General features: G+C 65.2%; 59 protein-coding genes (1 of these 59 only partly in view). 22 read left to right on the top strand and 37 right to left on the bottom strand.

Annotation, left to right across the window (positions count from 1 at the left end; translation table 11 throughout):
* Positions 1-51 precede the first annotated feature (51 nt).
* The 5 genes from truA to accD are packed head-to-tail and all read left to right on the top strand — an operon-like array spanning position 52 to position 4,428.
* Entirely contained in the window at positions 52-819 is a 768-nt protein-coding gene (gene truA / locus Mschef_RS09610; RefSeq protein ID WP_081127919.1) for a tRNA pseudouridine(38-40) synthase TruA, read from the top strand.
* Positions 816-1,451 carry a phosphoribosylanthranilate isomerase gene (locus Mschef_RS09605; protein WP_081127917.1) on the top strand — a complete coding sequence of 212 codons (636 nt, stop codon included), beginning with the start codon at positions 816-818 and terminating at the stop codon, positions 1,449-1,451. Before truA ends, Mschef_RS09605 begins: the two co-directional genes overlap by 4 nt.
* Before the next feature lie 28 nt (positions 1,452-1,479).
* On the top strand, positions 1,480-2,652 hold the full coding sequence (gene trpB, locus Mschef_RS09600; RefSeq protein WP_081129946.1) for a tryptophan synthase subunit beta: 1,173 nt from the start codon (positions 1,480-1,482) through the stop codon (positions 2,650-2,652).
* A 53-nt stretch (positions 2,653-2,705) separates the two neighbouring features.
* Complete coding sequence (gene trpA, locus Mschef_RS09595) at positions 2,706-3,515, top strand: tryptophan synthase subunit alpha (protein ID WP_081127915.1); 810 nt, start codon at positions 2,706-2,708, stop codon at positions 3,513-3,515.
* Between the two features lie 37 nt (positions 3,516-3,552).
* Positions 3,553-4,428 carry an acetyl-CoA carboxylase, carboxyltransferase subunit beta gene (accD, locus tag Mschef_RS09590; RefSeq protein WP_081127913.1) on the top strand — a complete coding sequence of 292 codons (876 nt, stop codon included), beginning with the start codon at positions 3,553-3,555 and terminating at the stop codon, positions 4,426-4,428.
* 10 nt (positions 4,429-4,438) lie between these two features.
* Here the strand turns inward: accD and Mschef_RS09585 are convergent, their stop codons facing one another.
* Positions 4,439-5,032, bottom strand: coding sequence for an RnfABCDGE type electron transport complex subunit B (locus tag Mschef_RS09585; protein WP_081127911.1), 594 nt, complete (start codon positions 5,030-5,032; stop codon positions 4,439-4,441).
* A 197-nt stretch (positions 5,033-5,229) separates the two neighbouring features.
* On the opposite strand from Mschef_RS09585, the gene Mschef_RS09580 reads away from it, so the two are divergent.
* Entirely contained in the window at positions 5,230-6,285 is a 1,056-nt protein-coding gene (locus tag Mschef_RS09580; RefSeq protein WP_081127909.1) for a DMT family transporter, read from the top strand.
* Between the two features lie 6 nt (positions 6,286-6,291).
* The gene (dinB, locus tag Mschef_RS09575; protein WP_081127907.1) at positions 6,292-7,389 is read left to right on the top strand and encodes a DNA polymerase IV; all 1,098 of its coding nucleotides are present in this window, start codon (positions 6,292-6,294) and stop codon (positions 7,387-7,389) included.
* Here the strand turns inward: dinB and metG are convergent.
* Together metG and Mschef_RS09565 are read right to left on the bottom strand one after the other, a co-directional pair.
* Positions 7,386-9,608 (bottom strand): methionine--tRNA ligase, encoded by a 2,223-nt coding sequence (metG, locus tag Mschef_RS09570; RefSeq protein WP_081127905.1) that lies wholly within the window; start codon positions 9,606-9,608, stop codon positions 7,386-7,388. The two genes, dinB and metG, sit on opposite strands and share 4 nt — an antisense overlap.
* A gap of 94 nt (positions 9,609-9,702) precedes the next feature.
* Positions 9,703-10,188, bottom strand: coding sequence for a DUF2147 domain-containing protein (locus Mschef_RS09565; RefSeq protein WP_425480077.1), 486 nt, complete (start codon positions 10,186-10,188; stop codon positions 9,703-9,705).
* 166 nt (positions 10,189-10,354) lie between these two features.
* Between Mschef_RS09565 and apbC the strand changes: the two genes are divergently transcribed.
* The 3 genes from apbC to Mschef_RS09550 are packed head-to-tail and all read left to right on the top strand — an operon-like array spanning position 10,355 to position 12,459.
* Complete coding sequence (gene apbC, locus Mschef_RS09560) at positions 10,355-11,431, top strand: iron-sulfur cluster carrier protein ApbC (RefSeq protein WP_081127901.1); 1,077 nt, start codon at positions 10,355-10,357, stop codon at positions 11,429-11,431.
* A gap of 28 nt (positions 11,432-11,459) precedes the next feature.
* Positions 11,460-12,023 (top strand): dCTP deaminase, encoded by a 564-nt coding sequence (gene dcd / locus Mschef_RS09555; protein ID WP_081127899.1) that lies wholly within the window; start codon positions 11,460-11,462, stop codon positions 12,021-12,023.
* Positions 12,024-12,048: 25 nt separating this feature from the next.
* Positions 12,049-12,459 carry a hypothetical protein gene (locus Mschef_RS09550; protein WP_136256322.1) on the top strand — a complete coding sequence of 137 codons (411 nt, stop codon included), beginning with the start codon at positions 12,049-12,051 and terminating at the stop codon, positions 12,457-12,459.
* A gap of 60 nt (positions 12,460-12,519) precedes the next feature.
* Here Mschef_RS09550 and Mschef_RS09545 read toward each other — a convergent pair whose 3' ends face one another.
* The 6 genes from Mschef_RS09545 to Mschef_RS18275 are packed head-to-tail and all read right to left on the bottom strand — an operon-like array spanning position 12,520 to position 15,318.
* Positions 12,520-13,491 carry a hypothetical protein gene (locus Mschef_RS09545; protein ID WP_136256321.1) on the bottom strand — a complete coding sequence of 324 codons (972 nt, stop codon included), beginning with the start codon at positions 13,489-13,491 and terminating at the stop codon, positions 12,520-12,522.
* 5 nt (positions 13,492-13,496) lie between these two features.
* Positions 13,497-14,354 carry an ABC transporter ATP-binding protein gene (locus tag Mschef_RS09540; protein ID WP_081127893.1) on the bottom strand — a complete coding sequence of 286 codons (858 nt, stop codon included), beginning with the start codon at positions 14,352-14,354 and terminating at the stop codon, positions 13,497-13,499.
* Positions 14,351-14,722 (bottom strand): GntR family transcriptional regulator, encoded by a 372-nt coding sequence (locus Mschef_RS09535; protein WP_081127891.1) that lies wholly within the window; start codon positions 14,720-14,722, stop codon positions 14,351-14,353. Before Mschef_RS09535 ends, Mschef_RS09540 begins: the two co-directional genes overlap by 4 nt.
* 13 nt (positions 14,723-14,735) lie before the next feature.
* Positions 14,736-14,999 carry a hypothetical protein gene (locus Mschef_RS09530; protein WP_081127889.1) on the bottom strand — a complete coding sequence of 88 codons (264 nt, stop codon included), beginning with the start codon at positions 14,997-14,999 and terminating at the stop codon, positions 14,736-14,738.
* Between the two features lie 13 nt (positions 15,000-15,012).
* Positions 15,013-15,147, bottom strand: a complete 135-nt coding sequence (locus tag Mschef_RS18280; protein ID WP_276966339.1) for a hypothetical protein — start codon at positions 15,145-15,147, stop codon at positions 15,013-15,015.
* 42 nt (positions 15,148-15,189) lie between these two features.
* Positions 15,190-15,318, bottom strand: a complete 129-nt coding sequence (locus Mschef_RS18275) for a hypothetical protein (RefSeq protein WP_276966341.1) — start codon at positions 15,316-15,318, stop codon at positions 15,190-15,192.
* A gap of 266 nt (positions 15,319-15,584) precedes the next feature.
* Here Mschef_RS18275 and Mschef_RS09525 point away from each other — a divergent pair, with 266 nt between their 5' ends.
* Entirely contained in the window at positions 15,585-16,067 is a 483-nt protein-coding gene (locus Mschef_RS09525; protein WP_136256320.1) for a DUF3429 family protein, read from the top strand.
* Positions 16,068-16,084: 17 nt separating this feature from the next.
* Here Mschef_RS09525 and Mschef_RS09520 read toward each other — a convergent pair whose 3' ends face one another.
* The 11 genes from Mschef_RS09520 to Mschef_RS09470 form a co-directional block, all read right to left on the bottom strand.
* Positions 16,085-17,308 (bottom strand): TraB/GumN family protein, encoded by a 1,224-nt coding sequence (locus tag Mschef_RS09520; RefSeq protein ID WP_081127884.1) that lies wholly within the window; start codon positions 17,306-17,308, stop codon positions 16,085-16,087.
* Entirely contained in the window at positions 17,308-18,195 is an 888-nt protein-coding gene (locus tag Mschef_RS09515; protein ID WP_081127882.1) for a carbon-nitrogen hydrolase, read from the bottom strand. Before Mschef_RS09515 ends, Mschef_RS09520 begins: the two co-directional genes overlap by 1 nt.
* Before the next feature lie 26 nt (positions 18,196-18,221).
* Positions 18,222-19,280, bottom strand: a complete 1,059-nt coding sequence (locus Mschef_RS09510; RefSeq protein ID WP_081127880.1) for an agmatine deiminase family protein — start codon at positions 19,278-19,280, stop codon at positions 18,222-18,224.
* Positions 19,280-19,600: a hypothetical protein gene (locus tag Mschef_RS09505; RefSeq protein ID WP_081127878.1), complete on the bottom strand. Its 321-nt coding sequence runs from the start codon at positions 19,598-19,600 to the stop codon at positions 19,280-19,282. Before Mschef_RS09505 ends, Mschef_RS09510 begins: the two co-directional genes overlap by 1 nt.
* 178 nt (positions 19,601-19,778) lie before the next feature.
* A complete protein-coding gene (gene ykgO, locus Mschef_RS09500) occupies positions 19,779-19,904 on the bottom strand; it encodes a type B 50S ribosomal protein L36 (RefSeq protein ID WP_081127876.1) in 126 nt (41 codons plus the stop codon).
* Between the two features lie 26 nt (positions 19,905-19,930).
* Positions 19,931-20,320, bottom strand: a complete 390-nt coding sequence (locus tag Mschef_RS18440; protein WP_081127873.1) for a VC1465 family Xer recombination activation factor — start codon at positions 20,318-20,320, stop codon at positions 19,931-19,933.
* 150 nt (positions 20,321-20,470) lie between these two features.
* Entirely contained in the window at positions 20,471-20,944 is a 474-nt protein-coding gene (gene tadA, locus Mschef_RS09490; RefSeq protein ID WP_081127871.1) for a tRNA adenosine(34) deaminase TadA, read from the bottom strand.
* Positions 20,941-22,536, bottom strand: a complete 1,596-nt coding sequence (guaA, locus tag Mschef_RS09485; RefSeq protein ID WP_081127869.1) for a glutamine-hydrolyzing GMP synthase — start codon at positions 22,534-22,536, stop codon at positions 20,941-20,943. The genes tadA and guaA overlap by 4 nt, the downstream gene beginning before the upstream one ends.
* Before the next feature lie 131 nt (positions 22,537-22,667).
* Positions 22,668-24,125, bottom strand: a complete 1,458-nt coding sequence (guaB, locus tag Mschef_RS09480) for an IMP dehydrogenase (RefSeq protein ID WP_081127867.1) — start codon at positions 24,123-24,125, stop codon at positions 22,668-22,670.
* A gap of 24 nt (positions 24,126-24,149) precedes the next feature.
* Positions 24,150-25,004, bottom strand: a complete 855-nt coding sequence (folD, locus tag Mschef_RS09475; RefSeq protein WP_081127865.1) for a bifunctional methylenetetrahydrofolate dehydrogenase/methenyltetrahydrofolate cyclohydrolase FolD — start codon at positions 25,002-25,004, stop codon at positions 24,150-24,152.
* Between the two features lie 106 nt (positions 25,005-25,110).
* Positions 25,111-25,767 carry a response regulator gene (locus Mschef_RS09470; protein WP_081129945.1) on the bottom strand — a complete coding sequence of 219 codons (657 nt, stop codon included), beginning with the start codon at positions 25,765-25,767 and terminating at the stop codon, positions 25,111-25,113.
* Positions 25,768-26,266: 499 nt separating this feature from the next.
* On the opposite strand from Mschef_RS09470, the gene Mschef_RS09465 reads away from it, so the two are divergent.
* The 4 genes from Mschef_RS09465 to Mschef_RS09450 are packed head-to-tail and all read left to right on the top strand — an operon-like array spanning position 26,267 to position 33,921.
* A complete protein-coding gene (locus tag Mschef_RS09465; RefSeq protein ID WP_081127863.1) occupies positions 26,267-27,691 on the top strand; it encodes a dihydrolipoyl dehydrogenase in 1,425 nt (474 codons plus the stop codon).
* Positions 27,692-27,727: 36 nt separating this feature from the next.
* Entirely contained in the window at positions 27,728-30,109 is a 2,382-nt protein-coding gene (locus Mschef_RS09460; RefSeq protein WP_081127861.1) for a plasma-membrane proton-efflux P-type ATPase, read from the top strand.
* A gap of 18 nt (positions 30,110-30,127) precedes the next feature.
* Positions 30,128-31,249 (top strand): alpha/beta fold hydrolase, encoded by a 1,122-nt coding sequence (locus tag Mschef_RS09455; protein ID WP_081127859.1) that lies wholly within the window; start codon positions 30,128-30,130, stop codon positions 31,247-31,249.
* The gene (locus Mschef_RS09450; protein ID WP_197686770.1) at positions 31,228-33,921 is read left to right on the top strand and encodes a cation-translocating P-type ATPase; all 2,694 of its coding nucleotides are present in this window, start codon (positions 31,228-31,230) and stop codon (positions 33,919-33,921) included. Before Mschef_RS09455 ends, Mschef_RS09450 begins: the two co-directional genes overlap by 22 nt.
* A gap of 79 nt (positions 33,922-34,000) precedes the next feature.
* Here the strand turns inward: Mschef_RS09450 and Mschef_RS09445 are convergent, their stop codons facing one another.
* Genes Mschef_RS09445 through Mschef_RS09425 form a run of 5 tightly spaced genes read right to left on the bottom strand, consistent with a single transcriptional unit; the run spans position 34,001 to position 39,482 of the window.
* Entirely contained in the window at positions 34,001-34,336 is a 336-nt protein-coding gene (locus Mschef_RS09445) for a hypothetical protein (protein ID WP_081127855.1), read from the bottom strand.
* Between the two features lie 49 nt (positions 34,337-34,385).
* The gene (locus Mschef_RS09440) at positions 34,386-35,495 is read right to left on the bottom strand and encodes an ABC transporter permease (protein WP_081127853.1); all 1,110 of its coding nucleotides are present in this window, start codon (positions 35,493-35,495) and stop codon (positions 34,386-34,388) included.
* Positions 35,496-35,497: 2 nt separating this feature from the next.
* Positions 35,498-36,613 (bottom strand): ABC transporter permease, encoded by a 1,116-nt coding sequence (locus Mschef_RS09435; protein WP_081127851.1) that lies wholly within the window; start codon positions 36,611-36,613, stop codon positions 35,498-35,500.
* Between the two features lie 24 nt (positions 36,614-36,637).
* Entirely contained in the window at positions 36,638-38,461 is a 1,824-nt protein-coding gene (locus tag Mschef_RS09430; protein WP_081127849.1) for an ATP-binding cassette domain-containing protein, read from the bottom strand.
* Entirely contained in the window at positions 38,445-39,482 is a 1,038-nt protein-coding gene (locus tag Mschef_RS09425) for an HlyD family secretion protein (RefSeq protein WP_081127847.1), read from the bottom strand. Before Mschef_RS09425 ends, Mschef_RS09430 begins: the two co-directional genes overlap by 17 nt.
* A 144-nt stretch (positions 39,483-39,626) precedes the next feature.
* Here Mschef_RS09425 and Mschef_RS09420 point away from each other — a divergent pair, with 144 nt between their 5' ends.
* The 5 genes from Mschef_RS09420 (at position 39,627) to Mschef_RS09400 (ending at position 44,366) form a co-directional block, all read left to right on the top strand.
* Positions 39,627-39,827 carry a hypothetical protein gene (locus tag Mschef_RS09420; RefSeq protein ID WP_081127845.1) on the top strand — a complete coding sequence of 67 codons (201 nt, stop codon included), beginning with the start codon at positions 39,627-39,629 and terminating at the stop codon, positions 39,825-39,827.
* 1 nt (position 39,828) lies between these two features.
* On the top strand, positions 39,829-42,504 hold the full coding sequence (locus Mschef_RS09415; RefSeq protein WP_081127843.1) for a cation-translocating P-type ATPase: 2,676 nt from the start codon (positions 39,829-39,831) through the stop codon (positions 42,502-42,504).
* Positions 42,473-42,955, top strand: coding sequence for a VOC family protein (locus Mschef_RS18435; protein ID WP_425480071.1), 483 nt, complete (start codon positions 42,473-42,475; stop codon positions 42,953-42,955). Before Mschef_RS09415 ends, Mschef_RS18435 begins: the two co-directional genes overlap by 32 nt.
* A 55-nt stretch (positions 42,956-43,010) precedes the next feature.
* Positions 43,011-43,550, top strand: coding sequence for a sterol desaturase family protein (locus Mschef_RS09405; RefSeq protein WP_081127841.1), 540 nt, complete (start codon positions 43,011-43,013; stop codon positions 43,548-43,550).
* Between the two features lie 120 nt (positions 43,551-43,670).
* Positions 43,671-44,366, top strand: coding sequence for a VIT1/CCC1 transporter family protein (locus Mschef_RS09400; protein ID WP_081127839.1), 696 nt, complete (start codon positions 43,671-43,673; stop codon positions 44,364-44,366).
* 92 nt (positions 44,367-44,458) lie between these two features.
* Here the strand turns inward: Mschef_RS09400 and Mschef_RS09395 are convergent, their stop codons facing one another.
* From Mschef_RS09395 to Mschef_RS09365, 7 genes are all read right to left on the bottom strand, one after another.
* Positions 44,459-45,220 carry a Crp/Fnr family transcriptional regulator gene (locus Mschef_RS09395; protein ID WP_168708865.1) on the bottom strand — a complete coding sequence of 254 codons (762 nt, stop codon included), beginning with the start codon at positions 45,218-45,220 and terminating at the stop codon, positions 44,459-44,461.
* Positions 45,221-45,555: 335 nt separating this feature from the next.
* Positions 45,556-46,440: a F0F1 ATP synthase subunit gamma gene (locus tag Mschef_RS09390; protein ID WP_081127835.1), complete on the bottom strand. Its 885-nt coding sequence runs from the start codon at positions 46,438-46,440 to the stop codon at positions 45,556-45,558.
* On the bottom strand, positions 46,437-47,987 hold the full coding sequence (locus Mschef_RS09385; protein WP_081127833.1) for a F0F1 ATP synthase subunit alpha: 1,551 nt from the start codon (positions 47,985-47,987) through the stop codon (positions 46,437-46,439). The genes Mschef_RS09390 and Mschef_RS09385 overlap by 4 nt, the downstream gene beginning before the upstream one ends.
* The gene (locus Mschef_RS09380; protein WP_081127831.1) at positions 47,971-48,711 is read right to left on the bottom strand and encodes a F0F1 ATP synthase subunit delta; all 741 of its coding nucleotides are present in this window, start codon (positions 48,709-48,711) and stop codon (positions 47,971-47,973) included. Before Mschef_RS09380 ends, Mschef_RS09385 begins: the two co-directional genes overlap by 17 nt.
* A 4-nt stretch (positions 48,712-48,715) precedes the next feature.
* Entirely contained in the window at positions 48,716-48,961 is a 246-nt protein-coding gene (locus tag Mschef_RS09375) for a F0F1 ATP synthase subunit C (protein ID WP_081127829.1), read from the bottom strand.
* Complete coding sequence (locus Mschef_RS09370; RefSeq protein WP_197686769.1) at positions 48,958-49,170, bottom strand: FoF1 ATP synthase subunit a; 213 nt, start codon at positions 49,168-49,170, stop codon at positions 48,958-48,960. Before Mschef_RS09370 ends, Mschef_RS09375 begins: the two co-directional genes overlap by 4 nt.
* A 49-nt stretch (positions 49,171-49,219) precedes the next feature.
* Positions 49,220-49,669, bottom strand: coding sequence for a hypothetical protein (locus tag Mschef_RS09365; protein ID WP_197686697.1), 450 nt, complete (start codon positions 49,667-49,669; stop codon positions 49,220-49,222).
* Between Mschef_RS09365 and Mschef_RS09360 the strand changes: the two genes are divergently transcribed.
* Positions 49,659-50,906, top strand: coding sequence for an ISL3 family transposase (locus tag Mschef_RS09360; protein ID WP_081125836.1), 1,248 nt, complete (start codon positions 49,659-49,661; stop codon positions 50,904-50,906). The genes Mschef_RS09365 and Mschef_RS09360 overlap by 11 nt on opposite strands.
* On the opposite strand, the gene Mschef_RS09355 is transcribed toward Mschef_RS09360, so the two are convergent.
* The 5 genes from Mschef_RS09355 to atpD are packed head-to-tail and all read right to left on the bottom strand — an operon-like array spanning position 50,855 to position 53,874.
* Positions 50,855-51,406: a F0F1 ATP synthase subunit A gene (locus tag Mschef_RS09355; RefSeq protein ID WP_081127827.1), complete on the bottom strand. Its 552-nt coding sequence runs from the start codon at positions 51,404-51,406 to the stop codon at positions 50,855-50,857. The genes Mschef_RS09360 and Mschef_RS09355 overlap by 52 nt on opposite strands.
* Positions 51,406-51,711, bottom strand: a complete 306-nt coding sequence (locus Mschef_RS09350) for an N-ATPase subunit AtpR (protein WP_081127825.1) — start codon at positions 51,709-51,711, stop codon at positions 51,406-51,408. The genes Mschef_RS09355 and Mschef_RS09350 overlap by 1 nt, the downstream gene beginning before the upstream one ends.
* Positions 51,708-52,004, bottom strand: a complete 297-nt coding sequence (locus Mschef_RS09345; protein ID WP_081127823.1) for an AtpZ/AtpI family protein — start codon at positions 52,002-52,004, stop codon at positions 51,708-51,710. The genes Mschef_RS09350 and Mschef_RS09345 overlap by 4 nt, the downstream gene beginning before the upstream one ends.
* On the bottom strand, positions 52,004-52,423 hold the full coding sequence (locus tag Mschef_RS09340) for a F0F1 ATP synthase subunit epsilon (protein WP_081127821.1): 420 nt from the start codon (positions 52,421-52,423) through the stop codon (positions 52,004-52,006). Before Mschef_RS09340 ends, Mschef_RS09345 begins: the two co-directional genes overlap by 1 nt.
* Positions 52,420-53,874, bottom strand: a complete 1,455-nt coding sequence (gene atpD, locus Mschef_RS09335) for a F0F1 ATP synthase subunit beta (protein WP_081127819.1) — start codon at positions 53,872-53,874, stop codon at positions 52,420-52,422. Before atpD ends, Mschef_RS09340 begins: the two co-directional genes overlap by 4 nt.
* Positions 53,875-54,075: 201 nt before the next feature.
* Between atpD and Mschef_RS09330 the strand changes: the two genes are divergently transcribed.
* Positions 54,076-54,893: the 5' portion of an HlyD family secretion protein gene (locus Mschef_RS09330; RefSeq protein ID WP_081127817.1), read on the top strand. Its footprint extends 175 nt past the window's final position; 818 of the gene's 993 nt are visible here — the first part of the coding sequence; its start codon is at positions 54,076-54,078; its stop codon lies beyond the right edge, outside the window.

Raw genomic sequence — 54,893 nt, 5'->3', positions numbered from 1 at the left:
TGAGGAGCGCGGAACCCAGATTGCGCCTGCAGCAGGAGTCGCGTTGAGGCCATGCGCATCGCATTGGGCATCGAGTATGCCGGGGACGCATTCCTCGGCTGGCAGCGCCTGGGCCACGGTGCCTCCGTGCAGGCTGCCATCGAATCCGCGCTCTCCAGCGTGGCCGATCACGAGGTCGCGGTGACCTGTGCCGGTCGCACCGATGCACGCGTCCATGCACGCTGCCAGGTCGCGCACTTCGATTCCGCAGTCGTGCGCGCACCGCGTGCATGGATGCTTGGTGCCAACAGCCTGCTGCCAGCGAGCGTGGCGGTGTGCTGGGTGCAACCGGTAGCGATGGAATTCCATGCGCGCTTCAGCGCGATCTCGCGGCGCTACCGCTATCGCATCCTGAATCGAGCGGCACGCGCGGCGCTGGAGCACGATCGCATGGCCTGGGAACGCTTGCCGCTGGATGCCGAGCGCATGCATCGCGCCATGCAGGCGTTGTTGGGCGAACACGATTTCTCGGCTTTTCGTGCACTCGCCTGCCAGGCGCGCCACGCACGGCGCACCGTGCTGCAAGCCAAGGTGCGCCGTGTCGCGGACGAGGTAATCGTCGACATTGAGGCCAATGCGTTTCTGCATCACATGGTGCGCAATATCGTCGGCTCGCTGTTGCCGATCGGGCGTGGCGAACGGCCTGAGCAGTGGCTGCTCGAATTGCTGCAGGGTCGTGATCGCGCCGTGGCCGGACCGACCGCCCCGCCGCAGGGGCTGACTTTCATCGGGCCACGTTACCCGCGCACTTTCGGCTTGCCCGAAGAGGTCTGCGCATGAGACCGCGTGTCAAGATCTGCGGGATCACCCGCGCCGAGGACGCGCGCCTTGCGGCCATGTTGGGCGCGGACGCCATTGGCCTGATTTTCACGCCGCGCAGCCCGCGATGCCTTACGCTTGCAAAGGCACTGGCGATTCGCGCGGCACTGCCACCGCTGGTGGCCATGGTCGCGCTGTTCATGGATACGCCGGCGGCCAGCGTGGCAGAGATCGACACGGCCTTGCAGCCGGACCTGCTGCAGTTTCATGGCGCGGAGAATGATGCTTTCTGCATGGGATTCGGTCGGCCGTGGTTCAAGGCACTGGCCATGCGTGATGCTGGAGACGTAGCCGCACGCATGGCGCAGTATCCGCATGCGGCCGGCTTCGTGCTGGATGGCCATGGCGCTGGTGAACCGGGTGGGCAGGGCATGAGTTTCGATTGGACGCAGTTGCCGCCACTGCCGACACCTTGGCTCTTGGCGGGCGGACTGACTGCGGATAACGTGGCGCGGGCGGTGCGTATTGCGCGGCCCTGGGGTGTGGATGTGTCCAGCGGCGTGGAAAGTGCCGTCGGCATCAAGGATCCGCACAAATTGCAGCAATTCTTTCGAGAGATCCACCGTGAAACCGCAGCGCAAGAGCGAGCCTGAAATCGACTTCAACGCCTACCCCGACGCCATGGGTCGCTTCGGCGATTACGGCGGCGTCTACGTCGCCGAAACCCTGATCGCGCCGCTGGCCGAACTCTCCGCGACCTACCTGAAGCTGCGCGATGATCCCGCGTTCCAGGCCGAGCTGGCCCACGACCTGAAACACTACGTCGGTCGGCCCAGCCCGATCTATCACGCCGAGCGTCTGTCGCGCGAGGTCGGTGGCGCGCAGATCCTGCTCAAGCGCGAGGACCTCAACCACACCGGCGCGCACAAGATCAACAACACCGTGGGCCAGGCCATGGTGGCGAAGCACATGGGCAAGACGCGCATCATCGCCGAGACCGGTGCCGGTCAGCACGGCGTGGCCAGCGCCACCGTCGCCGCGCGGCTCGGCTTGGAATGCGTGGTGTACATGGGCGAGACCGACATCGCGCGCCAGGCGATCAACGTGTTCCGCATGAAGCTGCTGGGTGCGACCGTGGTGCCGGTCAGCTCCGGCTCGAAGACACTCAAGGACGCGCTGAACGAGGCGCTGCGCGACTGGGTGACCCATGTGCGCGACACGTTCTACATCATCGGCACGGTAGCCGGGCCGCATCCGTATCCGATGATGGTGCGCGACTTCAACGCCGTGGTCGGACGCGAGGCGCGCGCGCAGATGCTGGATGAATACGGGCGCCTGCCCGATGTACTGACGGCCTGTGTGGGTGGCGGCTCCAATGCGATCGGACTGTTTCACGCTTTCCTCAACGATCGCGATGTGCGCATGGTGGGCGCCGAGGCCGCGGGCGAGGGCCTGGCCACGGGCCACCATGCGGCTTCGCTGGCTGCTGGCAGGCCCGGTGTGCTGCATGGCAATCGCACCTACGTGCTGTGCGACGACGATGGCCAGATCACCGAAACGCACTCGATCTCGGCGGGTCTCGACTACCCCGGCGTCGGCCCCGAGCACGCGTTTCTCAAGGACACCGGCCGCGCCGAGTATGTCGGCGTGACCGATGTCGAGGCGATGCACGCGTTTCATCTGCTCGCGCGCAGCGAGGGCATCCTCGCCGCGCTGGAATCGGCGCACGCCGTGGCCCAGGCCATCAAGCTGGCGCGTGAGCTGCCGCGTGACGCGCTGGTGCTGTGCAATCTCTCCGGCCGTGGCGACAAGGACGTGCATACCATCGCGCAGCGCGAAGGGATCGCACTGTGATCACTGCGCGCAAAGCCCATGTGCGTTCCCGGCCACTTTCCGCATAATCCGACATGAATCGTATCGATCAGCGTTTTTCGCAACTCAAGTCAGCCGCGCGCACCGCGCTGATTCCATTTGTCACCGCAGGCGATCCTGATCCCGCCGCGATGGTGCCGCTGCTGCACGCACTGGTACATGCCGGCGCGGACTTGATCGAGCTGGGCATGCCGTTTTCCGATCCGATGGCGGATGGCCCGGTAATCCAGCGTGCCAACGAGCGCGCACTGGCGCGCAAGATCGGACTCACGCAGGTGCTGGACATGGTGCGCGCCTTCCGCCACGACGATGCGCACACCCCCGTCGTGCTGATGGGCTATTTGAATCCGATCGAGATCCGCGGCGTCGAACACTTCATCGATGAAGCCGCCGCCGCCGGCGTCGATGGCATTCTGCTGGTGGACTGTCCGCTGGATGATGCCACCCTGTGCGCGCAGATGCAGGCTCGGGATCTGCATCTGATCCGGTTGCTGGCACCGACCAGCACCACGCCGCGCGCGCACGATCTGGCCGCGCGCGCGGCGGGCTTTTTGTACTTCGTCTCCATCACCGGCGTCACTGGTGCGGCGCGTGCCGATGCGGCGGCGATCGCCAGTCAAGTCCTGTCATTGCGTCGGCATGCACAATTGCCTGTCGCCGTTGGATTCGGCGTCAAGGATGCCGCTGGCGCACTGGCCATCGCTGATTTCGCCGATGCGGTGGTCATCGGCAGCGCGCTGGTCGAGCGGCTACAGGGTGGTGGCGATGCCGCCGATGTTTGCGCGCGCGCGCGCGATTTTCTGGCGCCGATCCGCGCCGCGCTGGATGCGCGCAAGGCGGCCTGAGCGGCGCCCGCATCGGTCCATACTCCAGGAGTCCCGCATGAGCTGGTTGCAGAAACTCGTCCCCGGCAGCGCCCAGCGCGAGCGTCGCGCCGCGCCGCGCGGCAAGGTGCCCGAAGGCGTCTGGGAAAAATGCGCGGGTTGCGGCGCCGCGCTGTATCGGCCCGAGCTGGAACGTAACCTGATGGTTTGCCCCAAGTGCAGCCATCACCATCCGCTGTCGGCGCGCATGCGACTGTCGGTGTTCCTGGATGCCGAAAGCAGCCATGAGCTGGATGCCGGCGTGACGCCGGTCGATGCGCTGGGCTTCCGCGACTCCAGAAAATACCGCGAGCGCATCGCTATCGCGCAGCAGTCGACTGGCGAGAAGGATGCGCTGATTTCCATGCGTGGCAGCTTGTGCGGGCAACCACTGGTGGCGGTGGCGTTCGAGTTCGCCTTCATGGGCGGCTCGATGGGTTCGGTCGTGGGTGAAAAGTTCGCGCGTGCTGCCGAACACGCACTGGAACTGCACTGCCCGCTGGTGTGTTTTTCCGCCACCGGCGGCGCGCGCATGCAGGAAGGCCTGCTGTCATTGATGCAGATGGCCAAGACCTCGGCCGCGCTGGCACGCCTGCGCGAGGCCGGGCTGCCTTATGTCTCGGTGCTGACGCATCCGACGACCGGCGGCGTTTCGGCCAGCCTGGGCATGCTGGGCGATATCAACATCGGCGAGCCCAAGGCGCTGATCGGCTTCGCCGGACCGCGCGTGATCCAGCAGACCGTGCGCGAAACCTTGCCCGAAGGATTTCAGCGTTCCGAGTTCCTGCTTGAGCATGGCGCCATCGACATGATTCTCGATCGCCGCCAGCAGCGTCAGCGCATTGCCGACTTGCTGGCGTTGCTGCAGCGCCAGCCGGCACGCGATTGCGCCTGAGGCTCGCCGCTCAGATCGACGGCGGGTGCGCCTTGGCGCGCGCCAGTGCCGCCGCCAGCAGTTGCGCCGCCGTGTTTTCGGGCGCCACGGCACCGGTCGCCTGATCGTTCTGCCTGCGCTGCAGGCGGACTCGATGCGCCTGATGGCGCTGGCGCGCGGTGTCGGACTCCTCCTGCGTCATGCGCGGCAGCGCATGCGGCAGCAGCTCGATGCAATCGACCGGGCAGGGCGCCACGCACAACTCGCAGCCGGTGCACCATGCCGCCGCTACGCTGTGCATGCGCTTGGCCGCACCGACGATCGCGTCCACCGGACACGCCTGGATGCACTTCGTGCAGCCGATGCACTCGGCTTCGCGGATATACGCCAGTGTGCGCGGTTTGTGTGCGCCACATGCGGACTCCGGTGGCAGTGGCGACCGGCCGAGCGCGGCCGCCAGCGCGGCAATAACGGTGTCGCCGCCGGGCGGGCAGCGGTTGGGCGCGGCGTCGCCTCGCGCCATGGCCTCGGCATAGGGCATGCAGCCGCCGTAGCCGCACTGTCCGCACTGCGTCTGTGGCAACAGCGCATCGAGACGATCGACGAGGGCGAGATCGATAGACATGAGCCGGGCAGGTACGCGCATCTGTAGGTGGAAGCCGATGCGGATTATTGTGCAATCACGGGCCCAGGACCGCACGCGCATTGCTGGCGTGGCGGAATTGGCCACTGGTTCAAGCCCATGACCCATCCGCGGCGGATCAGGTGCCAGAATATCCAGACCCGCAAACAGGCTTGGCATCACCCACTCTGGTGTCGCGCATGAGACCGCTCCCGCAAGGCATCGCCCAGGCACTCGCTGCTGCCGCGTTGTTCGGCATCAGCACGCCGCTGGCCAAAATGTTGCTCGGCAGCATGCCGCCAGTGCTGCTGGCCGGCGTGCTGTATGCCGGATCGGGTATGGGCTTGTTGACGTGGATGGCGCTGGGTCGCGTGCGCAACCGGGTTCCCGTCGAAGCTGCGCTGACGCGCCGCGATGTGCCGTGGCTGGCGGGTGCCGTGCTTTTCGGCGGGGTGCTCGGGCCATTGCTGATGATGCTGGGTCTGGCGCGCACCGCGGCCGCGACCGCGGCCTTGTTGCTCAATCTGGAAGGTGTGCTCACCGCCCTGCTGGCGTGGGTGATATTCCGCGAAAATGTGGATCGACGCGTGGCGCTGGGCATGCTGGCGATTGTCGCGGGGGCGATGGTGCTGTCGTGGCAACACCCGGGCGGGATGGGCGCAACATGGGGCGGCTTGGCGATCACCGGCGCATGCCTGTGCTGGGCGCTGGACAATAATCTCACGCGCGCAGTGGCTGGCAGCGACCCCGTGCAAATCGCGGCGATCAAAGGCGCTATCGCGGGCACGCTCAACATGGGTATCGCATTGGCCATCGGCGATCGCTTGCCGCATCTGTTGCCGCTACTGGCTGCAGCGGTGCTGGGGTTCATCGGCTACGGCCTGAGCCTGGTTCTGTTCGTGCTCGCCCTGCGGCACCTGGGTACGGCGCGAACCAGTGCGTACTTTTCCACCGCGCCTTTCCTCGGCGCCGCGTTGGCGCTGGTGATGTTCGCGGAACACGGCAGCCTTGCACTGTTGCTGGCGGGCGGATTGATGGCGATCGGCGTGTGGTTGCACGCCAGCGAGCGTCACGACCATGCGCACACGCACGTGACGTTTTCGCATAACCATCGCCATCATCACGATGTCCACCATCAGCACACGCATGACTTCAAGTGGGACGGGCACGAGCCGCATACCCATCCACACGCGCATGAATCGCTGAGCCACAGCCATCCGCACTATCCGGACACGCATCACCGGCATCGGCACTGATCCGGCATGACCACGGGCGTTCCGCGCAAGATCATCCATGTCGACATGGATGCGTTTTATGCATCCGTCGAGCAGCGTGACGATCTGGCGCTACGCGGGCGACCCGTGGTGGTGGCCTGGCGCGGGCCGCGCTCGGTGGTGTGCGCGGCCAGCTACGAGGCACGTGTGTTCGGGGTGCGCTCGGCCATGCCGGCGGCGCGCGCGGAGCGGTTGTGCCCCGGAGCAGTGTTCGTGGCACCCGATTTCGCGCGTTATCGCGCCGTCTCGCAACAGGTGCGCGCGATCTTCGCGCGCTACACGGCGCTGGTCGAGCCGCTGTCGCTGGACGAGGCCTATCTCGATGTCAGTGCACCGCGCAACGCGTTTCCCAGCGCCACGGCGATGGCTGCGGACATTCGCGCCACGATTCGCGCGGAGACCGCGCTGACCGCGTCGGCGGGGGTGGCATGCAACAAGTTTCTGGCCAAGATCGCCTCCGACTGGCGCAAACCGGACGGCTTGTTCGTGATCAGGCCGGCTGCAGCGGAAAACTTTCTAGCGCCGTTGCCGGTGGCGCGATTGCCCGGCGTGGGCAAGGTGATGGAACAAAAACTGGCGCGGATCGGCGTGTGTCGCGTGGCTGATTTGCGTGCGCTGGACATGCAGCAGCTGGAACAGCAGTTCGGCCGCTGGGGCCGGCGCCTGCATGAACTGGCGCTGGGGATCGATGACAGCCCGGTGCGCAGCGAGCGGCCCACGCTGCAGATCTCCGCCGAGGATACCTTCGCGCAAGACCTGTGCCTAGATCAGCTCGATGCGCCCATCGCGCGGCTGGCGGCGAAAGTCTGGGCCGCGCATGCGCGCGAGCAGGACCGCATCGCGCGCACCGTGGTGCTCAAGCTGAGGACCACACAGTTCCGCACGCTCACGCGCAGCCACACCGGCGTGCTGCCACCGCAATCCGAAGTGGCGCTGGTGCGGACGGCGCTGCAACTGCGCGCGCGCGTCGAACTGCCGACATCCACGCGCTACCGTCTGGTCGGAGTGGGACTCTCTGGTTTCGTCGACGCCGATACCACGCAGCCTGATTTGTTCGGCCCCGAGCGCGACGAATCCGACGCTTAGCGCACCGGCATGCCCGGCTGCGCGCCGCTATCGGCATCGAGCAGAAACAGATCATTGCCGCTGCTGCCTGCAGACAGGATCATGCCCTCGGACACGCCGAAGCGCATCTTGCGTGGTGCCAGATTGGCGATGAACACGACCTTGCGACCAATCAGTTTCTCTGGCTCGGCGTAGGCGGCGCGGATGCCGGAGAAGATCTGACGCTTGCCCAGTTCGCCGGCGTCCAGTTCGAAGCGCAGCAGCTTGTCCGAGCCATCCACGAATTCACAAGCCAGCACGCTGGCGATGCGCAGATCGAGCTTGGCAAAGTCGTCGATGGATATGAAAGGGCCGGGACCCGCAACGCGAGACTCGGGAATCGGGGTCGAAGAGCCGGGGTCCGGGAGCGGCGATCCGGGACCGGTGCGGCCGGCGTTCGCAGATGCGGAAGCGGGAGGCGAGTTCATCGGTCGTGCCCTCGGTTCGGAGCCGGGTGCTGGCGGCTGCAGGGATTCGGTGGACGCCGCGACCATCGCCGCGACCTGCTTGCGGTCGATGCGGCCGAGCAGCGGCGTGAAGGCGTTGATGCGGTGGTCCAGCAGCGGCCGCGCGGCGTCGTCGAAATCCTCGATCGGCGCATCCAGGAACGCTTCGGCACGGGTGACCGTGGCCGGCAGGATGGGTTTGAGCCAGCCGGCCAGCAGCCGGAAAGCCGAAAGCGCGAAGGTGCAGACCTGGTGCAGTTCAGCGCGTTTGGACTCGTCCTTGGCCATCTGCCAAGGCGCCTTCTCGGCGATGTAGGCGTTGACCATGTCGGCCATCAGTACAAAGCCGTTGCAGACCTTGGCGAAGTCGCCGTCTTCGTAATAGCCCGTCGAGCTGCCGGCATATGGGCTTCTGTGCGCCACATAACCGAGGTTCACCTTCAGGTGCTTGTTCCAAAGTTCCTGCTCGGCGTCTGAAAAGTTGCTTGCTGTGCGGCCGTCGAAGAACTTGTGCACGAAGCCTGCGGTACGGCTGGCGATGTTCACCCACTTGCCGACCAGGTGCGAGTTGACGCGCTCCTCGAAGGCGAGGAGATCGAGGTCGACGTCGGTCGGCGCCGGGCCCAGCATGCTGGCGAAGTAGTAGCGCAGGTACTCCGGTTCCAGGCCCGCGTCGAGGTAGGTGCGCGCCTGGATGAAAGTACCGCGCGATTTGGACATCTTGGCGCCGTTGACGGTCAGGTAGCCGTTGACGTGCAGCGCCGTCGGCGCGCGATAGCCGGCGCCGTGCAGCATCGCCGGCCAGAACAGGCCGTGGAAGTTGATGATGTCCTTGCCCAGAAAATGGTGCAGCTCGGTCACGCTGCCGGCGCCGAGGAACTCGCCGAAGCTGGCGGGCTTCAGGCCGAGCGATCGGCCGTGCTCGCTGTCGCACAGCGCGCGGAAGCTGGCGAGGTAGCCGATCGGCGCGTCCAGCCAGACATAGAAATACTTGCCCGGCGCGTCGGGAATGGGAAATCCGAAGTAGGGCGCGTCCCGCGAGATATCCCAGTCGCGCAGGCCGCCGTCGATCCATTCCATGAGTTTTGCGGCGACCGTTGCGGTCATGCGAAGTCGGCCGTTCTCGAGGCCAACCGGTGCGCCGCCGACCCATTGAAACAGCAGATCCCGAAAATCGCCCAGTTTGAAGAAGTAGTGCTCCGAGTCGCGCAGCTCCGGCGTCGCACCCGACATCACCGAGCGCGGCTCGATCAGGTCGGTCGGTGCGTAGGCCTTGCCGCAGACTTCGCAGTTGTCGCCGTACTGGTCGGGCGATTTGCAATGCGGACAGGTGCCCTTGACGTAGCGGTCGGGCAGGAACATGCCCTTGACCGGATCGTAGAGCTGCTGGATCGAACGCCGGGCGATGTGGCCGCCATCGCGCAGGCGGGTGTAGATCAGACTGGCGAGCTGCTGATTTTCGGGGCTGTGCGTGCTGTGGTAATGATCGAAGGCGACACCGAAGTCGGCGAAGTCGCGCTCGTGGCTGCGCTGGATGTCGCGGATGAACGCCTCGGGCGCGACGCCGGCCTTTTCGGCCGCCAGCATGATCGGCGTGCCATGGGCGTCGTCGGCGCAAACGAAGTATGCGGTGTTGCCGGCCATGCGCTGCGCGCGCACCCAGATGTCGCCCTGGACATAGCCCAGCAGATGGCCCAGATGCAGTTGGCCATTGGCGTAGGGCAGGGCGCAGGTGACCAGCGAACGACGACTCATGGCGATGACGATGGCCGGAACGGTCGCCGATTATGCCATGCAGCCACATCCGTCCTCGCGTCACAAGCACAACGCGAGGACGCTGCAGTGGAGGTTATTCGGTCGTGGCGCTGCTTGCTGGCGCGACGTGCGTGGATTCGCGCAGCCACACCTGGGTGCGCCCGAACAGCGAGAAGCCGATGTAGCCGCGCACCTTGAGCTTGGCGCCGCCGTCGATGACCCGCATGTCGCAACGGTAGGTCTTGCCCGATTTCGGATCAAGGATGGTGCCGCCACTCCAGCTGGAGCCATCGGGCTTCATGCCGCGCAAGATTTCCATGCCGTTGACCGGCTGATTCCTGAGCGCGCCCGAGCACTTGTCGCACAGCGGGTTGGGACCCTTGCTTGACTTCAGCACCTTGAGCACCTTGCCGGTCAACTCGCTGTTGGTCTCACTGATCTGGATCAGCGATTTGGCTTCTCCGGTCTTGTCGTCGATCTGCTTCCAGATGCCAACCGGGGACATATCGGCCGGCGTCGCGGTTTGCGCCAGTACGCGCTGCCCGGCAAGACCCGACAGCACCAGCAGCATCGCGGCCATGGCCGGCCATCCGAATGAACGCAGCATACGCATGGGGCGAATCTCCGCAGAAGGTCGTGCGAGCCTGCAAGTCGCGTGCGCAGGCGTCAAGCCGCATCGCCGCACGCCGCATGGCGATGCGCGGCTCTCTGGCATACTCGTGGTCTTCACGCGAGGTAGTCTGGCGATGTCTGCTGCTGAAACCCGTTTGCACGAGCGCTTGGCCGCGTTGCTCGATCCACACCGCGGTGGCGCGTTGGGCGCTGAGTTCGTGCGTGCCGTGGGCATCGATGGCACGCGCGTCGCGCTGGAACTGGAACTGCCCTATCCGGCGCAGGGCTGGTGGCCGGAACTGGAACAGACCGTGCGTGCCGCCGCGCAGGCCGAGGGTTTGCAGGCGGTGAGTGTGTCCATTACCACGCGCGTGCGCAGTCACGGCGTGCAGCAAGGCTTGCAGCCGCTGGCCGGGGTCAGGAACATCATCGCGGTGGCCTCGGGCAAGGGCGGCGTGGGCAAGTCCACGGTATCGGCCAATCTGGCGCTGGCGCTGGCGGCCGAAGGCGCGCAGGTGGGCGTGCTGGATGCCGATATTTACGGCCCCAGCCAGCAGCGCATGCTGGGTCTGTCCGGGCAGCCAGAGTCGCCCGACGGCAAGCGCCTGAAACCCATGCAGGCGCATGGTCTGCAGGTGATGAGCATCGGCGTGCTGGTGAGCGAGGACACGCCGATGATCTGGCGCGGCCCAATGGTCACGCAGACGCTGATGCAGCTGCTGCAGGGCACGGCCTGGGACAACCTCGATTACCTGATCATCGACTTGCCGCCGGGCACCGGCGATATCCAGCTCACCCTGGCGCAGCGCGTGCCGGTATCGGGCGCGGTGATTGTCACCACGCCGCAGGACATCGCCCTGCTCGATGCCATGCGTGCGTTGAAGATGTTCCAGAAAGTCTCGGTGCCGGTGCTGGGCATCGTCGAGAACATGGCCACCCATGTGTGTTCCAACTGCGGCCACGAGGAGCATATCTTCGGCGCCGGCGGCGGCGAGCGCATGGCGCGCGACTATCAATTGCCTCTGCTGGGCGCACTGCCGCTGGACATCCGCATCCGCGAGCAGATGGACGCCGGCGTGCCAACCGTGGTCGCCCAGCCGGATTCGGACCTGGCCCAACGCTATCGCGAGATTGCGCGCCGCACCACCGCGCATCTGGCGCAGCAGGCGCTGAACAAGGCCATCGCGTTTCCCAAGATCGTCGTCGAATAAACCGCCCCGTTGCCTTCGGAAGACGCACATGTCCATCAAGTCCGATCACTGGATCCGCCGCATGGCCGCGCAGGGCATGATCGATCCGTTCGAGCCCGGCCAGGTGCGCGAGGCCAATGGCCAGCGCATCGTGTCCTACGGCACCTCCAGCTACGGCTACGATGTGCGTTGCGCGGATGAGTTCAAGGTTTTCACCAACATCAACTCGACCATCGTCGACCCGAAGGCCTTCGATGCGCGCAGCTTTGTCGACATCCAGGCCGGGGTGTGCATCATCCCGCCCAACTCCTTCGCCCTAGCGCGAACCGTGGAGTACTTCCGCATCCCGCGCAGCGTGCTGACCATCTGTCTGGGCAAGAGCACCTATGCGCGCTGCGGCATCATCGTCAATGTCACGCCACTGGAACCGGAGTGGGAAGGGCACGTGACACTGGAGTTTTCCAACACCACGCCACTGCCGGCACGAATCTACGCCAACGAAGGCGTGGCGCAAATGCTGTTTCTGGAATCCGACGAGGTCTGCGCCACCAGTTATCGCGACCGCGGCGGCAAATACCAGGGGCAGAAGGGCGTTACACTGCCGCGCGCTTGAACCCTGTCACCGGAGAGTTCGTTCGATGAGTCACCGTAAAACTGCTATTCGTGCCGCGCTGACTGCAGGCATTCTTTCCGTCACCTTGTTGCTGGCCGGTTGCAACGGCAATGTGCGCTCCGGCGGGCCGGTGGTCGCCAATGTGCCGCTGCACTACGACATGGTGCTGGAGTCCTACAAGAACGGCCAGTTCCTGCTCGATGGCGCCTTGCTCTCGCCGGAGGACCTGGCCAGCCACTTTCGCTATCTCGACGAACGCAAGAAGTTGCCGAAGACCGTCCTGCTCAAGCCGAGTTCCGAGTCCAGCGTGAAGGACTCGCAATTGCGCTGGTTCGCCGGTCTGCAGGTGACTTTCGGTTTCACCGGTTATGCCGATCTCGATGGCAAGCTGACACTGGTCAACGCACAAGCGCATCCGGACGACAAGAAGAAATAGCAATTGTGGCGCCGGCACGCCGGATGCGGGCGCCGGTCCTTGCCATCGGCGCGGTCGTGTTCATGCCTCGCTGCTACGGCGCCGGAACCACACCGCACCAGCAATCAGCACGATGCCGAGCACAGCGCCGATCCACAGCCCCGGTGTGGCGTAGAGATCGGCCACGCCGCGCCAGGTGGTGCTCCAGTCCACCACGAATCCTCGGTCTCTGCCGAAGGCGGCCTCCGCGACGATCGTGTTCGCCGGGCCCACGATGGTGCCGAGCAGTAGGCGCTTGATGCCTTCTCCCCACAGCAGATGGGACGACACAGTGGGCACGCCCATCAAGCCGATCCAGCCATTGGCTATGCCGACCAAAATCGGAATCAACACTGCCGACAGAAAAGGTTTGCTGCGCACCGCTGCGGAGCACAGCAACAGCCAGCCCGCCGTGAGCAGTGACAACAGCATGTGTGCGGGCAATGCCGCGATCTGCAGCGTCAGCAACGGCAGCAGGTTGCTCTGGCCCCAGATCAACTGCCATGGGCTGCCGCCATGCAGTAACACGACGGCACTCATCACCAGCATCAGCAACAGCCAGGTGCACAGAAAGATGGCGAACACCAGCAGCGGAATCAGCACGACGGCCATCAGGGCTTTACTGGTCACGGTGGCTGCATCGGAGACCGGCAGCGATTTCCAGAACAGCACACTGCGATCGCGCCGGTCGTCGTACAGCGCGCCAAGAAGATAGAAAAACAGCACGATCCCGATAACCAGGGTGAACACAGCGTCCAACGAGTACAGCGAACCGGCCAGCGCCTTGGCCACCTGTTCGACTTGCTGCGGACCGACGTGTGCAAGCATTTCTTGCAGGTTTGTTGTAACGCCGTTGACCTCGAACGTGCCATGCGCGCCATGCACCATCAGCCCCACTTCTCCGGCGAGCAGGCCGAGCAGGGTCAGCGCCAATACCGCCACGCCGGTCCAAAAAGGTGCCCAGAAAAACCCGCCGCGGTGTTCCCAGAATTCGCGCTTCACCAGCCAGATCATGTTGTTCATGTGTAAGAGCCCTGCATGGTGGCCACGAAGATGTCGGCCAGCGAAGGCCGGCGCACGTCACCCAGCGCCTGCAGTTGCTGGCGTTCAACGCCGTCGAACAGATAAACGCTCTTGCCGAACACGCTACGCTCACTGAGTGGCTTCATGGCGCGCGCGGCGTCGGCGTGCTCGGCGGCGACCATGACTTCGGCATAGCGCTCACCGAGGCTGTCCATGTCGGTTTGCAGCGTGATGCGACCATCGCGGATGAACATCACGTCGCTGAGAATGTGCTCGATCTCCTCGACCTGATGCGTGGTGATCAGGATGGTGCGCTGCTCGTCGAAGTAATCCTCGAGCAGGCTCTGGTAAAACTGCTTGCGATACAGCAGATCAAGGCCCAGCGTGGGCTCGTCCAGCACCAGCAGGCGTGCATCGATGGCCATCACCAGGGCCAGATGCAGTTGCACGATCATGCCCTTGGACAGTTCACGCACGCGCGCGGTGCGCAGGATTTTCGTGCGTGCCAGAAAGACCTCGCAGCGCGCGCGGTCGAACTTCGGGTGCACGCCGGCGACGAAATCGACGACTTGATGGACGCGGATCCAGCGCGGCAGTACCGCCACATCGGCGATGAAGCTGACCTCCTGCATCATGTGTTCGCGGCCGATGCGCGGATCGTGTCCGAGGACGTTGAGCGCGCCCTGGAAATCGGTCAGGCCGAGAATGGCCTTCAACGCCGTGGTCTTGCCCGCGCCGTTGGGGCCGATCAGGCCCACGATGCGCCCTGGCTCGATGCTGAAATCGATGCCGCGTAGCGCCTCCGTGTTGCGATACTGCTTGCGCAGGCCATGCGCCTCGATCATTGCGCTCATCGGTCATTCTCCTTGTGGTCGCCAGTCTGCAGCAGGGCGATGGCATCCAGGCCCATGCGTTGAATGCGTTCGAGCAGGGCCGGCCACTCGTCACGCAGGAAGCGTTCGCGCTCGCTGCCGAGCAACTTGCCGCGCGCGCCATCGACGACGTACATGCCCAAACCGCGGCGCTTTTCCACCAATTGCTCATCGACCAGTTCCTGATAAGCCTTGGAGACCGTGAGCGGGTTGATCTGGAAATCCGCCGCAACCTGGCGCACCGAAGGCAATGCATCGCCTTCCTTGAGGGCACCGTCGAGGATCATCGCCACGACGCGTTCGCGCAGTTGGCGGTAGATCGGGACGTTGTCGTTCCAGGTGACGGTCATGGGCGCGTGCTCATCAAAGACGGATGCTGCGTTGGGCAAACGAATAGTAGGGCATGCCCGTGTCCAGTCCGGCGCCTGCGCGATCGGCCGTGTCACTCGATCGCGAAGATGCGAGCGAGATGATGGCCACTTCGGGCAACTGCGTCGTGGTCACAACGACGCTGCGCGCAGGATGGTGCATCACGCCCATGTTGCAACCAGCGCGCGCACCCAGCAGCGTCAGCGCGGACAGGGCGGCCGCGGCGACTGCGGCATAGACTTCGGTTTTAACGTGCATGGCGGTGCCTCACTCAAACCGGTTGCGTGTTGGCCGTGGCCGTGTGCACGGCGACGGTGTAGCCGCTGAAGCCGCTGCGTGCACCGGCCAGCAGCAGCAGGGTGATGAATGTGGCGGCGGTGATGATGGCGATCCTGGACAGGTTCATGGTCAACTCCGAGGGTGATTCGATGCGCGACCGGGCGATTGGTCAGCGCACCAAGGCATGCGGCGCATGGATCGGCGCCACCTGAAATCCGGCGCGGACGCCGGCGAGCATGGCCACGGTCATCAGAATCGAGGCCAATACAGCGAGGGTGCGGATGGTTTTGATGTTCATGCGGCGCTCCGTTTTGGTCAGTTGCTAAAGTGGTGTTGTATTGAACTATATCACCATGTCAGAAGAGGTCAAGCTGATGCTCGGATCTGTTTATCTGCTGTTCAGTATCAAAACTTGACAGCACGCCTCACAGTCATCTAGGACGGGCCCATACACAGAATCAATCCGTCATGGCGCCGTGCGCAGCGCCGGAATCGGCAAGCCTTGCGCATGCTGCGCTGATGCGCGCTTCGTCTATGCTCTAGCGCCGTTTGACGGATCTGCGCATGAACGCACCGAAGCCACCGTCGTCTGCTACAGCAGACAGCGTGAATGCGCCGATGCGCATGGCATGGACCCTGAGCCTGGCTGGGCTGCTGCCACTGCTGGCGGCGTTGATTTACGCCGCGAGTCCCACGACGCACTGGATGGCGGGCGCCATCGTGTTTGAGCTCTATGCCGCGCTCGTTCTGAGCTTTGTGGGTGGCATGCGCTGGGGCAGGGCGTTGGCCTTGAACGAAGATGCCGCGCGTTTGATCGAGGCGGTTATTCCCGGCCTGCTTGGCTTCGCCGCGCTTTTGCTGGTGCCGGTATGGATTCCATTGGCGGTTGCCATGACCGGCATGGGCTTTGCGGTGTGGCTGCGGCGCGATGCGGGCGATACGGCATGGCCATCTGCTTTCAGGCGCTTGCGCGTGGTGATTTCATTAGCCGTGTTGGGCTTGCATCTGGCGCTTGCGGCGGTGCTCTACCTGCGCTCGCCATATTGAGCTGTGCCGCAAACGCCTCAAAATACCGCGCGCAATATCTTGATGCCGGCGATGTACTCACCAGCGAGCGCGCCCAGATTGACCAGCATGAACAAGAGCAGGATGCGCGCTACGCGATTGCGCCACCAACCGCGCCAGCGCACCAGATCGCCCTTCAGGGCTTCGAAATCGGCGACGCGCGGGCGCCGCAGCAGCAGTTCGGTCATTGCCGCGAACGCGCCCGGAGGCAGGATGCGGATCGGCTTGAACGGCGCCACCACGGCTCCTACCAGAATGCTCAATGGGTGCCCACCCGCCAGTATGCCGCCCAGCGCGGCCAACCCCGCGGTGAACAGGGCCCAGTCAAGCAGGGTGCTGAAACCCAGCGCGGGGCTCCTGAAAAACGCATAGGCGATCACCGCGAATAGCGCGAGCACCATGCCGATGGCGATCCATTTCGGCCAGCGCGATGCCGGCGGGATGCGATTGAGCTCGAGCAGCTCGCGCTGCGCCTGCCATTCGCCTTCGCGCAACATCTGCGACAGCCCAGCCAAGTGCCCAGCACCAATCACCACCAGCACGCGGCGCACCTGTGGCGCGCGTTCGACCTGCTGTTGCAGTGAGGCCGCCATGAAGCGATCGCGCTCCCCGATCAGACTGCGGAACAAGGTGGCGGAATCGCGCGCGAACTCGCCGAAAGCATCTTCAAGCATGTCGCCTTGCTTGAGCGCCTCGATGTCCTTTTCGCTGGTTTCCTCACCGCCGAACACACTGGCACCGAGGCTGCCGAGTATGCGCATGCGCTCGCCGAAGCCGACATTGCGCCAGGCGCGCTTGAGTGTCGTGCCGACCTCGCGATCAATCAGCCAGCACGGCAGCGCACGCGCGTCGGCGCCGTCCATCGCGGCCAGCATTTCGGCACCCGGTTCGACGCCGAAACGCTCGGCCAGGCGGCGTTGAAACGCGCCCAGTGCCAAGCTGGCCGCGACCATGCCGACCTTGCCATCGCGAATCACGCGGAACAGATCCATCTGTCGAATCTGTTCTGGATCGCGCAAGCCTGCGGCACGACTGCTGCACAGCTCGACCGCCACCGCGTCGAAGTGCTCGGTTTCGAGCAGCGCGCGCACCGCATCGACGCTGTGCCGCGATACATGCGCCGTACCCAGCAGCACGAACTCCACGCCCCAGCGCTCGACCCGCGCGATGGGTTGCGCGGGCAAAGCTGGTGGCGTATCGCTGGAGGGGAGGGGGGTGTCCATCAATCACGATACCGCTGCAGAATCTCGCCGTAGGCGTCGATGCGCCGGTCGCGCAAAAACGGCCAGATGCGGCGCACATCCTCGCTGCGCTGCAGATCGATTTGCACCACGAGGCGTTCGGGCTGTTCGCTGCCAGCCTGGGCCAGCAGCTCGCCCTGCGCACCGCACACAAAACTGCTGCCCCAGAACTGGATGCCCCCCGCGCCCTCTGGCTGCGGCTCGAAGCCAACACGGTTGCACGTCGCCACCGGCACGCCATTGGCGATGGCATGTGCGCGCTGCACGGTGATCCATGCCTCGCGCTGGCGTTGCTGCTCGGCGCTGGCGTCATCACGATCCCAGCCGATGGCGGTGGGGTAGAGCAACACGTCGGCGCCCGCCAAGGCCATCAGCCGCGCGGCTTCTGGATACCACTGATCCCAGCACACCAGTACGCCGAGTTTTCCGACCGAAGTCTGGATGGGCTCGAAGCCCAGGTCGCCAGGCGCGAAGTAGAACTTTTCATAGAATCCAGGATCGTCTGGTATGTGCATTTTCCGGTATTTGCCGACGATTCCTGATGTTTTATCGAGCACGACAGCCGTGTTGTGATAAAGCCCCGGCGCGCGCCGCTCAAACAGCGAGGCCACGATCACGAGCTGCAATTCGGCAGCCAGACTGGCGAGGAATTCAGTCGTTGGACCAGGAATAGGCTCGGCGCGATCGAACTCGGCCACGGCCTCGTGCTGGCAGAAATACGCGCCATTGTGCAATTCCTGCAGCAGGACCAGTTCCACTCCCGCTGCCGCGACGACGCGTAGTTCCGCAGCAATAACCTCTAGATTGGCGGTAGCCGAGCCGTGATCGCGCTGTTGCAACAGCGCCAGCTTCAATGGAGTGCGACGCATGGAAAACTCGCGGACAAAGCGCAAGTTTAGCCTGCGGGCCCGCGTAACGCGCCAGCGGGGATTTGCATGGTCACGCAGTGCAGGCTGCCGTTCTGCCAGATCAGCGCACGGCAGCGAACCTGCACCACACTGCGACCTGGATGCGCCGCGCCGATGATGCGCGTTGCTTGTGCATCAGCCGGGTCGTCGTAGCCAGGCACCAGTACGGCGCCATTGATGACAAGATAGTTTGCATAAGAAGCCGCCAGACGCCTTTGGCCATCGCGGATCGGCCGCGCCCAGGGCAGGGCATGCAAACGATACGGGCGGCCTTGCGCGTCGCGCAGTGCGGCGAGTTCGTCGCGCATTGCGCCGAGTTCGGCGTAGTGGGCATCACTCGGATCATCGCAGGCTTGAAACACGATGCCGCCGTCAGGGCTGAAACGCGCGAGCGTGTCGATATGCGCGTCGGTATCGTCGCCTTCAAGATAGCCGTGCTGCAACCAGAGTATGCGCTGCGCGCCGAGATCCTTGCGCAGGATGCCATCCAGCGCATCACGGTCCAATTGCGGATGACGCTGATGCAGGCAGCGCCAGGTCGTCAACAGCGTCCCGGCGCCATCGCCCTCGATTGCGCCACCTTCGAGCGCGAAATCGTGCGGAACATGGCGGCCTGATACGAAGACATCTTGTTCAAGCAGCCGCTGGATCAAGGCATCGTCGCGCTCGGCGCTGAACTTGCCGCCCCAGCCGGTGAAGTGAAAATCGGCATACTCATATGCCAATTCGTCGCCCAATTGGTCGCGCAGCACAATCGGGCCGGAATCACGCAGCCACGTGTCATCGTAGGGCACCTGGACGAACTGTATGCGCTGCAATTGGGCACCAGCCGCAACCAGAAGGTTCTGCGCGCGCGCCTGCAGCCCGGCATCAGCCACACAGATCAGGCAGCGTTCGTGGCGTGTGATGGCGCAGACGAGTGCCGTGTAGCTGGACTCAACCGCAGCCAGACGCGCCGCCCAGTCGGTTTGTGCGTGCGGCCAGGCGACAAGAACCCCGGCCTGCGGCTCCCACTCAGCAGGCCAGCGCAAAGCCCGATCAACCATCAATGCACCGGACGCTCGCCCGCGGGGGCATCGGCCACGCTGTGGATCACGATCTTGTGCTCGAAATACACAATGTAGCCCGGGTACACCCAGCGATGGATCGGCGGTTGCCAGCGGCTGCCGCCGCCGCGCACTGGCAACTTGCGCTCGGGCGCGCCGAAACGCCTCTCGACTTGCGCCATGCTCATTCCGCCGGACGGCAGATCCATATGCTTCTCGAGTCGCACCTGCGTGTGCAGTGTGTCGGCATGCGTTGCGGCCGACATCATCAACAGGGTCGATGCCGCGCACAGCCCCAGGAATGCAATTGGACGCATCATGGTTAATCCTCCCCAAGCGCCAGGACGGGCGCCACGCGTGCTATTTAGCAGATGTGCCACGGCAATGCAGCGATGGAGTTCGCGCATCAAGGCCTTGCGCGCACATCGACCACACAAGTCGCGAAACGATCGAGGCCGCTTGCGCGGCCCCGATCATGCGTATCCGTGAGATTGCCGCTCAGCGTTGACGCGCCTTGAAACGCGGGTTGCTCTTGCAAATCACGAAGACCTTGCCGCGGCGACGCACGATCTTGCAATCGCGATGACGCGCCTTGGCGGATTTCAGCGAGGACAATACTTTCATGACACAGCTCCAGCCCGGAACGAGCATTAGCCCGCAATCATAGGAAATTGACCAGCGATAGACAAGGGCTGGGCTGTGAGAATCTGCTGCATTGACCTGGACGGCCTGCGGCCTCGCGGGGCTGCCGCCCTACACCCCCGGAACGCGCGCGCCTGCGCCAGCAGCAGCGCCCACCATGCCGATTCGGCAGGCGTGAAGGCGCGGCCTTCCGGGCTGTGCAGCGCACCAGCGTGCAGGGTCCAGCCCGCCCAGTCCCGCGACAGTGCGCCCAGATCGCCCAAGCGCAGGATGCGCAGCAGCCGGACCACCGACCACGGCACCCGGCAGCGCCCGGCCTCCCAGTAGGCCACGGTGCGCAGGCTGACGCCGAGGAAGTCCGCCGCCGCTTGCCGGCTCAGCAGGCAGGACCGGCGCAGCTCGCCGAAGCCTTCCGGGCTGACGTGCCAGAGGCGGCGGGCCGGACGTGCCGCGCCGGCTTTCCGGGGTCCGTGCCGCCCTGTGCAGACTTTCGCATATGCATATTATGTAAAATTATATGATTGCTTATTACCGCACCCACTGGCACCTCAACGGCGTTGCCTAAAGAAATCACGCAGGAGCAATGCTGAAGTGTCGGCCTGCAAGCCCTGCCGTACTTCAATGCGATGATTGTGGCGCGCGGAAATCAACGTGTCGAAGACGCTTCCGGCCGCGCCAGTCTTGAGATCGGGCGCGGCGTAGATGACGCGTGCGACACGCGCGTGGATCAAGGCCATGGCACACATGGCGCACGGCTCCAGCGTGACGTACAACGTGGTGCCGGTGAACCGATAGTTGCGCAGGCGCTGGCCGGCATCGCGTAGCGCCACGATCTCGGCATGAGCACTGGGGTCATGGTCGATGATGCTGCGATTGCAGCCAGCGCCGATCATTTCGCCATCTAGAATGAGCACCGCGCCGACTGGAACCTCGCCAAATTGATCCTCGGCGTGACGGGCTAGTTCGAGCGCACGCAGCATCCAGCGCTGGTCATCAGCGCTCCAGTCGGGCAACGCGCTCATTCCCATTCAATCGTTGCGGGCGGCTTGCTGGAAATATCATAAACAACGCGAGAAATATCACGTAATTCATTGATTATACGCAAAGAAACAAGTTCGAGAAATTCATAGGGCAGACGCGCCCAACGCGCAGTCATGAAATCGATGGTTTCCACTGCGCGCAGCGCGATCACCCATTCGTAGGCACGACCATCGCCCACCACGCCGACCGATTTCACCGGCAGAAATACCGCGAAGGCTTGGCTGATCGTGTCATAGAGACCAGCCTTGCGCAGCTCCTCGATGAAAATCGCATCGGCATGCTGCAGCAGAGCGACATACTCGGCACGAACCTCGCCCAGCACGCGCACCCCAAGCCCAGGCCCCGGGAACGGATGCCGATACACCATGGCGTGCGGCAGGCCCAGCTCGACACCGATCCGTCGCACTTCGTCCTTGAACAATTCGCGCAACGGTTCGAGGAGCCTGAGGTTCATGCGCTCGGGCAGGCCGCCGACATTGTGGTGGCTCTTGATCACGTGCGCCTTGCCGGTCCTGGCTCCGGCGGATTCGATCACATCGGGATAAATCGTGCCCTGGGCCAGCCAGCGCACATCGCTGAGCTTGCCGGCCTCTTCATCGAATACCTCGACGAACAGACGACCGATGATCTTGCGCTTGGCTTCTGGATCACTGACGCCCGCCAGTGCCGTGAAAAAGCGAGGCGCGGCATTGATGCGGATCACCTGCACGCCCATGTGCTCGGCCATGGTCGCCATGACCTGATCACCTTCGGCCAGGCGCAACAAGCCGGTATCGACGAACACGCAAATGAGCTGCGCACCGATGGCACGCTTGAGCAGGGCCGCGACCACGGATGAATCGACGCCGCCCGAAAGGCCCAGCAGCACGCGCTGCGTGCCCACCTGCGCGCGCACCGATGCGATGGCATCGGCGATGATTCCCGCCGGCGTCCACGCGGTCGCGCAGCCGCACACATCGACGACGAAGCGGCGCAGAATTTCGCCGCCCTGGCGCGTGTGCGTGACCTCGGGATGGAATTGCACGCCAAACCAGCGCCGCTTGGAATCGAGCATCGCGGCGATGGGTATGCTCTCCGTGGATGCAGCCAGATCGAAACCCGGTGGCAGCATGGTGACGCGATCGCCATGTGACATCCATGCATCCAGCCTGCGGGTTCTCCCACCCGCTGTGTCCGGCGAATCGGCATGATCATCCAGTCCGTTGAACAGCGCGCATGAAACGGCGCTCAGGTCGATCGCCGCGTAGCCAAACTCGCGCGCGTGGCCGCTCTCGACTTTGCCGCCGAGTTGCACGGCCATGCTCTGCATGCCGTAGCAGATGCCCAGCAGCGGCACCCCCAGGTTGAACACGGCCTGCGGTGCGCGTGGCGATGCCGTTTCGGTGACCGACTCGGGGCCACCGGAGAGGATGATCCCTCGCGGAGCGAAGCGCGTGATTGCCTCGGGGTCGTGATCCCAGGCCCAGATCTCGCAATACACGCCAATCTCGCGCACGCGCCGCGCGATGAGCTGCGTGTACTGCGAGCCAAAATCAAGGATCAGAATCTTGTCGGAGTGGATATTGATAGGCATCGGGGCTCGGGACTCGGGACTCGGGACTCGGGACTCGGGATCCCTGCCCCGCGATTCGCACGCTGGTGCCGGTTGGTCGCGATCCGGAACCCGAGCCGGAATCGCTGTGGCCGCTCGATGCGCTTGCCGCATCAATCCATGCGGTAATTTGGTGCTTCCTTGGTGATCTGCACGTCATGCACATGCGCTTCGCGCGTGCCGGCGCCGGTAACGCGCACGAACTGCGGCTTGCTGCGCATCTGCTCGATATTGGCGCAACCGCAGTAGCCCATCGCCGCACGCACGCCACCGACCAGTTGATGCACGATGGCGCGCAGCGGGCCGCGATACGGCACGCGGCCTTCGATGCCCTCGGGCACCAGCTTGTCGGTATCGGATTCTTCCTGGAAGTAGCGATCTTTCGAGCCGAGCTGCATGGCACCCAGCGAGCCCATGCCGCGATAGCTCTTGTAGGAACGGCCCTGGTACAACTCGACATCGCCTGGCGCCTCCTCGGTACCGGCGAACATCGAGCCGAGCATCACCGTGGACGCGCCCGCGGCAATCGCCTTGGCGACATCGCCCGAATAGCGCACCCCGCCATCGGCGATCAGCGGCACGCCGCTGCCTTCAAGAGCTTCAGCGACCATGGCGATGGCACTGATCTGCGGCACGCCGACACCGGCGACGATGCGCGTGGTGCAGATCGAGCCGGGACCCACGCCCACTTTGACCGCATCCACGCCGGCGTCGACCAGCGCGCGTGCGGCGTCGCCGGTGACGATGTTGCCGGCCACGACCTGCAACCCAGGGAACCGGTGCTTGATCCAGCGCACGCGCTCGATGACGCCATGCGAATGACCATGCGCCGTGTCCACGACCACCACATCGACGCCTGCTTCTGCCAGAGCCGCGACGCGTTGCTCGGTTTCGCCGCCCACGCCCACTGCGGCGCCGACACGCAGGCGCTCGTGCGCGTCCTTGGCCGCATGCGGATTGTCGCGCGCCTTCTGGATGTCCTTGACCGTGATTAGCCCGCGCAGCTCGAAAGCGTCGTTGACCACCAGCACCTTCTCGATGCGGTTGCGATGCAGAAGCTCCAGCACTTCATCGTGCCCTGCCCCTTCGCGCACGGTAATGAGCTTTTCCTTGCGCGTCATGATGTTTTTCACAGGGTCATCATGCTTGCGTTCGAAGCGCAGGTCGCGGCTGGTGACGATACCGAGCAACTGGTTGCCCTCGACCACCGGCACGCCGGAGATATTGTGCGCGCGAGTGATGTGCATGACCTCGCGGATCGACGTGTGCGGCGCCACGGTGATCGGATTGCGGATCACGCCGGCCTCGAACTTTTTCACCATGCGCACCTCGGCGGCCTGCTGCTCCGGCGTCATGTTCTTGTGGATGATGCCGATGCCGCCGCTTTGCGCCATGGTGATGGCCAGGCGCGACTCGGTCACCGTGTCCATGGCCGCAGACACCAGCGGGATGTTGAGGCGGATCTGCCGCGTCAGTTGCGCGCTGATGTCAACATCACGCGGCAGCACCTCGGAATACGCAGGCACCAGATAAACATCGTCGTAAGTCAGGGCTTCGGTGAGGATGCGCATGGCAGTGGTCTCAAGCTGGATGATTCATGGATCGAGCGCCTCGGCGGCCTCGAGCGTGTTTTCCATCAATGTGGCCACGGTCATCGGCCCGACACCGCCCGGCACCGGCGTGATCCAGGCGGCGCGTTCGGCGGCGGCGGCGAATTCGACATCGCCAATCAGGCGCCCATCGTCGAGACGATTGATACCCACATCGATGACCACCGCACCGGGCTTTATCCATGCGCCCGGCACCAGCGCCGGCCTGCCAACCGCGACGATCAGGATGTCGGCGTCGCGCACGTGATGTTCAAGGTCACGGGTGAACTTGTGGCAGCAGGTCGTGGTACAGCCAGCGATCAGCAGTTCCAGCACCAGCGGCCGGCCGACATGGTTGGACACACCCACCACCACCGCATGCTGGCCACGTACCGGGCGATCGGTGTGTGCCAGCAGCGTCATCACGCCCTTGGGCGTGCACGGGCGCAAACCAAGCTGGCGCAGTGCCAAGCGGCCGACGTTCTCGGCGTGGAAGCCATCGACGTCCTTGCGCGGATCGATATGGTTGATCAAAGCGGTGGCGTCCAGATGCGGCGGCAGCGGTAGCTGCACGAGAATGCCGTGCACCGAGGCATCACGATTCAGTTCGCTGATCAGCGCCATCAGCTCGGGCTGGCTGACCGTGGCCGGGAGATCAATGTCGCGGGCGCTGAAACCCACCTGCTTGCTGGCACGGCGTTTGTTGCGTACGTACACCGCCGAGGCCGGATCGGCCCCCACCAGCACCACGGCAAGACTCGGCGGCACGTGGCCGGACGCGCGGCGCACGGCAACCCGCGCGGCAATGCGTTGCAGTAATTCGTCGGCGACCTTGCGACCGTCGAGCAGGCGTGCGCTCATGGAATGACCGACCAAAACGCGATTATCCACGCCCCGCGCACGGCTGACAAATCGACGCGCGCCGCGACGCACGGCCGCAAACCTTCCCTCGCATGCCCGCGCCTGGCTACTTGGGCGAGCTCGCGCCTGCGCGCGGTTCGATCAGGCTGTGCGCTTCCATCAGGTGCGCCAGCGCGATCAGGTTTTCCACCTCCAGCTTGTTCATCAACCGCTGTTTGTAAGTGGAGACGGTCTTGGGGCTCAGGTGCAATTGCTCGGCAATCACGAAAATGGGCTTGCCGCGCACCAGCATCATCGCCACTTCCATTTCGCGCGCGGACAGTTGCTCGAACGGCGAACCCTCGCCATCAAGCGTGGCCAGTGCGAGCTGCTGCGCGACGTCCGGTGCCAGATAGCGGCGTCCGTCGGCAACCTGACGAATCGCAGTCAGCAATTCATTGGCGGCGCACCCCTTGGTCAGATAACCCAGCGCGCCAGCTTCCAGCAGGCGGCGCGGGAAACGCGCGTCATTGATCACGGTCAACACCACGATGCGCGTGGACAGTTGCGCGCGGATCACGCGCTCGGTCAGCTCGATGCCGCTCATGCCGGGCATGTGCACATCCACCAGTGCGACATCGGGGGCGAGCGAGCGGATCAGGTGCAGCCCCTCCTCGGCGCTGGCTGCTTCACCGACGACCTGCATGTCGGATTGCTGACCGAGAATGAGCTTGAAACCGGTGCGCACCAGTTCGTGATCGTCCACGAGCAACAGGCGGATCATGATCACCCCTCTTGTTTCCCCATTCGCAACATAGGCAGGGCGTGGGCGTTTGGCAAGCATTGGTGCGCATGCGGCAGGCAAAGTGCGCCGGTGCGCGGATGATTCCGGCGCTGGAGCGATCATGCACGCCGCGGGTTCGAGGGCACACGGCGTCGCATTCCGGATCAGTTTGCGAAACCGGGCATCCTGCCGCGGTTTGCAAACGAACGGGCGCGGCAAAGCTGCGCCATCTTCGCTGCGACGAGCACTTGCATGCTCGTCGCAGCGGTACATCCCTGTGCCGGAGCGGTTTTGCAAACCGCTCTCCATGCGATGCAAATCACCGATCCGGTGCATGCGCGGGCCCGCGCACGTTCGTTTACAAGAGATTACGACGACGACACTGCTTGACCAGGGTCAAGCAGCGTGGATCAGACTGGATGCATTGTTGAGCATCGCGACGTGGCCTGTGGCGTCCCCGGCGTGGACGCCAGGTGCACGCGCACCAAGGAGTTCGACCATGAATCCAGGAGATTTCACTCCCTTGAAATCCCTGCCTGCCACTGTGGATGTGCTGATCCTCGGCGCGGGCGGTGCGGGCTATCCGGCGGCATTCTTTCTCGCCAGATCCGGCAACAGCGTGCTGCTGGTCGACCCGATCGGCAATCTCGGCGGCGATTGCCTGGCCGAGGGCTGCGTACCTTCGAAAGCGATGCGCGAAGCGGCGCTGGTGCGGGCGCTTGCGGACAAGTTCGGCAACTTCGGCCTGCGCGGCGACAAGCCCGCAGTCGATTGGCGCGCCGTGCTGGCGCACAAGGACCGCGTGCAGAACACGCGCTACGCGCAGCACCGCGAGGAAATCGCCCGAGGCGGCGCGCTGTTCGTGCAAGGGCGCGGCGCGATCGTCGCGCCCAATCGTGCGCGCATCGATGCCGCTGACGGCGACACGCGGGAGGTCGAATTTCGCCATCTGATCCTCGGCACCGGTTCACGCCCGGCGCGGCTGCCGATCCGCGGAGCGGAACTGGCCATCACCTCGCATGAGCTGTTTCGGATCGGCGCAGATCTGCCTCAGCCTAGGCACCTGATCATCATCGGCGGTGGTTATATCGGCGTGGAAACCGCCTCGATGCTGCAGGCGCTGGGCAGCGCGGTCAGTGTGCTGGAATTCACCGCGCAGGTGCTGCCCGGCTTCGATGCGGAACTGGCGGAGTTTCTGCATGCCAGCCTGGCGCAGCGCGTGCGCATCGAACGGTCGGCACAAGTCACGGCCATCGAACACGCGCGTGACGGGTATGCCGTGCGCTATATGCAAAACGGCAAGCCACAGTCCGTGCAGGGCGATGCGGTGCTGATGGCAACCGGGCGCGTGGCGGTGTTGCCCGATGGTCTCGACCATCTGGGTGTGCGGCTGGAACATGGTCATGTGGTCGTCGATGAAACCCTGCGCAGCAGCAACCCGCAGGTGTGGGCGCCAGGCGATGTCAACGGCCGCAGCATGCTGTTTCACTCGGCGGTGCGACAAAGCCTGGTGGCGGCGCACTGCATTGCCGCGGGTGGGCAGGCGGTCGATCGCATGCACTTCGACGCGGTGCCGATGACCGTGTTCACCGAGCCGGAACTGGCGCATGCCGGCCTCACTTCTGCGCAGGCCGAGGACGCCTTGGGCGCGAGCGCGGTGGCCGTGACGCGGTATGACTACGCGCACGACTCGCGCGCGCAGATCTACGACGAGACGCAAGGCTTCATCAAACTGGTGTTCAGCCGCAAGGATGCACGCTTGCTGGGCGCGCAAATCGCCGGCATGGACGCCGCGCAGCTGATTGCACCGCTGGCGCTCGCGCTCGAGCGCAACCTTGATGCGCGCGCGCTGGCGGCCACCAGTTTTCCGCATCCCATGCTCAGCGAGGGCATCAACAAGGCCGCGCGAGCTTTCCAGCCTTGAGGTCAGCACCGGCACCAGGCGCCAAGGAACATCCCGATGACCGCAGTACCGAAAGTCCGGACGGCACCCGTGCGGCAAGCGTCAGACCTTCCACCCACTGACCACACGCAAGGCTTGACCCGTCTCGAAGCCGCGCAGCGCCTGCAGCGATTCGGTCCCAATGTGATTGCCGACAAGCCGGTTCCCGCCTGGCGGCAGCTGCTGGTCAAGTTCTGGGCGCCGGTGCCGTGGATGCTGGAAGCGGTGATCGTGCTGCAGGTGCTGTTGGGGCGCGTCACCGAGTCCATCGTGATCGCCGCGCTGCTGGTGTTCAACGCACTGGTGGCATTCGCGCAGGAGCAGCGCGCGAAAGATGCCCTGACGCTGCTGCGCAAGCAATTGCATGTCAATGCACGCGTGCTGCGTGACGGTCGCTGGCAAGTGTTGGCAGCGGAGCAGGTGGTGCCGGGGGACATCGTGCATGTGCGCGCGGGCGATATCGTGCCGGCCGATCTGGCCTTGTTCGATGGCGCCGTGTCGCTGGATCAGGCCGCGCTCACCGGCGAGTCGCTGCCGGTCGATGCCGGTTCCGGCAAGCCGGCCTGGACCGGTTCCATCGTACGCCAGGGCGAAGCCAGTGGCAGTGTCACGGCCACCGGCGCACACACCTTTTTCGGACGCACTGCCGAACTGGTGCGCAACTCGAATGCGCCCAGCCACATGCAGCGCACCATCTTCGCCATCGTCAAGCGACTGGTGATTTTCGACGCGGGGCTGGTCGTGCTGGTCGTGGCGTTCGCGCTCTGGCATCACCTGCCGCTGGCCGACACGACGATTTTCGCCTTGATGCTGCTGGTGGCTTCCGTACCGGTGGCGTTGCCTGCAACCTACACATTGGCCACCGCGGTCAGCAGCTTGCAATTGGCGCGCCAAGGCGTGCTGGTCACGCGTCTGCCCGCCGTGGAAGAGGCTGCGGCCATGGACACGCTGGTGTCGGACAAGACCGGCACACTGACGCAAAACACGCTCACCCTCGCCGGCGTCACGCCGCTTGCCGCGGGCAGCGACGCGAACGCTGTGCTGCGCGCCGCGGCCTTGGCCAGTGACGAGGCGACGCAAGATCCGCTGGACCTGGCCGTACTCACTCCCGCGCGTGCACAGGCGTTGCTCAAGGACGCCCCCCAGCGGCAAGCCTTCCATCCCTTCGACCCGGCGACGCGCCGCAGCGAAGGCGTCTATACCGTGGACGCTCAGCTCTGGCGTGCAGTCAAGGGCGCGGCCAATGTGATTGGCCCGTTGTGCAAGCTGGATGCCACGCAGCAGAGCATGCTGAACGCCGCGGAAAAAACGCTGGCCGCCCGTGGCGCACGCGTACTGGCGGTAGCCGCGGGCCCGGCGGACGCATTGCAGTTGCTGGGCGTGATCGGCCTGTCCGACCCGCCACGGCCGGATGCCGCCAACCTCATCCAGCAGCTCACGCAACTGGGCGTACGCGTGCACATGGCTACCGGCGATGCGCTGGAAACCGCACGCGCCATCGGTGTCCAACTCGGCATGGGCACGCGCGTCTGCGAGGCCAGGGGCGAGTCCCTGCAGCACCCGGAGAACTGCGACCTGTTTGCGCGCGTGCTGCCCGAGGACAAGCACGCCATCGTGCAGGCCATGCAGCGCTCCGGCCATGTCACCGGCATGACCGGCGATGGCGTCAACGACGCGCCGGCGCTGCGTCAGGCCGAACTGGGCATCGCCGTGGCCAGCGCGACCGATGTCGCCAAGGCCGCTGCCGGCGTGGTGCTCACTGCTCCAGGTCTGGGTGGTGTGCTCACCGTGGTGCGCAGGGGGCGCGAGGTGCACCGGCGCATGCTCACCTACACCCTCAACAAGGTGTTGCGCACGCTGGTCATCGTGGTGTTTCTGACCTTTGGCGTATTGCTGACCGGGCAGTTCGTCATTTCACCCCTGCTCATCGTGCTGATGCTGTTCGCCAACGATTTCGCCACGATGAGCATCGCCACCGACCGCGTGCTGCCCGCGGCCAGACCGCAGCGCTGGCAGGTCGGGCGACTGATGGGTGCGGCCGGGCTGCTGGCCATGCTGTCACTGTTGGCCTCGCTGCTGATCTACCTCTGGGCACGGGCGCTGGGCTTGAGCGCCGTGCAACTGCAGACGGTGGTATTCCTGATCCTGGTGTTCACCAACCAGACCGGCATCTACGTGCTGCGCAACGACGCGCCCATGTGGCGGTTGGCGCCGTCGCGTTGGATGGCTGCCGCGAGTCTCGGTGACATCGTCATCGTGAGCCTGCTGGCCGGTTTCGGCATCCTGATGGCGGCGCTGCCCTGGGTCGTGGTCGGCGGCGTGCTGCTCGCCAGCGTGGTCTTCGCGCTGCTGCTTGATCTGATCAAACGCCCGCTGTTCACCCGTTTTCACATTGCATGAATGAAAAGGAGTCCGCGCATGAACACCCCCGTGCCAGCCAAAGCACAACCCAACCTCAACGTGCCGTTTTTCTGGCCAGTGCAACTGGCCAGCAGCATGGCCGAACAAGGCATGGCTCTGCTTGCGCGCAACGTCAAGTTCGCCGATGAGGAACTGCGCCTGCACGACGGCAGCATCAAGCCCAGGCTCGCCACCGCGCACAGCGTGCGCCTGAAACTGCGCACACTCGATCTGTGCGACTACTCCGCGCCCGATGCCAAGGGCATCCCCACCCTGGTCAACGCCCCCTACGCCGGCCATACCTCGATGATCGCCGACTACCACGAAGGCCAGAGCCTGATGCAGACGCTGAAAACCAACGGCGTCGGTGCGTTGTTCCTCACCGACTGGCACAGCGCCACGCAGGACATGAAAGACCTCGAAGTCGACCAATACCTCGGCGACTTTCTCGCCTGCGTCGACGATCTCGGCGGACGCGTCAACCTGGTCGGCCTGTGCCAGGGCGGCTGGATGGCGGCGATGCTGGCCGCGCGCTTTCCCGACAAGGTCGCCAGCCTGGTGCTGGCCGGTTCGCCCATCGACACCCACGCCGGCAACGGCCCGCTGGTGAAAATGGTCAAACGAAGCCCGATGAGTTTCTACGAGGAACTGGTGCAAAGCGGCGGCGGGCTGATGCTGGGCAAATACATGCTGGCCGGATGGAAAAACATGCACCCCGAGCAGCACTACGTGCAGGATCAGATCGATCTGTATGAGCACATCGACGACCCGGTGTGGCTGAGCAAGACCGAAGCCTTCGAGCGCTGGTACGAAAACCCGCTGGACCTGCCCGGCCGCTGGTATCTGCAGGTCATCGACCAGTTGTTCAAGCGCAACCTGCTGGCCAAGGGCGACTACGTCGGCCTGGGCCGCGCGCTCAAGCTCAAGGCCATCGCGTGCCCGCTGTACCTGCTGGCAGGCGAGAGCGACGACATCACCCGCCCTGAGCAGGTGTTTGCCGCCGAGACCCTCTGCGGCACGCCGAAAGACCTGATCGAAAAACGCATCGTACCCGGCGGCCACGTCGGTCTGTTCATGGGCGGGCGCACACTGAAGGAAACCTGGCCGGAGATCGCTACTTGGATTCTCAAGCCGCGATGAAAAATCCGCACGCGCTCGATGCGGCCAGCGTCCTGGCGGCCATGGGCGGCGACGCTCAGCGCGGCCTCGACAGCGCCGAGGCGCAGATGCGCCTGGCGCGCCATGGCGCGAATCGCCTGCCCGAAGCCAAGGTGCGCGGCGCATGGCTGCGCCTGGCGCTGCAATTTCACAATCCATTGATCTATGTGTTGCTGGCGGCAGCCGCATTGACACTGCTGCTGCGCGATTTCACCGACACCGGCGTGATTGCCGGCGTGGTCATCGTCAACGCGTTCATCGGCTTCTTGCAGGAAGGCAAGGCCGAGCAGGCGCTCGCCGCGGTGCACCAGCTGCTGGCGCACCGCGCGGTGGTGCTGCGCGACGGCCTGCGTCAGGAAATCGACGCCGCGACGCTGGTGCCCGGCGATGTGGTGCTGATCGAGAGCGGCAGCCGCGTGCCGGCGGATTTGCGCCTGTTCGAGGCGCGCAGCCTGCGCGTGGACGAGGCCGCGATCACCGGCGAATCGGTGGCGGTGGACAAGTCCACCGCGCCCGTCGCCGTTGACGCCGCGTTGGCCGAGCGCAGCTGCATGGTCTGGGCCGCAACCGAAGCGCGTTACGGCCAGGCACGCGGCGTGGTCGTGGCCACTGGCGCCTCGACGGAGCTCGGTCGCATCGGCCACCTGGTGTCCGCGGTGCCCCGCAGCGTCACGCCGCTGACGCGCCGTCTCGATCGCTTCGCGCGGCAGATCACGCTGTTCATCGTCGTGGCCAGCGCGCTGATCTTCATCTGGGGGCTGTGGCTCGAGGTGTTGCCGCCGCTGGAGGTATTCCTCGCCGTGGTCGGCCTTGCGGTGGCTGCCATACCGGAAGGTCTGCCGGCCATCGTCACCATCGTGCTGGCCCTGGGTGCGCGCGCCATGGCGCGGCATCATGCCCTGCTGCGCCGATTGCCTGCCGCCGAGACGCTGGGCTCGGTCAGCGTGATCTGCACCGACAAAACCGGCACGCTGACGCGCAATGAGATGACCGTCGTCGGCGTGCTGCTGCCGGGCGCAACACTCGCCGTCAGCGGCGCGGGTTATGCCCCCGAAGGCGGATTCAACGAGGACGGCAAGCCCGTCGCACCCACGCAGGACACGGCGCTGCAGGCGCTGGCTCGCGCCGCACTGTTATGCAACGACGCCCAGCTGCAACACGACGCGCAGGGCGCATGGACCGTGGCCGGCGATCCCACCGAAGGCGCGCTGCTGACGCTGGCGCACAAGGCCGGACTGGACGCGGCGCGCGAACATGCCGACGCGCCGCGGGTGGATGCGATCCCGTTCGAGTCCGATCGCCGCTACATGGCCACCCTGCACCACGATCACCACGGCCACGGGTTCGCGCTGCTCAAGGGCGCGCCGGAGCGCGTGCTGGAACTGTGCACGCACACCGCCGATGGGCTGCCGTTGCGCCGCGATGCATGGGACGCGCGCATCGCCGAAGCGGCTGCGTCGGGGCGGCGCCTGCTGGCGATCGCGCAGCGCGCGGTACCGGCGGCGCGCTCGTCGCTCGCCGAGGACGACATCGCGCCAGGCTTCGCCCTGCTCGGCCTGGTAGCGCTGCAGGATCCGCCACGCCCGGAGGCTGCCGCTGCCGTGGCCGAATGCCGGCGCGCCGGCATCCGCGTGCTGATGATCACCGGCGACCACGCTCTCACCGCCGCCGCCATCGGCAATCAACTCGGCCTGCGCGGCACGGGCGTGCTGACTGGGCCGGAGATCGACACGCTCGATACAACCGCGCTGCGCGCGCGCCTGCAAAGCACCGACGTGATCGCGCGCGCCAGCCCGGAACACAAACTGCGCCTGATCGCCGCGTTCAAGGCCGAGGGCGCCCAGGTCGCCATGACCGGCGACGGCGTCAACGATGCGCCGGCGCTGAAGGCCGCCGACATCGGCGTGGCCATGGGCCTGCGCGGTACCGACGCCGCGCGCGCCGCGGCCGATCTGGTACTGGGCGACGACAACTTCGCCAGCGTCGCGCACGCCGTGCGCGAGGGTCGGCGCCTGTTCGACAACATCCGCAAGGCGCTGCTGTTCATCCTGCCTACCAACGGCGGCGAAGCCGGGGTGATCCTGCTGGCGGTCCTGCTCGGCTGGGCGCTGCCAGTCAGCGCCAGCCAGATCCTGTGGGTCAATCTGGTCACCGAAATCACCTTGTCGGTGGCACTGGCTTTCGAACCGGCCGAACCCGGCATCATGCGCCGGCCGCCGCGTGCGCCGGGCGCGGCGCTGCTCAGCGGCGCCATGCTGGCGCGCATCGCCTATGTCAGCCTGCTGATGACGGCCAGCACGTTTTTCGCATTCCAGTGGGAGCTGGCGCGCGGCGTCGGCATCGATGCCGCGCGCACCGCCGCGGTCAATATGCTGGTCATCGGCGAAATGGTGTACCTGTTCAATATGCGCCACTTCACCGCCTCCAGCATCCACTTCGGCGCGCTGCGCGGCAATGCCGTCGCATTGTGGGCCTGCGCGCTGCTGGCGATGGCGCAGGCGCTATTCACCTATGCCCCGCCGCTGCAAGCCGTGTTCCACACCCGCCCGCTGGACGCCGCCGCGTGGCTGTTGCTGGGCGTGCTTGGCACGGCCAAGTTCCTCGCTGTGGAGGCAGAGAAGTGGTGGCTGCGGCGGCGTGGCATCTCGGTCTAGCACGACGCCGTCTGCGCCTGACATGTCCGATCATCGCGGGTTGGTGAAGGCGCACCCGTTGCCCATGCCCAATGGCCCGTCAGAGATCTCCAGGCGGCAAGTTCGGCGGCGGTTCCATGCCCAGCGCCTTGCGTTTGCGCACCGCCAGCCAGGCCAGCAGGGAACCCAGCAGCCAGGCGGCGGCGCGCACGGCGCGCAGCACGATCGCAGGAAAAACGCTGCGCGGCGATGCGCCCCATTCATGCAGCAGTTGCGGGTCAACGCTCGCGCTGAGGAAGATCGTGATCACCACGATCAACAGCACGCTGATCGCCCATGCGATCGCCATGCGCCGGATGAAAGCGAACAACAGCCTGAAGGCGATGGCGCCCAGCAGCAGGAACAGCAGCGATTCGACAAGCAGGATGCGGATCATGTGCGGTGCCTCCCTGAGGTGACGCTCGCACGCGGCGAGCCGTACGAGATCAAGCCATGCGGTGGCGGAACAGCCAGGCCGCGGCGCTCATGCTGGCCAAGCCGATCAGCGCCAGCGGCGCGTATTGCGACCACAACATGGGGATGGTGCTGCCTTCCAGGAACACGCCGCGCACGATGATCAGGAAATAGCGCATCGGGTTGATGTAAGTCAGCAATTGCACCGCCTCGGGCATGTTGGCGATGGGCGTGGCGAAGCCCGACAGGATGATCGCCGGCACCAGAAACAGGAACACGCCGAGCAGGCCCTGCTGCTGGGTCACCGCCAGCGAGGAAATCATCAACCCGATGCCGATCGCCGCCAGCAGGAAAAAGAACATGCCCAGCGCCAGTGCCGCCACGCTGCCGACGAAAGGCACCTGGAACCACAGCACCGCCATCAGCGCGATGAAGCCGCCCTCCAACCCGCCGATGACGAAACCCGGCACCGCCTTGCCGATCAGGATTTCCAGCGGCCGCATGGGCGTGACCAGCAACTGGTCGAAAGTGCCCATCTCGCGCTCGCGCGCCACCGACAGCCCGGTGACCAGCAAGGTGACCACCAGAGTGAGCAAGGCGACGATGCCAGGCACGATGAACCAGCGCGAGCGCAGATTGGGGTTGAACCAGGCGCGCATGACCAGTTGCGCCGGCGGCCCGCGCTGGCTGTGTGCCGCCGCCCATTGCTGATTGAAGTTCAGCAGGATGCCGCTGACATCGTTGAGCGCCAGCGCCGCGGTGTTGGAATCGCGCCCGTCGATGATGATTTGCAGCCGCGCGGGCTTTTGCGTCAACAAGTCGCGGGTGAAGTGCTGGCCGACGTGCAGCACTAGCAGCGCGTCCTTGTCGTTGATCAACGGTGCGATCTGCGCATCGTTGCGGATCGTGGCCACTTGCTGAAAATTGGGCGAGCCGCTGAAGCGCGCCAGCAGTTGGCGCGCGGCATACCCGGAATCCTGGTTGTACACCGCGTAGGGAATGTGATTCAGGTCGAAGCTGGCGGCGTAACCGAACACCATGAGCTGGATCAGCGGCGGGCCGATCAGCACCGTGCGGCTGGCCGCATCGCGCAGCACGGCGAGGAATTCCTTGATGATCAAGGCGTAGATGCGCGCCCACATGCTCAGTCCAGCCTCTTGCGCGACTTGCGCCGGGCGATGCCGAAAAAGATCAGCGCCATCAGCGCCAGCGCCGCGCTGTTGGTCAGTACCACCGGCCACACGTTGCCGGCGAGGAACAGCGTCTGCAGGATGGCCACGTAGTAGCGCGCGGCGACGATATGGGTGAGGAATTGCACCACCGCCGGCATCGAGTGGATGTCGAAAATGAAGCCGGAAAGAATGAATGCCGGCAGGAAGGTGACGATCACCGCCACCTGCGCGGCGACGAACTGGTTTTTCGCCAGCGTGGAGATCAGCAGGCCCATGCCGAGGGCCACCAGCAGGAACAGCGCCGAGCACACCAGCAGCAGCCAGAAACTGCCGACCAGCGGCACCGCGAACAGCCACACCGCCATGGCCACCGACAACAGCATGCCGCCCATGCCCAGCACGAAATACGGCACCAGCTTGCCGAGCAGGATTTCGCCCATGGTCACCGGGCTGGCCATCAGCGCCTCCATGGTGCCGCGCTCCCACTCGCGCGCCACCACCAGCGCGGTGAGCAGCGCGCCGATCAGGGTCATGATCACGGCGATCAAACCCGGCACCAGAAAATCGCGACTGCGCAACGCCGGGTTGAACCAGATGCGGCTTTCCGCCACCACTGGAATCGCCAGTGGCTGCCCGGCCTGATCGGCCTGCAATTGCAGCCAGTTCTGCCACATGCCTTGCAGGTAACCCAGCAAGATATTGGCGTTGTTGGCATCCACACCGTCCACCCACACGGCCACGGGCGCGGTTTTTCCAGCCAGCATGTCGCGCGAAAAATCACCGCGCAGCCAGACGATGCCGGTGACTTGGCGCTGCATCAGCGCGGCGCGCGCGGCGCTGAGGCTCGGGTAAGGTCGCGGGTCGAAGAAATCCGACTGCTGCAGGCCGCCGATGAAATTGCTGGTCTGCGCCGTGGGCTGATCGACCACCACCGCCAGCGGCACGTGGTGCGCGTCCAGCGACACGCCGTAGCCGAACAGCAGCAGCAGGAAAACCGGCAGCACGAAGGCGATGGCGATGGCCGATGGATCGCGCAGGATCTGCAGGAACTCCTTGCGCACCAGTCCGCGCAGACGCTGGCGGTTCATGGCGCGCGGCTCACGGGGCGATCCTCATGCCGCCCGGCGCGTCTGCGCTTCATGCGCCTGGATCAGGCCGATGAAGGCGTCTTCCATGCTTGGATCGGGCATGGCGGCGGTTTTGACCCTGGCGCGGATCTCCTGCGGCGAACCGAAGGCGAGGATTTCGCCCAGCGACATCAGCACCAGGTGATCGCAATACTCGGCCTCGTCCATGAAGTGCGTGGTGATCATCACCGTCACGCCGGATTCGGCCAGATGATTGATGCGCTGCCAGAACTCGCGCCGCGCCAGTGGATCGACGCCCGAGGTGGGTTCGTCGAGAAACAGGATCGAGGGCTCGTGCATCAGCGCGCAGGCCAGCGCCAGGCGCTGCTTGAAGCCCAGCGGCAGTTCCGCCGCGCCCGCATTCAGATACGCGGTCAATTCGAATTCGCGCTGTGCCCAGTCCAGCCTGGCCTTGCGCCGGGCGCCACCCAGGCCGTAGGCCGATGCAAAAAACGCCAGATTCTGCGCCACGCTCAAATTGCCATACAACGAAAACCGCTGCGACACATAGCCGATGCGTGCGCGCGCCGCCGCCCGCGCGGTGCGCAGGTCCACGCCTGCCACGCGCAGCGTGCCCGAGCTGGCCGGCAGCAGCCCGCACAGCATGCGGAACGTGGTGCTCTTGCCCGCGCCGTTGGCACCCAGCAAGCCGAACACCTCACCGCGCTGCACGGTGAATTCGATGCCTTTGACCGCCTCGAAGCTGCCGAAAAAGCGGCGCAGTTCATGGACCTCGATCACCGTCTTTGCCGCGTCCGCACCCGCGTCATTCCCGCGCAGACGGGAATCGAGCGCAGCAGCTGCAGGCCCGCCAGGCTGGGCGTCGCCATGCACAGCAGACCCGGCATCGATGCGCTCGATGACTTGCGCTTGTCCATCGCCGCGCGCTGCCAGCAGCGATACGAACGCATCCTCGAAGTGCGGTTGCACCGGTTGCCAGTCCTCGCCCGCCTGTGTCAGTGGCTGGTTGCCTTGCAGCACCACGCGCACGCTCTCGGCTTGCACCAATGCATCGACCACGCCCGCGCGGCTGCGCAGGACTTCCTGCAACTGCCGGCGCCGCAGCGCCGGATGCCGCACGCTGTAGCAATGCCCAAGCAGCGGCGCATTGAATGCGGCAGGCGGTTGCTGCGCCAACAGCTTGCCCGCGTGCAACAGCACGATGTCGTCGCACAACTCGGCTTCGTCCAGATACGCCGTGCTGACCAGCACCGTCACGCCCTGCGCGCGCATGGCCTTGATGATGCTCCACAACTCGCGGCGCGAGATCGGATCGACACCGACCGTGGGCTCATCCAGCAGCAGCAGACGCGGCGCGCGCAGCAGTGCGCAGGCCAGCCCCAGCTTCTGTTTCATGCCGCCGGACAAATCGCCGGCGCGGCGCTTGCCGAACGGTCCCAGCGCGGTCAGGCGCAGCAGCTCGTCAAACCGGGCGGCGCGCTGCGTCGCATCCAGCCCCTGCAGGTCGGCATACAGCGCGAGGTTCTCCTGCACGCTGAGGTCTTCGTACAGGCCGAAACGCTGCGGCATATAGCCGATGTCGCGCTGGATGGCAGCGGCCTGGTGGCGGCTGTCGTGGCCCAGCACGCGCACCGCGCCGGCGTCTGGCAGCAGCAGCGCGGCCGCCAGACGCATCAACGTGGTCTTGCCGGCGCCATCGGGTCCGAGCAGGCCGGTGATGCGCCCGCTCTGCACCTGCACACTCAGACCCTTGATGGCCTCGACCGCCTGCTTGCCCTGGCGAAAGCGTTTGTGCACCGCATCCAGCACCAGTGCGGGCGCCTCCACGGCATCAGTCCTGGCAGACATGCGCAGGAATCGCGCGCGGCGCGTTGTCGTGCAGCGGCACCTGCACCGTCACCGGCATGCCCAGGCGCAGCCGCCCTTGCGGATTGCATGCGTAGACGCGCACGCGGTACACCAGCTCGGTGCGCAAATCCGTGGTCTGCACCGATTTGGGGGTGAACTCGGCGGTGGGTGAGACAAAGCCGATCCAGCCCTTGAAACGCTGCCCGGGAAAACTGTCGCTGAGGATGTCGGCGCGCATGCCGGGCACGATGCGGCCCTGCTCGGTCTCCGGCACATACGCGCGCGCCCAGACCGGATTATTCAGGGCGAGCGTCAGCGCTGGTGTGGCGGGGCCGGCCATGTCGCCGACCTCAAGGATGCGTGTCTGGATCACGCCATCGGCCGGTGCCCGCAGCGTGGTGTCATGCAATTGCCGCCGCGCCAGCGCCAGCGCCGCGGCATCGGCCTTGACCTGCGCGCGCGCGGCGGCGATGTCTTCCTGGCGCGGCCCCTGCACGGCCAGGCTCAAGGCCTGCTGCGCGCTGTCCAAACCTGCGCGCGCGTTCTTGAGCGCCTGCAGCGCGTTGTCGGCCGACTGCTGCGGCAGCAGATGCGCGGCGGCCAGGGTGCGCTGGCGGTCATAGGTGATTTGCGCGTTGCGCAGCGTGGCCGTCGCGCTGGCAGCCGTGGCGCGCGCCTCGGCGATTTGTTGCGGACGATTGCCGGCCACCAGTGCCGCCAGTTGCTGCTGCGCTGCGGCCAGCACACCCGCAGCCTGATCGACGGCATCCTGGAAGCGCAGCGGATCGATCTGCGCCAGTACCTGACCTTTGCGCACAGTCGAACCTTCCTCGAAGCCGATGCGTTGGATGCGGCCAGCATCGTTGAAGGCCATGTCCACGGTGCGGATATCGATATTGCCGTACAACATCAGCGCAGCCGGTGCCGGATGCTGTACGTGTCGCCACCACCATGCCGTCGCGCCCGCCAGCAGCACGACAACCACCAGCAGTGGCAGAATTTTGCGCGGCGATGGTTTCATGGATGCTCTGCTTCCTGATGCGTTCGCGGCAAGACAGCAGGCATTGTCACACCCGCGCACCCTGCCCGGCTTGATCTGGCTCAAGGATGGACCCGCCGCAACGCGGCCGCACGCGATTGGAAATGGCGGGCTCCGCGCTCCATCATGCTCACTGGTGCGGCAGCACGCCCATATCGGAGCATTCCCGATAGGTTCGGTGCCACCGAGATCGGTTTCATCGCCGCGAGTATCGCCACCTGCTACTACCGCAGCGGCTTGGCCACGGTGCAGGCGTGGACTCTCGGTGCCAGCGTCGTCGCCGGCGCGATTCGGGTCGCCCTGCTGCGACGCCGCTTGAAGGATTGAAATGTCCACGCCCGAAACAGAACACCACGCCGTGCCTGACAACGCCCAACCGGCACGCGCCGGTCTGACCGCCAACGAAGCTGCGGTGCGGCTGGCGCACGACGGCCCGAATCTGCTGCCGGGCGCCGCGCCCAAGACCGCTTGGGCCATCGTGCTCGGCGTGCTGCGCGAGCCGATGTTCCTGATGCTGCTGGCCGCGGGCGGCATCTACCTGCTGCTGGGCGACCGTGGCGAGGCGCTGTTCCTGCTGGCCTTCGTGTTCGTGGTCATCGGCATCACCCTGGCGCAGGAGCGCAAGACGCAGCGCGCGCTGGAATCGCTGCGCGACCTGTCCGCACCGCGCGCGCTGGTGATCCGCGACGGCCAGGAGCGGCGCATTGCCGGGCGCGACGTGGTCGTGGGCGATGTGCTGGTGTTGCACGAGGGCGACCGCATTCCCGCCGATGCCCAGCTCATCGACGGCCAACTGGATGTCGACGAGTCGCTGCTCACCGGCGAGGCGGTGCCGGTGAGCAAGCTGTCCGACGCCAAGCTGCACCCGCCCGCCATACCAGGTGAAGGGGCGCTTGACCCCCACGCTTCGGCTACGCCTTCGCTGCTCCCCGATGAGGCTGCCATCGCCTTGGGGCGGCCCGGCGGCGATGGCGGCGCCACGCTGTTTGCCAGCACCGTGGTCACCAAGGGCGTGGGCCTGGCCGTGGTGCAGGCCACCGGCGCGCGCACCGCGGTGGGCGGCATCGGCGCGGCGCTGGCGGGCACCGCCGAGGTGGATTCCGGCCTGCAACGCGCCTCGCGCGGGCTCATCCGCAAGCTGACCGTGGTCGCGTTGCTGCTGGCCATGGCGCTGGTGCTGGTGAGCTGGCTGTGGGATGGCCGCTCGCCGCTGGAAGGACTGCTCGCCGGCATTGCGCTGGCGATGGCGATCCTGCCCGAGGAGATCCCGGTCATCCTCACCGTGTTCCTGGCGCTGGGCGCATGGCGGCTGTCCAAAAGCAGGGTGCTCACCCGCCGCGTGCCCGCAGTCGAGGCGCTGGGGGCGATTACCGTGCTCGCGGTAGACAAGACCGGCACGTTGACGCAGAACCGCATGCAGGTGGCCGAGCTCGCCGCCGGCGAAGCGGTGTTCCTGTCCAGCGCATCCGACTTGCCCGAGCCTTTCCATACCCTGGTCGAGTTCGCCATGCTGGCCACGCCGCTCGACCCTTTCGACCCGATGGAAAAAGCCATCCAGGGCTTCGGCCACACGCGGCTGGCCAACACCGAACATGTGCACGACGACCGCAGCCCGGCGCACCAGTACGACCTCGCCCGCGACATCCTGGCGATCACCCGCGTGTTCGCCGACACCCACCCCGACACCTATGTGCTGGCGACCAAGGGCGCGCCCGAGGCGGTGGCCGACCTGTGCCACCTGCCCGAGCCCGGGCGCGCCGCCATCCAGCGGCAGGTCGAGGCGATGGCCACGCGCGGCCTGCGCGTGCTGGGCGTGGCGCGTGGCACCTGGCAGGCGCCCGCGCCCGGAGCGCCGTGGCCTGCGAGCCAGCACGATTTCGATTTCACCTTCCTCGGGCTCATCGGCCTGCTCGACCCGCCACGCCCCGAGGTGCCTGCAGCGATTGCCGAATGCCGCGCCGCCGGGGTGCGCATCGTGATGATGACCGGCGACCACCCCGCCACCGCCCGCGCCATCGCCGCGCAGGTCGGGCTGTCCGATCGCGCCGAAGTCGTCACCGGGCCGGAACTGGCCGCGCTGGACGACGCCGCGCTGCGCGAGCGCCTGCGCCGGGTGGACGTGTGCGCGCGCCTCGCCCCTGAACACAAGCTGCGCCTGGTGCGCGCACTGCAGGCCGACGGCCAGGTGGTGGCGATGACCGGCGACGGCGTCAACGACGCCCCGGCGCTCAAGGCGGCGGACGTCGGTATCGCCATGGGCGAGCGTGGCACCGACGTAGCGCGCGAAGCCGCGGCCCTGGTGCTGCTCGACGACAGTTTTGCCAGCATCGTGCAGGCCATCCGCGGCGGACGGCGTATTTTCGACAACATCGCCAAGGCCACGCGCTTCGTGTTCGCGGTGCATATGCCGATCATCGCGCTGACGCTGTTGCCGGCGCTGCTGCACTGGCCGGTGCTGCTGTTGCCGGTGCACATCGTGCTGCTGGAATTGCTGATCGACCCGGCCTGCTCGATCGTGTTCGAAGCCGAACCGGCGGCTGCCGACCTCATGCGGCGCCCGCCGCGGCCACTGTCGGCCAGCCCGTTCACCCTTGGCAATATCGGCTACGCGCTGGCGCAAGGTCTGGGCATCGCCGCCGTGCTGCTGGCAGGACATGCCCTGCTGCACCACTTCACTACCTGGTCCGAGGCCGACTTGCGCTTGGTGGTGTTCACCGCGCTGGTGCTGGCTTTGTTCCTGCTGATCCTGGCCAACCGCGACCTGGCCCATGCCGCGCTGGCCAACTTGCGCGGCGACAACCCCTGGCTGGCGCGCATGTTCGTCGGCGTGGCGCTGGTGCTGGCGGCGGTCATGCTGATCCCCGGGCTACGCGCGGTGATGGGTTTCGCCAGCGTGGGCCTGCCGCCATTGGCCGCCGCGCTCGGTCTGCTGATCGCCTGCGGCCTGTGGCTGCAAACGCTGCGCTGGGCCGATGGCTGGCGTCTGCACTGGACACCGGCATAAAGCTCGGACAAGTCTGGAGATGCGCGTTGCACCGGTGTGCGCCCCGATCCATTTTCCCGGGGGCGGCACCTGCATCCTTGGGCGGGGATCTTCGCCTTCTTGTGTCCAGAACTCTCAAACCGGACGGAACCCGTCAGAGCAGGATCACCCCATGCCCAGCCCGATCAATCCCGCGTTTCCCGTTGCGCACGCGTTTCACATCAGTCTGCGCGTAGCCGATCTGGACCGCAGCACGGCGTTTTACGGCGCATTTCTCGGCACCGAGCTCAGGGATCGTACCGCGCTACAGCACCTTCATCGTGCCGAACCAGCGCCTGAATACACTGCTGCTGGTCGTGCGTGCCGAACACCGGCCTGGAGTTCGGCGTCGGCGCCCACGTGTTCGACACATTCCCGGAAGCGCGGGACAATTCTGGTACAAGGGACGCGGAGCATCACACCAGGGCTTTGACTACTCATAGCGCCACGGAATTGCCGATCCCGGACATCGGGTCGCAGGAGATCATATGAAAGCCGTCAGCATCGAACACTCGAAAGTCGTCTATTTCGCGGACTTCGCGTTTTATTTCGCGGCGGTCGTGCTGCTGCTCGGCATCCTGGCCAGGTTCGCGCCGCGTCAGGCGCTGCCCGGCGTGGTGCTGGCGGTGATCGGCGGCGTGGTGTGCTGGAGTCTGGTCGAATACCTGATGCACCGCGTGATCTTTCACGGCATCGAACCGTTCCAGCGCATGCACGGCGAACATCACCAGCGTCCGCAGGCATTGATCGCGACACCCACGGCGCTCAGCGCCGTGTTCATCCTGCTGCTGGTGTGGCTGCCGGCAACGCTGCTGGGCGGCGTCTGGCTGGGCCTCGGCGCCACGCTGGGCATGACTGCGGGCTATTTCGCCTACGGTCTCGTCCACCATGCCATGCATCATTGGCGCCCGCGCGGCGCCTGGATGCGGCAGCGCAAGCGCTTGCATGCGCTGCATCATCATGCCGCGCAACAGAACTACGGGGTGACCACGTCACTGTGGGACCACGTCTTCCGCAGCTACCAGTAGCCCCGGATCACCGCCATGACAGCGCATTCGCTTGGTGCGCGCGTCGGTCCTGCTCGTCATCCGTGGGGTCTGTGCCTGCGCGCAGGTTGATGCACCAATTCACTGAAGGAGTTCCAGACGATGTCCAGAATGCACTTGGAACGCCATCGCATGCAGCGCATCGGCTGGCTGCGTGCCGCGGTGCTGGGCGCCAATGACGGCATCGTCTCCACGGCGAGCTTGATCATCGGTGTCGCGTCGGCCCACGCCACGCACGGCGCGGTGCTGGTTGCGGGCGGCGCGGGTCTGGTGGCGGGCGCCATGTCGATGGCGGCTGGCGAGTATGTATCGGTCAGCTCGCAGGCGGATACCGAGCAGGCCGAGATCGCACGCGAACGGCAGGAATTGGCCAGCGACGGCGTGCACGAAGAGGCCGAACTGGCCGGCATTTATGTGCAACGGGGATTGGACCCGGCACTGGCCAGGCAGGTCGCCGTGCAGTTGATGGCCAAGGATGCGCTGGCGGCCCACACGCGCGACGAGCTTGGCATTTACGAATCCACGAGCGCGAAACCATTGCAGGCGGCGCTGGCCTCCGCACTCTCCTTCGCCGTTGGCGCGGCCCTGCCCTTGCTGGGCGCTCTGCTTTCCCCAAGCCGGCAACTGGCCCTGATCGTCGCTGCGGCATCGCTGTTCTTCCTGGCGGCGCTGGGCGGCCTGGCCGCCTACACCGGCGGTGCCGGCATCGCCCGCGGCGTCTTGCGGGTCACGTTCTGGGGCGCGCTGGCCATGGCCATCACGGCCGGCGTGGGCATGCTGTTTGGCGCCGCTGGCTGATCGGTCCATGGAGCCACGACGACAGATGCCGATGGTTGATTGATGCATCCAGGCGAGACGCCCGGAAGCCGCAGGTGTTGCCCCGCTCGCGTTCAGCGCGCGGCCGCAAAGCGGACACCCGCCGCGACTGCGGGTCGTTCGGCCTGCCACGCGCGCAATACATCCGGGCGCAACAATTGCACGCGGCGCCGCTCGATGCTGATCGCGCCAGCCGCCTGCAAGCGCGAAATCAGGCGACTGACGGTTTCCATGCTCAGACCGAGGAAATTGCCGATCTCGGCGCGCGTCATCGGCAACTCATAGCTGGATGATGCGGGATCGGTAGCGGGCAGCATGTCCGCAAGGTGCATGAAAAAGAACGCGATCTTCTGGGTGGCGCCCATGGCGCCCAGCATGTGCTGCAACTGCTCGGCTTGGGCCAGGCGCTCGGACACATAAGCCAGCAGGCGATCGAGGAGGCTGGCATCGCTTTCGGCCAGAGCTTCGATGGCCTGGATCGGAAACTCGCAAACCATCGCCGACTGCAATGCCACCAGGTCGGTGGCGTGCGTGCGGGTGGCGAAGCCGTCGAGACCGATCCAGTCCCGCGGCCCATGAAAACTGACGATCTGTTCACCGACCGCATCGCCGTCGGCATGCACTTGTTTGAAGGCGCCCTGCACGATCAGGTACAGAGTGCGAAACGGATCACCGCAACGCGCGAGGCGCTCGCCGCGATTCAGCACGATGGTCGCACTGGCACAATCGGCGACCCGCGTTTTAAGCGCAGGCTGCATGTCCGATGGCAGAAACGCCGCGCACGACGAATAGTTCAATTTCGAGTTGGGCGCAGGGCTGCGCGCGTAACGCTTCATGCGTATTGCCATCTATTCGCGATCAGCAGGAATGATGGCATATTCCTCCCAGCCCGGCGTGCAGGGGCGAGGAGCGTGGACGAACGCCCGAGATCTCGGCGCGACGTTCAATCGACCTCGAAAAACCGTGTCGTTTCGCAGACCGGGTATCGGTGCGACCGCAGATTGGCAAGCGTGTCGCTGATCTTCGGATCAAGCAACGATTGATCGATCGCATCCTGCGCGATCATCCCGTCGCTTGCCCTGTTTGGCGCAAGACGGGCACGAAATCCAGCCGTCGAGATGCCCTGGATGCTGTCTGCGCATGACACTGCTCCTGTCGTGAATCAGGCAGCCTAGGGTCGTGGCAGCCGACGCATCGCGGCGTCCTGATCGGCCGCGCGGCTGGCTGTCTCGCCCGCAGCAAGCTCGATGATCTCCTCGGTGATCGCTTCCTGTCGCACCTGTCGCTGGATCGCCTGCAAGGAGGTGAGTTGCCTGTCGATCTGCTGGTGCGCCGCCGTCATGGTTTCCATGCGTGCCTGATTCTCGGCGGCGAAGGCGTGCAACGCGGCATCGCAAAGCTGGGCATGCAGGTAGTCCGCGATGAGTTCTTGCAGGAGCTCGACCGGCGCGAGATTGACCAAGGGTGCCGCGCGCCGCGTCCTGTGCGGAAAGATCGAGGAGTCGAGCGGCAGCAGACGGCGACTTTCAACCTGGATCGGATGAGCGGGGTGCCAGCGGCTGAACACGACCTCGAGCCGCTCGATCGCGTGCGCGCTCATGCGCGCATACAGTGCCTCGACGATGCGATCGGCCAGCTTGGGTATGCCCTGGGTATGCGTGGGCATGGCATCGGTCCAGACTGGATGCAGGCCGCGTTCGGCTGTCGCCGTCAATCCATGGGTGCCGATCAGGAATAGTTGGGCATGCGGCAGTTGCGCGCCAGCGGCATCCAGGATGCGTTCACTGTACGCACCCGCAAAACCCTGTTCGGCGCCAAACAGCACCAGTGCACGGCCGGCAGTGGCCGGCGGCATGGCCATGCCGGTTGCGGGGACCAGTTCCAGCGCGCTGCCGATGGCGTCGGCGATCGCCGCGGCATAACTTTCGACCGCCGTGAGCTGATCACGCGCCTGCTGAGCACGCGCCGCCGCCATGCCGCGCATGGCGTTGACCACGGCACCAAGCTGCTGCGTGCCATGGATGCGGGCTTCGATTTCAGCGAGGCGTTCGGTCATGCCGATTCCGCCTGTGCTGCGGCGCTCGATGATGTCAGGGTTTGCAGATACTTGCGCAGGGTTTCGAGCAATGACTCCCGTGCGCTGTCCGGCAGTGTGCCCTGCTCCTGGATCGTGCGCACGGCCGCCGCCGCTCCGCCATCGAGCGCCTCTGCAAGACCTCGACGAAATGTCTCGACCTGAGGCAATGCCATGCCATCGAGCAGACCGGACTGCACCGCCAACACCAGCGCGACTTCCTCAGCCAGGCGCAAGGGTACGTGCTGCGGCTGGCCGAGAATGGCGCGGATCCGCGCCCCACGCGTGAGTTGCTGACGCACCCGCGTGTCGGGCATGCCACCAAAACGGGTGAAGATTTCCAGTTCGAGAAATTGCGCGTAGTCCAGGCGCAGCGTCTGCGCGGCTTGCCGCAACGCGGGGGCCTGGGTCTTGCCACCGACCCGGCTGACACTCACACCCACGTCCACCGAGGGCTTCAACCCCTCATCGAACAATCGCGCATTCAGCACGATCTGCCCGTCGGTAATCGAAATCAGATTGGTCGGAATATAGGCGCTGAGGTTGCCGGCATCGGTCTCGGCGATTGGCAGCGCGGTGAGCGAACCGCCACCCCTGGCCTTGGACAGCTTCGCAGCACGCTCCAGCAGCCGTGCATGCACATAGAACACGTCGCCAGGATAGGCCTCGCGGCCCGGCGACTGGCGCGTGAGCAAGGCGATTTCGCGGTGACTGGCGGCGTGCTTGCTCAGATCGTCGATGACGACCAATGCATGCTGGCCGCGATCACGGAAATGCTCGGCCATGGTGAAACCGGCAAATGGGGCAATCCACTGCAGGCCCGGCGCGCTGGATGCCGGCGCCACGACCACGATGCAGCGCTCGGGTGCGCCATGCGCCTGGATGGCATCGATGGCGCGGCGCACGTTCGCACTTTTCTGGCCCACCGCCACGTAGATACAGACGATGTCGCTGTATTTCTGGTTGATGATGGTGTCGATGGCGATGGTGGTCTTGCCGATGGCGCGATCGCCGATGATCAGTTCACGCTGCCCGCGTCCCAGCGCGAACAAGGTATCGATCACCAGCAGACCGGTCTGCACCGGCTGGGTCACCAGGTCGCGTTCGACGATGTCAGGTGCCGGGCGCTCGATGGGTTCCCGTGTATCGCTGGTGACCGATCCCCTGCCATCCAGCGGTCGCCCCAGCGGATCGACCACCCGTCCCAGCAGGGCGTCGCCGGTTGGCACGCGCACCACATCGCCGGTGCCGTGCACCACATCGCCAGCCTGCACTTCATCGATGCCATCGAGCAGTACGCAGCCAATGTGATCGCGCTCGAGCACCTGGGCAAATCCGAACTGCCCGCGCTCGAAGCGCAACAATTCATCGAGCCGCGCCTGTGGCAGACCCGACACCATGGCAATGCCATCGCTCACCGATTCCACACGGCCGATCTGTTCCGCCCGCGCCTCCAGCGCGGTAGAGCCGATGCGCTGCCTTGCACTTGCAAGCCATGCATCGGCGGGTGTTTCAGGCGTGTTCGACATCGCCGAGATCCTCCAGGATACGGGCGAGATCGGCTCGCCAGCTGTTGTTCACCACCAGGTGCGCGCTGTGCAGTTCCAGCCCGGCGATCAGCGCCGGGTCGGTGCTGAACGTCAACGCCATCGGCGTACCCAGAGCCGCGCCGATCTGCTCGGCATGATGGGCCTGCTCGACAGCATCCAGAGGCATGGCGCTGATGACATCGGCATTGCCGGTGCGCGCCAGCGCCTGCAGTGTCACCTCGGGCAGGACGCGCAAGTCATGCAGCAGCCAGCCGAGAAAGGCCTCGCGCACAGCGGCGGAGTCGAGCCGCGCGGCCAAGCGCTGGGCGATGCTTACGGCGAGCTGCGCGGCATGTTCCCGCCAGATGTGTTCCGCGGCAGCCTGCCGCCTGGCGAGCTCGACTTGCGCGGCATCCAGCACGGCTTGCGCCTGTTGCGCGGCAAGCAGCAAATGCTGGGCACGCATCTGTTCGATCTCGCCCTGTGCCTTGGCCAGCAAATCCGCGCGCTGTTGCGCCATCGTCGCGCGGAGTTGCACCACCTCGGCCAAAGTGGCATCGGCCTGGTCGCGCCGCGTGCGAGCCGATTCGAGCAATTCCTTCGCAGCCGCCTGACGCTTGGCAATGATGTCCGCCACTGGGCGCCAGAAATAGCGCCCAAGCAGCCAGACGAGGATCAGGACATTGATCGCCTGCAGGCCGATCGTCCACCAGTCGATGCTCATGCCGTCATTTCAGCAAGGGGTTGGCGAACAGCAGCAGGAGAGCGATCACCAGGCAGTAGATGGCCATGGTCTCGATCATCGCCAGGCCCACGAACAGGGTGCGTGAAATGGTGTTGGCCGCCTCAGGCTGGCGGGCGATGGCATCCATTGCGGCGGCCACCGCGCGTCCTTCGGCCAAGGCCGGGCCAATGGCGCCAAATGACACTGCAATAGCGGCAGAAGCAATGCTGACGAGCGCTAACCAGTTCATGGTGGGGTCCTTGTGGGTTCGGATTGGGGTGAAACGGATGGAGGCTTGCGGCGCCCCACGCCGACCGCTCCGGCGATGAATACCATCGCCAGCACGGCAAAAATATAGGCCTGCACCGCGCCGATCAGCAGATCAAGCGCCATCAGTGGAATGGGCACCAACAGGCCGGCCAGCGACAGCACGATGCCAATCACGAAGACACCGCTCATCACATTGCCAAACAAGGCTCGTCAGCGGAATCCGTGGGTGATTCCTGCGCTATCCGGCTGATGCCACCTCGCTCAAGAACCGGTACAGCTTTCTGCAGGTGCCGTCGAACGCATGTTGCTGGGCTTCGGTGATGCTGGGGTAGATCAGTGGGCCACCTTCGTCGTCAATGTAGTGGAGTAGCACGGCTGTTGGCGTCTTCATGCGCAGGCGCGGTTCGTCATGCAAGCGGCGCACGAGTTCGCCGCCGAGCATCCAGAGATGATCGCGGTGACGTGCCAAGGTCTTTCGACTGAGGTCGGTTGCCAGCAGATGCTGCAGGAATGGCGTGAGCGCTTCCAGCACGTTGCGACCGAAGTCGATGTCGCCATCGTCAAAGCACCAGCGGTGCGGCCACTCGGAGAGATCGGGGCAGAGCTCGGCCAACATTTGATCGTCGGGTTGGTATGAAATAGCGGGTTTGCCGCCACCTGCCAGATTCGACCTCCCCATGTTGATCACCCGCTTGCTGAATGCCTGTCACCACCATCCTGGTTTCGTGTATCAGGGTGCGCGCCTGCTCGAGGCCGAGAACACCATCGAGGTTGACGTGCGTCCTCGCCGCGGTTCGCGTCCGATCTGCTCGGGATGCGGAAAGCGCGGCAGCGGCTACGATACGCTGTCGGTGCGCCGCTTCGAGTTCATTCCGGTCTGGGGCTTCGCGGTGATTTTATTGTATGCCATGCGTCGAGTCGCCTGCCGTGGATGCGGCGTCAAGGTCGAACAGGTGCCCTGGGCGATTGGCAAGCACACGCTCTGCAAGGCGTACATGTTGTTCCTCGCGCAGTGGGCGCGCCGACTGTCCTGGCGAGAAACGGCGGTAGCGTTCCGCACCAGCTGGGAAAAGGTGTTTCACGCCGTGGCATGGGTGGTCGAGTGGGGGCTGGCGCATCGCGAGTGGGGGCCGCTGCGTGCCATCGGCGTCGACGAAATCCAGTACGGCCGCGGCCACGCGTATCTGACGCTGGTCTACCAGATCGATGCCGGCTTCACGCGGCTGCTTTGGGTCGGCAAGGAGCGCACCACGGCCAGCTTCCAGCGCTTCTTTGACCTGATCGGCAAAGATCTCGCGGCGCGGATCGCCTTCGTCTGCTCGGACATGTGGAAGCCCTACCTGAAGCTGATCGAGCAGAACTGCCCGAACGCACTGAACATTCTCGACCGTTTCCACGTCGTGGCGACGATCAACAAGGCGATCGACGAAGTGCGTGCCAACGAAGCCCGCCGGATGCACCAGGACGGCTATGAGCCTGTCCTGAAGAAGACCCGGTGGTGCGTGCTGAAGCGTCCGGGCAATCTGACGGGAAAACAGCGCGGCCGCCTGCGGGAACTGCTGAAGTACAACCTGAAGACGGTTCGCGCCTACCTGCTGAAGGAGGACTTCCAGAAGTTCTGGGAGTACGTGTCACCCACCTGGGCCGGCAGATTCCTCGATGAGTGGTGCACGCAGGTGATGCGCTCACAGATCGAGCCGATGAAGAAAGTCGCCGGCACGCTACGCCGACACCACGAGCTGCTGTTGAACTATTTCCGCGCCCGCAAGCAGTTCTCCAGCGGCGTCGTCGAGGGGCTCAACAACAAGTGCAAAGTCACCATGAGAAAAGCCTACGGATTTCGGACCTTCAGGGCGACAGAAATCGCGCTCTATCATGTGCTTGGCAAGCTACCTGAGCCGAAGCTCGCCCACAGGTTTTGCTGACGAGGCCCAAACAAACGCACGAACAGGGAAAACGTGCGCGTGAGGCTCTCGAAGAAATTCAGCGGAATCATCAGCGGACTCGGCGCTGCGAATGTCGCCAGATAACCGCGTATCCCGCCAGCACGAATACCAAAGCCGATCACGGCGATGAATACCAGCAGTGCCAGCGCCATATCCGTTTCGAGTTGCGCAGTCGGTGGCTTGACCCCGGGCATGAGCGAAGACCAATTGGCCAGAAAAATATAGACGAACAACGTACCGATGAAGGCGCGGTAAGGGCCTGGTTCAAGCTGCATGGTGTCGCGGATCTGCGCATCCACCGTGGCGACGACCAGCTCGAAAGCCGCCTGACTGCGCGAAGGCAGCAGTTGCAGGCGGCGTCTGAGCAGCGCGGCGCCGGACAGCAGCAATGCCATAATCACCCAAGTGGTCACCACGGCCTGCGTGATCGGTATCGGACCGAGATGGAACAGCGCCGGATTGTGCAGAGGCGATTGCATCAGCGATCCCGCCGCACGCGACGCATGACTACGAAGCGGCCCGCCAGTACGCCCGATGCCGTCAACAGCAAAACCATGGCGCCCGCCTGCGCCGCCAGAAACAGCAAGCCTGCCAGCAGGATGAACCGGCCGAATGCCATGGCCACGGTGGTCAGCACCTTGTGCCGGCCGGATACCAGTGCACGCGCATTCCTCCAGACGGCATGAAAATACGCGAACCCGGCAAGAAACCCCAGAAGCAACCCGGGCAGCAGCAACGGCCATGACGCATGCGCCGAGGCGGCGCGCAGAAGCCAGGTGTTCATGCGCGTTTGATCCAGTTCCAGGCCGACCAACTGCCCAGGATCAGCCCCAGGATCAGCAACGCGCCGGTGAACATCAGCCCTGTTCCGCAGGCGTGATCCAGCCAATGCCCCGCGAAGAGTCCAAGCAGCATCGGCACCACGATAGTCAAACCGAGCACGCCGATCTGCGCCAGATGGCGCGTGACCGAGGACTGGCCGTCGTCCGCTTGATGCTGCAGGCGCGTGCTGTGCAGGCGCGCCTGCCGTACCAGTGCGTCGTCGGCATCGTCCGGATGTACGGGCTTTTCGCTCATCACCCGATTCCGCTGCCACGGTACTGACCCGCGCGCAGGTAACGCATGATCAGTCGAATGGCATTGATCTGCAGGCGCGTGCCTTCCACGCGCTGCGTGCGCTCGAGGTCGAGATCGGCGCGGAAGCGCGCCAGTACGGCCGTGTCGAGCCGCGCGAGATCGTCACCCACCACGGCTTCGCGCGTGGCGATGCGTACTTCGCGTCCGCCGGACATGGTCAATACACCGCGGCGAACCGCGCAATAACGCTGCGCTCCATCGGCGCGTGTCCAGCTCACCACCGAGATCGACAGGCTGGTAAGGAAGTCGGCATGCCTGGGGAGAATGCCGAAACCGCCACTGGCGTCTTCGGCGCGCAGTGATTCCACACCGTCCTCATCGACTTCGATCGACAGCGGGGTGACGATGCGCAGCTTCATTTCGCCGCCCCCCCGGCGGATGTCGCACGTGTTGATGCCAGCTCTTTCTGCCGCGCATCGTCCAGTGTTCCCACCATGTACAGCGAGCTTTCCGCCCAGGCGTCGGCTTCTCCCTCGAGGATCGCGCGCACGCCAGCCAAGGTATCCGCGCGCGTCACGGTGCGCCCGGGCGTGCCCGTGAAGGCCTCGGTCACCATGAACGGCTGGCTGAGAAAGCGCTGCAAGCGCCGTGCGCGCTTGACCACCAGCCGGTCACTGGCGGCAAGCTCCTCCACGCCGAGCAAGGCGATGATGTCTTGCAGTTCCTTGAACCGCGCCAAGGTCTCGCGGGCGCGTTCGGCAATACGGTAGTGCTCCACGCCCACCACCAGCGGGTCGAGCAACGCCGACGTCGAGGCCAGGGGATCGACGGCCGGGTAAAAGCCCTCGGCGGCAAGCTGGCGCGACAGCATGATCATGCTGTCCATATGGCTGGAGATGGTCGTTACCGCCGGATCGGTGAAGTCGTCCGCCGGTACGTAGACCGCCTGGATCGCGGTGACCGCGGTGCCGGCCACCGAGGCGATGCGCTCCTGCAGCGCCGCCACTTCGCTGCCCAGGGTCGGCTGGTAGCCCACGCGCGAAGGCAGCCGGCCCAGCAGCGTCGACACTTCGCTTCCGGCCTGCACGAAGCGGAACACGTTGTCCATCAACAGCAGCACGTTCTGGCGTTTCTGGTCACGGAAGTATTCGGCAATCGTCAGGGCGCTGTGCGGCACCCGCCAGCGCGCACCGGGAGGTTCGTTCATCTGTCCGTAGACCAGCACCGTGCGCGCAAGCATGCCGGAATCGCGCATGTCGCTTAGCATCTCGTGCCCCTCGCGCAAGCGCTCGCCGACGCCCGCGAACACCGAAATGCCGCGGTACTTCTCGACCATCGCATGGATCAGTTCCATCACCAGCACGGTCTTGCCGACGCCCGCGCCACCGAACATCGCAGCCTTGCCTCCCTGCGCCATCGGCGCCAGCAGATCGATGACCTTGATCCCGGTTTCGAAGACCTCGATGGCCGCCGTCTCCTGCTCCAGCGTGGGTGGCGGATTGTGGATGCTGCGCAGGGGAGTATCGGCCGGCAGCGCCGGTCCAAGGTCACGCACGTGTCCGACCACGTCAAGCAGGCGTCCGAGTACTGCATCACCGACCGGGACCCGCACGGATGCCCCCGTGGATCGCACCGGCGTGCCGCGTGCCAGACCAGCCGTGTTTTGCAGGGCGATGCAACGCGCCGTATGCAAATTCAGGTGCCCCTGCACTTCGAGCAGCATGGCTCCGGGTCGATCCCAGGTGACACGCAACGCAGTGTGGACAGGGGGCAATGCCGAGTCGGCAAATTCCACGTCGACGATGGCACCGCGCACCGTGACGACCCTGCCTTGCGCAGGTTCAACGTCGTTCTTGTCCAGGCCGGTCATGGGCTTTGGCGTCCATATGTGCCTCGCACTATTCTACGTCGCTCGTTGCGGCGCCTCGGGCTGAAGAACGCTTGGATTTGACCTGGATCAATATGCGACACGATTGAGCAGGGGAAGATTGCATCGCCAACCTGATCTGGATGCCGGATCGCTCCGGATGGTTCCCTTGGTCAACCAGTCACGCACCGTGAGTCATCCATCATGACGGGCCCTCGTCGTACCGCGCTGTTGGTACTGGTGGCGGTGTTGGTTGTCGCGGTGATTGTTTTCTCGACGCCGTTGCGCACGCTGGTATTCGGCCCCGCGCAGGGGCCCGCCAACATCGTCGTTTCGGGCAACATCGAGGCACACCAGAGCGTGCTTGGCTTTACCGATGTCGAAGCCCCGATTACCTATTTGCCCTTCGATGAAGGCGAAGAAGTCAAGACCGGCGCCGTGCTCGCGCGTGTCGATGACCGGCTCTACCGGCAGCAGGTGCAGATGGATCTTGCCGCGCTGGGGACGGCCCGGGAGCAAGTTGCCGTCGATCAGAGCAGTCTTGCCGCGGCACGCAAGACCGTGGCCAGCGATCAACTGGACCTGACGCAGAAGCAGCGTGACCTGGCGCGCGATGCAACACTCACCAAGCCCGGTTTCGTCTCGCGCCAGACCTACGACCTCGCCGTAACCGCAGCAGGTCAATCGGCCGCGGTACTGGCGCGGGATGAGGCCCTGGTGAAAGTCGCGGTCGACAATGTCAGCCTGGCCGAGGCCAACCTCAAGACCGCGCAGGCCAAGGTTGCCCTGGATCGCGTGACCTTGTCCTACACCACGCTGCGCGCGCCCTTCAGCGGCGTGTTGGCGATACGTGAAGCCGAATTGGGCGAGGTGGCAGGACCCGGAGTCGCCATCTTCACCCTCGACGATTTGGGCCATGTCTGGCTGCGCGCTTATGTCAATGAGCAGGATCTGGGGCGCGTGCGTCTCGGTGAGCCGGTGACGGTCACCACGGATACGTATCCAGGTCACATTTATCACGG

Source organism: Metallibacterium scheffleri, from assembly GCF_002077135.1.
Taxonomy (GTDB): Bacteria; Pseudomonadota; Gammaproteobacteria; order Xanthomonadales; family Rhodanobacteraceae; genus Metallibacterium; species Metallibacterium scheffleri.
The sequence above is the reverse complement of the archived record's forward strand: the minus strand, read 5'-3'. Positions and strand labels throughout refer to the sequence as shown.

What these genes read in the sequence shown, in the direction of transcription:
- Mschef_RS09565 (WP_425480077.1), bottom strand. Translation starts at nt 10,188, where the DNA reads ATGGCCGCGATGCTGCTGGTGCTGTCGGGTCTTGCCGGGCAGCGCGTA.
- guaB (WP_081127867.1), bottom strand. Translation starts at nt 24,125, where the DNA reads ATGCGCATCCTCACCGAAGCCCTGACTTACGACGATGTTTATCTGGTG.
- Mschef_RS09455 (WP_081127859.1), top strand. Translation starts at nt 30,128, where the DNA reads ATGAACACCCCCGTGCCAGCCAAAGCACAACCCAACCTCAACGTGCCG.
- Mschef_RS09550 (WP_136256322.1), top strand. Translation starts at nt 12,049, where the DNA reads ATGAGTCACCGTAAAACTGCTATTCGTGCCGCGCTGACTGCAGGCATT.
- tadA (WP_081127871.1), bottom strand. Translation starts at nt 20,944, where the DNA reads ATGAGCGCGTTGCCCGACTGGAGCGCTGATGACCAGCGCTGGATGCTG.
- Mschef_RS09385 (WP_081127833.1), bottom strand. Translation starts at nt 47,987, where the DNA reads ATGTCGAACACGCCTGAAACACCCGCCGATGCATGGCTTGCAAGTGCA.
- Mschef_RS09375 (WP_081127829.1), bottom strand. Translation starts at nt 48,961, where the DNA reads ATGAACTGGTTAGCGCTCGTCAGCATTGCTTCTGCCGCTATTGCAGTG.
- Mschef_RS09380 (WP_081127831.1), bottom strand. Translation starts at nt 48,711, where the DNA reads ATGAGCATCGACTGGTGGACGATCGGCCTGCAGGCGATCAATGTCCTG.
- guaA (WP_081127869.1), bottom strand. Translation starts at nt 22,536, where the DNA reads ATGCCTATCAATATCCACTCCGACAAGATTCTGATCCTTGATTTTGGC.
- Mschef_RS09425 (WP_081127847.1), bottom strand. Translation starts at nt 39,482, where the DNA reads ATGAAACCATCGCCGCGCAAAATTCTGCCACTGCTGGTGGTTGTCGTG.
- Mschef_RS09460 (WP_081127861.1), top strand. Translation starts at nt 27,728, where the DNA reads ATGACCGCAGTACCGAAAGTCCGGACGGCACCCGTGCGGCAAGCGTCA.
- Mschef_RS09535 (WP_081127891.1), bottom strand. Translation starts at nt 14,722, where the DNA reads ATGACCGTCACCTGGAACGACAACGTCCCGATCTACCGCCAACTGCGC.
- Mschef_RS09465 (WP_081127863.1), top strand. Translation starts at nt 26,267, where the DNA reads ATGAATCCAGGAGATTTCACTCCCTTGAAATCCCTGCCTGCCACTGTG.
- Mschef_RS09510 (WP_081127880.1), bottom strand. Translation starts at nt 19,280, where the DNA reads ATGGTTGATCGGGCTTTGCGCTGGCCTGCTGAGTGGGAGCCGCAGGCC.
- Mschef_RS09530 (WP_081127889.1), bottom strand. Translation starts at nt 14,999, where the DNA reads ATGCACGTTAAAACCGAAGTCTATGCCGCAGTCGCCGCGGCCGCCCTG.
- Mschef_RS18275 (WP_276966341.1), bottom strand. Translation starts at nt 15,318, where the DNA reads ATGAACATCAAAACCATCCGCACCCTCGCTGTATTGGCCTCGATTCTG.
- Mschef_RS09360 (WP_081125836.1), top strand. Translation starts at nt 49,659, where the DNA reads ATGTTGATCACCCGCTTGCTGAATGCCTGTCACCACCATCCTGGTTTC.
- trpB (WP_081129946.1), top strand. Translation starts at nt 1,480, where the DNA reads ATGGGTCGCTTCGGCGATTACGGCGGCGTCTACGTCGCCGAAACCCTG.
- Mschef_RS09390 (WP_081127835.1), bottom strand. Translation starts at nt 46,440, where the DNA reads ATGACCGAACGCCTCGCTGAAATCGAAGCCCGCATCCATGGCACGCAG.
- Mschef_RS09430 (WP_081127849.1), bottom strand. Translation starts at nt 38,461, where the DNA reads ATGTCTGCCAGGACTGATGCCGTGGAGGCGCCCGCACTGGTGCTGGAT.
- Mschef_RS09505 (WP_081127878.1), bottom strand. Translation starts at nt 19,600, where the DNA reads ATGATGCGTCCAATTGCATTCCTGGGGCTGTGCGCGGCATCGACCCTG.
- Mschef_RS09525 (WP_136256320.1), top strand. Translation starts at nt 15,585, where the DNA reads ATGAACGCACCGAAGCCACCGTCGTCTGCTACAGCAGACAGCGTGAAT.
- Mschef_RS09350 (WP_081127825.1), bottom strand. Translation starts at nt 51,711, where the DNA reads ATGAACACCTGGCTTCTGCGCGCCGCCTCGGCGCATGCGTCATGGCCG.
- Mschef_RS09400 (WP_081127839.1), top strand. Translation starts at nt 43,671, where the DNA reads ATGTCCAGAATGCACTTGGAACGCCATCGCATGCAGCGCATCGGCTGG.
- Mschef_RS09420 (WP_081127845.1), top strand. Translation starts at nt 39,627, where the DNA reads ATGCTCACTGGTGCGGCAGCACGCCCATATCGGAGCATTCCCGATAGG.
- Mschef_RS09540 (WP_081127893.1), bottom strand. Translation starts at nt 14,354, where the DNA reads ATGAGCGCAATGATCGAGGCGCATGGCCTGCGCAAGCAGTATCGCAAC.
- apbC (WP_081127901.1), top strand. Translation starts at nt 10,355, where the DNA reads ATGTCTGCTGCTGAAACCCGTTTGCACGAGCGCTTGGCCGCGTTGCTC.
- Mschef_RS09515 (WP_081127882.1), bottom strand. Translation starts at nt 18,195, where the DNA reads ATGCGTCGCACTCCATTGAAGCTGGCGCTGTTGCAACAGCGCGATCAC.
- Mschef_RS18435 (WP_425480071.1), top strand. Translation starts at nt 42,473, where the DNA reads ATGGCTGGCGTCTGCACTGGACACCGGCATAAAGCTCGGACAAGTCTG.
- Mschef_RS09585 (WP_081127911.1), bottom strand. Translation starts at nt 5,032, where the DNA reads ATGTCTATCGATCTCGCCCTCGTCGATCGTCTCGATGCGCTGTTGCCA.
- Mschef_RS09520 (WP_081127884.1), bottom strand. Translation starts at nt 17,308, where the DNA reads ATGGACACCCCCCTCCCCTCCAGCGATACGCCACCAGCTTTGCCCGCG.
- dinB (WP_081127907.1), top strand. Translation starts at nt 6,292, where the DNA reads ATGACCACGGGCGTTCCGCGCAAGATCATCCATGTCGACATGGATGCG.
- dcd (WP_081127899.1), top strand. Translation starts at nt 11,460, where the DNA reads ATGTCCATCAAGTCCGATCACTGGATCCGCCGCATGGCCGCGCAGGGC.
- Mschef_RS09605 (WP_081127917.1), top strand. Translation starts at nt 816, where the DNA reads ATGAGACCGCGTGTCAAGATCTGCGGGATCACCCGCGCCGAGGACGCG.
- Mschef_RS09415 (WP_081127843.1), top strand. Translation starts at nt 39,829, where the DNA reads ATGTCCACGCCCGAAACAGAACACCACGCCGTGCCTGACAACGCCCAA.
- folD (WP_081127865.1), bottom strand. Translation starts at nt 25,004, where the DNA reads ATGAGCGCACGCCTGCTCGACGGTCGCAAGGTCGCCGACGAATTACTG.
- metG (WP_081127905.1), bottom strand. Translation starts at nt 9,608, where the DNA reads ATGAGTCGTCGTTCGCTGGTCACCTGCGCCCTGCCCTACGCCAATGGC.
- Mschef_RS09580 (WP_081127909.1), top strand. Translation starts at nt 5,230, where the DNA reads ATGAGACCGCTCCCGCAAGGCATCGCCCAGGCACTCGCTGCTGCCGCG.
- Mschef_RS09545 (WP_136256321.1), bottom strand. Translation starts at nt 13,491, where the DNA reads ATGATCTGGCTGGTGAAGCGCGAATTCTGGGAACACCGCGGCGGGTTT.
- ykgO (WP_081127876.1), bottom strand. Translation starts at nt 19,904, where the DNA reads ATGAAAGTATTGTCCTCGCTGAAATCCGCCAAGGCGCGTCATCGCGAT.
- Mschef_RS09395 (WP_168708865.1), bottom strand. Translation starts at nt 45,220, where the DNA reads ATGAAGCGTTACGCGCGCAGCCCTGCGCCCAACTCGAAATTGAACTAT.
- Mschef_RS09435 (WP_081127851.1), bottom strand. Translation starts at nt 36,613, where the DNA reads ATGAACCGCCAGCGTCTGCGCGGACTGGTGCGCAAGGAGTTCCTGCAG.
- Mschef_RS09470 (WP_081129945.1), bottom strand. Translation starts at nt 25,767, where the DNA reads ATGATCCGCCTGTTGCTCGTGGACGATCACGAACTGGTGCGCACCGGT.
- Mschef_RS18280 (WP_276966339.1), bottom strand. Translation starts at nt 15,147, where the DNA reads ATGAACCTGTCCAGGATCGCCATCATCACCGCCGCCACATTCATCACC.
- truA (WP_081127919.1), top strand. Translation starts at nt 52, where the DNA reads ATGCGCATCGCATTGGGCATCGAGTATGCCGGGGACGCATTCCTCGGC.
- Mschef_RS09340 (WP_081127821.1), bottom strand. Translation starts at nt 52,423, where the DNA reads ATGAAGCTGCGCATCGTCACCCCGCTGTCGATCGAAGTCGATGAGGAC.
- accD (WP_081127913.1), top strand. Translation starts at nt 3,553, where the DNA reads ATGAGCTGGTTGCAGAAACTCGTCCCCGGCAGCGCCCAGCGCGAGCGT.
- Mschef_RS09355 (WP_081127827.1), bottom strand. Translation starts at nt 51,406, where the DNA reads ATGCAATCGCCTCTGCACAATCCGGCGCTGTTCCATCTCGGTCCGATA.
- atpD (WP_081127819.1), bottom strand. Translation starts at nt 53,874, where the DNA reads ATGACCGGCCTGGACAAGAACGACGTTGAACCTGCGCAAGGCAGGGTC.
- Mschef_RS09345 (WP_081127823.1), bottom strand. Translation starts at nt 52,004, where the DNA reads ATGAGCGAAAAGCCCGTACATCCGGACGATGCCGACGACGCACTGGTA.
- Mschef_RS09370 (WP_197686769.1), bottom strand. Translation starts at nt 49,170, where the DNA reads ATGAGCGGTGTCTTCGTGATTGGCATCGTGCTGTCGCTGGCCGGCCTG.
- Mschef_RS09445 (WP_081127855.1), bottom strand. Translation starts at nt 34,336, where the DNA reads ATGATCCGCATCCTGCTTGTCGAATCGCTGCTGTTCCTGCTGCTGGGC.
- Mschef_RS09405 (WP_081127841.1), top strand. Translation starts at nt 43,011, where the DNA reads ATGAAAGCCGTCAGCATCGAACACTCGAAAGTCGTCTATTTCGCGGAC.
- Mschef_RS09440 (WP_081127853.1), bottom strand. Translation starts at nt 35,495, where the DNA reads ATGTGGGCGCGCATCTACGCCTTGATCATCAAGGAATTCCTCGCCGTG.
- trpA (WP_081127915.1), top strand. Translation starts at nt 2,706, where the DNA reads ATGAATCGTATCGATCAGCGTTTTTCGCAACTCAAGTCAGCCGCGCGC.